39 protein-coding genes are annotated in these 43,395 nt (G+C 64.6%); 21 read left to right on the forward strand and 18 right to left on the reverse strand.

From position 1 onward, the window contains the following. The first annotated feature begins 19 nt into the window (after nt 1-19). From AC6CIE_RS05185 to AC6CIE_RS05210, 6 genes are all read left to right on the forward strand, one after another. On the forward strand, nt 20-901 hold the full coding sequence (locus AC6CIE_RS05185) for a LysR family transcriptional regulator (RefSeq protein WP_498091480.1): 882 nt from the start codon (nt 20-22) through the stop codon (nt 899-901). Between the two features lie 198 nt (nt 902-1,099). After that, nucleotides 1,100-3,253: a TonB-dependent receptor gene (locus AC6CIE_RS05190; protein ID WP_498091482.1), complete on the forward strand. Its 2,154-nt coding sequence runs from the start codon at nt 1,100-1,102 to the stop codon at nt 3,251-3,253. Nucleotides 3,254-3,341: 88 nt separating this feature from the next. Continuing rightward, nucleotides 3,342-3,644, forward strand: coding sequence for a hypothetical protein (locus AC6CIE_RS05195; RefSeq protein ID WP_175183559.1), 303 nt, complete (start codon nt 3,342-3,344; stop codon nt 3,642-3,644). After that, nucleotides 3,631-3,921 carry a hypothetical protein gene (locus AC6CIE_RS05200; protein WP_498091484.1) on the forward strand — a complete coding sequence of 97 codons (291 nt, stop codon included), beginning with the start codon at nt 3,631-3,633 and terminating at the stop codon, nt 3,919-3,921. Before AC6CIE_RS05195 ends, AC6CIE_RS05200 begins: the two co-directional genes overlap by 14 nt. Nucleotides 3,922-3,938: 17 nt before the next feature. Beyond that, nucleotides 3,939-5,588: a PepSY-associated TM helix domain-containing protein gene (locus AC6CIE_RS05205; RefSeq protein WP_498091486.1), complete on the forward strand. Its 1,650-nt coding sequence runs from the start codon at nt 3,939-3,941 to the stop codon at nt 5,586-5,588. Between the two features lie 441 nt (nt 5,589-6,029). Next, nucleotides 6,030-9,368 carry an autotransporter outer membrane beta-barrel domain-containing protein gene (locus AC6CIE_RS05210; protein WP_498091488.1) on the forward strand — a complete coding sequence of 1,113 codons (3,339 nt, stop codon included), beginning with the start codon at nt 6,030-6,032 and terminating at the stop codon, nt 9,366-9,368. 26 nt (nt 9,369-9,394) lie between these two features. Here the strand turns inward: AC6CIE_RS05210 and AC6CIE_RS05215 are convergent, their stop codons facing one another. Next, entirely contained in the window at nt 9,395-9,961 is a 567-nt protein-coding gene (locus AC6CIE_RS05215; RefSeq protein WP_498091490.1) for a hypothetical protein, read from the reverse strand. A gap of 304 nt (nt 9,962-10,265) precedes the next feature. Here AC6CIE_RS05215 and AC6CIE_RS05220 point away from each other — a divergent pair, with 304 nt between their 5' ends. The 3 genes from AC6CIE_RS05220 (at nt 10,266) to AC6CIE_RS05230 (ending at nt 12,613) form a co-directional block, all read left to right on the forward strand. Beyond that, nucleotides 10,266-11,099, forward strand: a complete 834-nt coding sequence (locus tag AC6CIE_RS05220) for a DUF4189 domain-containing protein (protein WP_498091492.1) — start codon at nt 10,266-10,268, stop codon at nt 11,097-11,099. A 226-nt stretch (nt 11,100-11,325) separates the two neighbouring features. Further along, complete coding sequence (locus AC6CIE_RS05225; protein ID WP_175136402.1) at nt 11,326-11,673, forward strand: VOC family protein; 348 nt, start codon at nt 11,326-11,328, stop codon at nt 11,671-11,673. A 10-nt stretch (nt 11,674-11,683) separates the two neighbouring features. Further along, nucleotides 11,684-12,613, forward strand: a complete 930-nt coding sequence (locus tag AC6CIE_RS05230) for a CysB family HTH-type transcriptional regulator (RefSeq protein WP_175136403.1) — start codon at nt 11,684-11,686, stop codon at nt 12,611-12,613. Nucleotides 12,614-12,682: 69 nt separating this feature from the next. Here the strand turns inward: AC6CIE_RS05230 and AC6CIE_RS05235 are convergent, their stop codons facing one another. The 4 genes from AC6CIE_RS05235 to AC6CIE_RS05250 all read right to left on the reverse strand — a co-directional run bounded on the left by AC6CIE_RS05235 (nt 12,683) and on the right by AC6CIE_RS05250 (nt 16,688). Continuing rightward, nucleotides 12,683-13,519: an alpha/beta fold hydrolase gene (locus AC6CIE_RS05235; protein ID WP_175121403.1), complete on the reverse strand. Its 837-nt coding sequence runs from the start codon at nt 13,517-13,519 to the stop codon at nt 12,683-12,685. 147 nt (nt 13,520-13,666) lie between these two features. Next, on the reverse strand, nt 13,667-14,047 hold the full coding sequence (locus tag AC6CIE_RS05240; protein ID WP_498091494.1) for a response regulator transcription factor: 381 nt from the start codon (nt 14,045-14,047) through the stop codon (nt 13,667-13,669). Nucleotides 14,048-14,163: 116 nt separating this feature from the next. Continuing rightward, nucleotides 14,164-14,814 carry a response regulator transcription factor gene (locus AC6CIE_RS05245; RefSeq protein ID WP_279971057.1) on the reverse strand — a complete coding sequence of 217 codons (651 nt, stop codon included), beginning with the start codon at nt 14,812-14,814 and terminating at the stop codon, nt 14,164-14,166. Then, a complete protein-coding gene (locus AC6CIE_RS05250) occupies nt 14,811-16,688 on the reverse strand; it encodes a PAS domain-containing sensor histidine kinase (protein WP_498091496.1) in 1,878 nt (625 codons plus the stop codon). The genes AC6CIE_RS05245 and AC6CIE_RS05250 overlap by 4 nt, the downstream gene beginning before the upstream one ends. Nucleotides 16,689-17,014: 326 nt before the next feature. Between AC6CIE_RS05250 and AC6CIE_RS05255 the strand changes: the two genes are divergently transcribed. From AC6CIE_RS05255 to AC6CIE_RS05280, 6 genes are all read left to right on the forward strand, one after another. Further along, the gene (locus AC6CIE_RS05255; protein WP_498091498.1) at nt 17,015-17,533 is read left to right on the forward strand and encodes a Dps family protein; all 519 of its coding nucleotides are present in this window, start codon (nt 17,015-17,017) and stop codon (nt 17,531-17,533) included. 63 nt (nt 17,534-17,596) lie between these two features. Then, nucleotides 17,597-18,100 (forward strand): redoxin domain-containing protein, encoded by a 504-nt coding sequence (locus tag AC6CIE_RS05260; protein WP_452000526.1) that lies wholly within the window; start codon nt 17,597-17,599, stop codon nt 18,098-18,100. Next, entirely contained in the window at nt 18,097-18,636 is a 540-nt protein-coding gene (locus tag AC6CIE_RS05265) for a DsbA family protein (protein WP_175136409.1), read from the forward strand. Before AC6CIE_RS05260 ends, AC6CIE_RS05265 begins: the two co-directional genes overlap by 4 nt. 136 nt (nt 18,637-18,772) lie before the next feature. Next, complete coding sequence (locus AC6CIE_RS05270) at nt 18,773-20,338, forward strand: hypothetical protein (protein WP_498091499.1); 1,566 nt, start codon at nt 18,773-18,775, stop codon at nt 20,336-20,338. A gap of 163 nt (nt 20,339-20,501) precedes the next feature. Further along, nucleotides 20,502-21,428 carry a sulfurtransferase gene (locus AC6CIE_RS05275; protein ID WP_498091501.1) on the forward strand — a complete coding sequence of 309 codons (927 nt, stop codon included), beginning with the start codon at nt 20,502-20,504 and terminating at the stop codon, nt 21,426-21,428. Nucleotides 21,429-21,464: 36 nt separating this feature from the next. Next, the gene (locus AC6CIE_RS05280; RefSeq protein WP_498091559.1) at nt 21,465-22,652 is read left to right on the forward strand and encodes a YeeE/YedE family protein; all 1,188 of its coding nucleotides are present in this window, start codon (nt 21,465-21,467) and stop codon (nt 22,650-22,652) included. Here the strand turns inward: AC6CIE_RS05280 and AC6CIE_RS05285 are convergent. The 5 genes from AC6CIE_RS05285 to AC6CIE_RS05305 all read right to left on the reverse strand — a co-directional run bounded on the left by AC6CIE_RS05285 (nt 22,645) and on the right by AC6CIE_RS05305 (nt 27,092). Then, a complete protein-coding gene (locus AC6CIE_RS05285; protein ID WP_498091503.1) occupies nt 22,645-23,133 on the reverse strand; it encodes a GlcG/HbpS family heme-binding protein in 489 nt (162 codons plus the stop codon). The two genes, AC6CIE_RS05280 and AC6CIE_RS05285, sit on opposite strands and share 8 nt — an antisense overlap. Nucleotides 23,134-23,249: 116 nt before the next feature. Next, a complete protein-coding gene (locus tag AC6CIE_RS05290) occupies nt 23,250-23,864 on the reverse strand; it encodes a response regulator transcription factor (RefSeq protein ID WP_498091504.1) in 615 nt (204 codons plus the stop codon). Next, nucleotides 23,861-25,300 carry a sensor histidine kinase gene (locus tag AC6CIE_RS05295; RefSeq protein ID WP_498091506.1) on the reverse strand — a complete coding sequence of 480 codons (1,440 nt, stop codon included), beginning with the start codon at nt 25,298-25,300 and terminating at the stop codon, nt 23,861-23,863. Before AC6CIE_RS05295 ends, AC6CIE_RS05290 begins: the two co-directional genes overlap by 4 nt. 56 nt (nt 25,301-25,356) lie before the next feature. Further along, nucleotides 25,357-26,520: an HPP family protein gene (locus AC6CIE_RS05300; protein ID WP_498091508.1), complete on the reverse strand. Its 1,164-nt coding sequence runs from the start codon at nt 26,518-26,520 to the stop codon at nt 25,357-25,359. A 119-nt stretch (nt 26,521-26,639) separates the two neighbouring features. Beyond that, nucleotides 26,640-27,092 carry a MarR family winged helix-turn-helix transcriptional regulator gene (locus AC6CIE_RS05305; protein WP_175136414.1) on the reverse strand — a complete coding sequence of 151 codons (453 nt, stop codon included), beginning with the start codon at nt 27,090-27,092 and terminating at the stop codon, nt 26,640-26,642. An 83-nt stretch (nt 27,093-27,175) separates the two neighbouring features. Here AC6CIE_RS05305 and AC6CIE_RS05310 point away from each other — a divergent pair, with 83 nt between their 5' ends. Continuing rightward, nucleotides 27,176-28,960, forward strand: coding sequence for a chloride channel protein (locus tag AC6CIE_RS05310; protein WP_498091510.1), 1,785 nt, complete (start codon nt 27,176-27,178; stop codon nt 28,958-28,960). Here the strand turns inward: AC6CIE_RS05310 and AC6CIE_RS05315 are convergent, their stop codons facing one another. Continuing rightward, a complete protein-coding gene (locus AC6CIE_RS05315) occupies nt 28,961-29,869 on the reverse strand; it encodes a LysR family transcriptional regulator (protein WP_498091512.1) in 909 nt (302 codons plus the stop codon). A gap of 183 nt (nt 29,870-30,052) precedes the next feature. Here AC6CIE_RS05315 and argC point away from each other — a divergent pair, with 183 nt between their 5' ends. Continuing rightward, nucleotides 30,053-30,985 (forward strand): N-acetyl-gamma-glutamyl-phosphate reductase, encoded by a 933-nt coding sequence (argC, locus tag AC6CIE_RS05320; RefSeq protein ID WP_498091514.1) that lies wholly within the window; start codon nt 30,053-30,055, stop codon nt 30,983-30,985. Between the two features lie 51 nt (nt 30,986-31,036). On the opposite strand, the gene AC6CIE_RS05325 is transcribed toward argC, so the two are convergent. The 4 genes from AC6CIE_RS05325 to AC6CIE_RS05340 all read right to left on the reverse strand — a co-directional run bounded on the left by AC6CIE_RS05325 (nt 31,037) and on the right by AC6CIE_RS05340 (nt 34,838). Further along, nucleotides 31,037-32,026, reverse strand: coding sequence for a Bug family tripartite tricarboxylate transporter substrate binding protein (locus AC6CIE_RS05325; protein ID WP_175121417.1), 990 nt, complete (start codon nt 32,024-32,026; stop codon nt 31,037-31,039). Nucleotides 32,027-32,098: 72 nt separating this feature from the next. Then, on the reverse strand, nt 32,099-33,142 hold the full coding sequence (locus AC6CIE_RS05330) for a hydroxyacid dehydrogenase (RefSeq protein ID WP_498091516.1): 1,044 nt from the start codon (nt 33,140-33,142) through the stop codon (nt 32,099-32,101). Beyond that, complete coding sequence (locus AC6CIE_RS05335) at nt 33,139-33,807, reverse strand: RraA family protein (RefSeq protein ID WP_498091518.1); 669 nt, start codon at nt 33,805-33,807, stop codon at nt 33,139-33,141. The genes AC6CIE_RS05330 and AC6CIE_RS05335 overlap by 4 nt, the downstream gene beginning before the upstream one ends. A gap of 131 nt (nt 33,808-33,938) precedes the next feature. Further along, nucleotides 33,939-34,838, reverse strand: a complete 900-nt coding sequence (locus AC6CIE_RS05340; RefSeq protein WP_175136421.1) for a LysR family transcriptional regulator — start codon at nt 34,836-34,838, stop codon at nt 33,939-33,941. Nucleotides 34,839-34,999: 161 nt separating this feature from the next. Between AC6CIE_RS05340 and AC6CIE_RS05345 the strand changes: the two genes are divergently transcribed. The 3 genes from AC6CIE_RS05345 (at nt 35,000) to AC6CIE_RS05355 (ending at nt 38,093) form a co-directional block, all read left to right on the forward strand. After that, nucleotides 35,000-36,178 carry an alpha-hydroxy acid oxidase gene (locus AC6CIE_RS05345; protein ID WP_498091520.1) on the forward strand — a complete coding sequence of 393 codons (1,179 nt, stop codon included), beginning with the start codon at nt 35,000-35,002 and terminating at the stop codon, nt 36,176-36,178. A 444-nt stretch (nt 36,179-36,622) separates the two neighbouring features. Beyond that, on the forward strand, nt 36,623-37,429 hold the full coding sequence (locus tag AC6CIE_RS05350; RefSeq protein ID WP_498091522.1) for a hypothetical protein: 807 nt from the start codon (nt 36,623-36,625) through the stop codon (nt 37,427-37,429). Between the two features lies 1 nt (nt 37,430). Next, complete coding sequence (locus tag AC6CIE_RS05355; protein WP_498091524.1) at nt 37,431-38,093, forward strand: hypothetical protein; 663 nt, start codon at nt 37,431-37,433, stop codon at nt 38,091-38,093. An 81-nt stretch (nt 38,094-38,174) separates the two neighbouring features. Here AC6CIE_RS05355 and AC6CIE_RS05360 read toward each other — a convergent pair whose 3' ends face one another. Further along, nucleotides 38,175-38,894: a hypothetical protein gene (locus AC6CIE_RS05360; protein WP_498091525.1), complete on the reverse strand. Its 720-nt coding sequence runs from the start codon at nt 38,892-38,894 to the stop codon at nt 38,175-38,177. A 194-nt stretch (nt 38,895-39,088) separates the two neighbouring features. Between AC6CIE_RS05360 and AC6CIE_RS05365 the strand changes: the two genes are divergently transcribed. Beyond that, nucleotides 39,089-39,844: a hypothetical protein gene (locus AC6CIE_RS05365; RefSeq protein WP_498091527.1), complete on the forward strand. Its 756-nt coding sequence runs from the start codon at nt 39,089-39,091 to the stop codon at nt 39,842-39,844. A 490-nt stretch (nt 39,845-40,334) separates the two neighbouring features. Here AC6CIE_RS05365 and herA read toward each other — a convergent pair whose 3' ends face one another. Beyond that, nucleotides 40,335-42,104, reverse strand: a complete 1,770-nt coding sequence (gene herA / locus AC6CIE_RS05370) for an anti-phage-associated helicase HerA (RefSeq protein WP_498091529.1) — start codon at nt 42,102-42,104, stop codon at nt 40,335-40,337. Further along, nucleotides 42,101-43,336: a DUF4297 family anti-phage-associated protein gene (locus tag AC6CIE_RS05375; RefSeq protein ID WP_498091531.1), complete on the reverse strand. Its 1,236-nt coding sequence runs from the start codon at nt 43,334-43,336 to the stop codon at nt 42,101-42,103. The genes herA and AC6CIE_RS05375 overlap by 4 nt, the downstream gene beginning before the upstream one ends. Between the last annotated feature and the right edge of the window lie 59 nt (nt 43,337-43,395).

The raw sequence follows: 43,395 nt of genomic DNA on the forward strand, positions 1-43,395 counted from the left end.
CGCAAGGTCATCAATGGACATGCCGCCTGACGTTTCCGCGCTGGTTGCCTTTGCCACTGCCGTCGAGGCCGGCTCCTTCAGCAGCGCCGGCCGGATCCTGGGCACGTCGCCTTCTGCCGTGTCCAAAGCCATCGCGAGGCTGGAGCGGCGTTTCGGCATCCGGCTGTTCCAGCGGTCTACGCGAGTGCTGTCGCTCACACCCGAGGGGGCGGCCTACTACGAGCGCGTGTCGCCGCTGCTGCGAGCGCTGGGTGATGCCAGCGAGGTGATGCAGCCTGCAGCGACCGCGCAAGGGCGTCTGCGGATCACGGCGCCCGGCGACCTGGGGCGCTTGCTGATGACGCCCATCGTCAACCGCTTCCTGCCCGCGCACCCGGACTTAAAGCTGGAAATGAGCCTTGCCGACCGCCATGTGGATCTGATCCGCGAAGGATTCGACCTTGCGATCCGCGCGGGCCGTGTCGCGGATTCGGAACTGAACGCGCGGCAACTGGCGCAACTGCCACTGACGCTGGTGGCGTCGCCTGCGTATCTGAAGCGGTGTGGCACTCCGCGCAGCATCGGTGACCTGCCGCGCCACGCGCACGTGCGATATCTGCTGGCCGGAAGACCTTTTCCCATCACGTTCGCATCGGGGGAGGTGGTGCGCCCGGAGGGCGTGTTCGACACCGACGACGGCACGGCGCTGCGCGCGGCCGCGTTGGGCGGCCTGGGCATTATCCAGATCCTGCGGCTGGCGGTCGCCGACGACCTTGCGGCCGGGCGGCTCACCGAGGTGCTGCCCGAGGCGCAATTGCCCCGCGTGCCGGTGTCCGTGCTGCACGCTTTCGGCCGCCACGCGCCCATGCGGGCGCGGCTGTTCATCGAATTCATGGCGGATCAGCTGCAGTCGCTTGCGTAGCGTCATCCGCGCGAGCGCAGGACGTGTGGCGGAATTAAAACAGGTCCACATCGAATCGTTTGCGCGAGCGCAAATTCTTCGCGCGCGCCGGGTTGACCACTGCCGTGTTAACGATATTTTTCGTAAGATAAGCGCCTATCATTCTCATTTGCATTGAACTTGAGGGCGTGGAAAGTGTCTGAGGAAAAATTGTTTTTGATGGATTCGCGGGTAGCGCGAATCGCCCCTGGCGTGGCGCTCACCCTGATGTTGCCGTTGCACGCGGCGTACGCGCAGGACGCGCAGCAGGCGACCACGTTGCAGCCGGTCACCGTGACGGCGGGCGCCTTGGGCGACGGGGACCTGCCGCCGGTCTATGCCGGGGGGCAGGTCGCAGAAGGCGCGCGGCTCGGTCTGATGGGAAACCAGTCCGTCATGGACACGCCGTTCAACGTCACCAGCTATACGTCCGAACTCATCAAGAACCAGCAGGCGCGCACGCTGGCCGACGTCATGGCGAACGATCCGTCCGTGCGCTTTACGACCTCCAGCGGCCACGCCTACGAAAACTTCCGCATCCGGGGCTTCGACGTCAACCAGAACGATGTGGCGATCAACGGCATGTACGGCCTGGCGCCCATGGGCCGCACGCCCGTGGAATTCGTCGAGCGGGTTGAAGTGCTGAAGGGGCCCAACGCGCTGTTCAGCGGCATGGCGCCCAGCGGCGCGGTGGGCGGAACGGTCAATCTGGTCACCAAGCGTGCGACCGACACGCCCACGGCCACGTTCGGCGTGGACTGGCTGTCCGATGGGCAACTGGGCACCACGATTGACGCGGGCCGGCGCTTTGGGACCCGCAACGAATGGGGCGCGCGCGTCAACGGTTCGTTCAGCGACGGCGCCACCACGCTGGACGGCCAGTCCAGAAAGCGCGAATTCCTATCGGCTGGCCTGGATTACCGCGGCAGCGCGCTGACGGCGTCCATCGACGCCTACCACAGCCAGGAATCATTCACGGGGGGCACGCCGGCCATGTTCTGGTTTGCGAGCCCGGTGGTGCCGGTGGCGCCCGATCCTCGCATCAACCAGTTCAGCACCGCCTACGGCAGCATCCAGAGCAACGCCGTCATGGGTCAGGCCGAGTACCGCTTCAATGAGCACGTGTCGGCGTTCGCGGGCGTGGGCCGGCGTGACAGCGACCAGTCCGGCCTCATCAACGGCACGCATGCCCGGCAGATCCAACCCAACGGCGACTTCACCGGCCAGATCGTAGGCCAGCGCGCCTACACCGACGCCACTACCGCCGAGGGCGGCTTGCGCACGCGCTTCAAGACGGGGAGCGTGGGCCATGAACTCGTGCTGCAGGCGTCCTACCTCAAGCTCGAGGACGGATCGGCCACCGGTCCGGCATCGGTGTTCCGTTCCAACATCTACAACCCCATCACGCCGGTCATGCCGGCACTGCCGGGCAGCCCGCCCAAAACCAGCGAGAACACGCTGACCAGCCTGGCGCTGGTCGACACCATGTCGTTCCTGGACGACAAGCTGCGCGTGACCGGTGGCGTGCGCAACCAGCGCGTGAAGACCAGCAACTTCGACAAGACTGGCAAGACCACGGCGCGCTACGACGAAGACGCCGTGACGCCAGCCGTGGCCGTCGTCGTCAAGCCGTGGGGGCCCGATCTGTCGTTCTACGCGAACTACGTGGAAGGCCTGAGCAAGGGCGACAGCGTCACCGACACCACCGCAACCAACTTTGGCGAAGTCTTTGCTCCCTACAAGACCAAGCAGAAGGAGCTGGGAGTGAAGTGGAACGCCGGCACCTTCACCAATACGCTGGCGCTCTTCGAGATCGACAAGCCGATGCTCGTGACCGAAGGCTCCACCGCCCAGCCCACCTATGCGGACGGTGGCGAAAAGCGCGTGCGCGGCGTCGAGTGGAATACGTTTGGCGAGATCGCGCAGGGCGTGCGCGTGCTGGGTGGCGTCACGTACACGCAGGGCACGCAGGTCAAGACTTCATACGGCCGCTACAACGGCAATACTGCCGTCGGCGCGCCGCGCTGGCAGGTCAACACCGGGGTGGAATGGGATACGCCGTGGGTGCCTGGCCTGACGCTGACCGGGCGCGTCCAGGCGACGTCGCGCCAGTACGCGGATTCGGCCAACAACATCGAGATCCCCGGCTGGGGCCAGGTCGACCTGGGCGCGCGCTATGCGACGAAGGTCAATGGCCGCGACGTGGTGCTGCGCCTGAACGTCAACAACGTGTTCAACAAGTATTACTACGCGGGCATCTTCAGCGACACCACGCCCATTGCGACGTTGGGGCCCGCCCGCAGCGTCATGGCGTCCGCCGCCATCACCTTCTGACAGGTGGCCTGCATGGCGTCCGCCGCGCCCTCGGTTCCAGCGATCGGGGCGTGCGGCGGACCCAGACATCATTCATTCCGGGGTGACCATGCCAGTCCTCATCCTTGCCAGTCTGATTGCCGTGTGCATCGGCTGCTTCTGCATCTATCGCGCATCGCCCAACCAGCAATGGGCAAGCGCCCCGTGGCCCGCCGCGCCCGCCCGCACGGCAGGCATCGCGCTGCTGGCGTTGGGCGGCTGGGGATGCTTGTACGGATTCACCGTGGTCACCGCGGTGTTCGTATTCTGTACGGCGCTGATGCTGTTCTTCTGCCTGATTCCGCATCTGGGCGTATTGCGTCGGATGTACGGCAGAGGCATGCCCGGGGGAGTACGCGATGACGCCCGCTAAGCCCGCGCCCATCCGCCGTGACTGGGTCTCAAAGACCCTGGCCGGCACGTTGTTGGGATTCGCGATCGCCCTGGGCGCCAGCGCGCTGCTGGCCGCCTTGACGTCCACCGTACCGCTTGCGACGCGCTCGCAGCTTGCCATGTGGCTGGTGCCGCCCGTGTGGCTGGGCATCGCGTCCACCGTCTACTTCTTCGGCAGCGGTCTGCGCGCCTGGTGCTGGCTGGGCGGGATCTGCCTGGCGCTGTACGGCGGGCAGTACGCGGCCGGCGCGTTATAAGCAGGAGGATCGCCATCATGCGAGCCGACTACATCCGCATCTACAAATCCGTCCATACCTGGACGGGCATTCTGACCGGCATGGCGCTGTTCATTGCGTTCTACGCGGGCGCGCTTACCCTGTTCAAGGAACCTATCGCGCGCTGGGCGTCGCCGCGGCCGGACGTGGCGATGGCGCCGCTTGAAACCGCGCCCGACCTGATCGCCAAGACGCTGGCAGCGCGGCCCGACGTGGCCAAGGGCTTCACCATTCATCTGCAGCCCACCGAGAACGTGCCTGCGCGCATGGCATGGGAAGTGCGCGACCCGCAGGCCGACGACCATGACGAGTCATCCGTGCGGCATTATGTCGCCCGCCTGGACGCTGCCGGCGCCGTGCAGATCGGCGAGGCCGAGCCCAGCGGGCTGGGCAATTTCATCGACGTGCTGCATCGCGTGGTCGGTTTGCCGACGGACAGCGACCCCAACCGCTGGTTCATGGGCGTCGTCGCGTCGCTGTATGCGATTGCGCTGGTGTCCGGCGTCATCGTTCTGCTTCCTTCGCTGGTCAAGGACTTCTTCGCGCTGCGGGTGGGCAAGAACCGCAAACGCATGTGGCTGGACGCGCACAACGTGGTGGGCATCATCTCGCTGCCTTTCCATATCGTGATGGCGCTCAGCTCGGTCGTGTTCGCGTTTCACGATGGCATCTACGACCTTCAGGACCGGCTGATGTACGGCGGCAAGCTGGAATCGGTGTTTCAGCGCGGTGGTGGCGCTACGCCCGACGGCGCGCCGCGCGATCCGTCCGCCATGCTGCCGCCGCAAGAGTTGCTGCAGCATGCGGGCAGGCTGTCGCCATCGTTCGAGCCCATTGCGCTGCAGTATACGCAGGTGACCGCGCCACGCGCCATCGTCCGCATCTGGGGCAAGGACCCGGCCGCGGTGTCGCCCCGCGCCCGCGGCGGCTTCGTGGCGATGGACCCGTACAGCGGCAAGGTGCTCAACACCGACTATCTGCCGGGTCGTCAGGATGCGGCCAACCTGTGGGTCAGCAGCTTCTTTGCGTTGCACATGGCGTCCTTCGGCGGCGCGGCGGTGCAGTGGTTGTATTTCCTGCTGGGGCTGGCGGGCGCGTGGCTGTTCTACAGCGGCAACCTGCTCTGGATCGAGTCGCGGCGCAAGCGCGCGGACCGGCGAACCGGCGCGGTGCCGGTGCAGCGGCTCGACACGCGGTTGATGGCGTCCGCGACAGTGGGCGTGTGCCTGGGCAGCGTGTGCGGCATTTCGCTCATGATGTTCGCCGCCAAGGGTTTGCATGGGCATGTCGCCGACTTGGACATGTGGATCAAAGGGCTGTACTACGCGGCGTTCTTCGCGGCCATTGTCTGGTCGTTCGTGCGAGGCGGTGCTGCGGCGGCGGTGCATCTGCTATGGCTGGCGGCCGCGTTCACATTGGCAATTCCGTTGACCTCACTGTTGGGCGTGGTGGCGCCGTCAACCGGCTTGTGGGCGCACTCGTCGGCAGCAACGTTGGGCGTGGACGCGACCGCGCTGGCGATGGCGCTCGGGTTCACATGGATGGCGCGAGTCACGCAGCGGCGGCTGGCGCACGGCGAAGCAGACAGCGCGTGGGCGCTCCGGCGCTCGCGCCCCGAGGCAGACACCACAGCTGAAACGCACGCTTGAGCGCCGGGCCGGGCGCCCGGCGCCTCATACAAGCAAAAAAACCGCGCGCTCTTGCAGATTATTTGTCTCTCTGCCCGGCAATCAAATCGTCGTCAAAACATGAATACCAGACAGATCTGATTCAGTCAGAGTATTTGTGCTCAATGTTTATTCGGAAGGGTTTTCTAGCATTGACCCCTGATGCAAACGTCCTGCGTCGAGCGCGACCAATTGAAGTTGGCTGCGCCGCTCCCAGTCCACTCGCTGGGCGTGATGACGACGCGGATTTATCAGCCAATCCAAGCAGGGGGGAACATGCGTTGCGGGTGCGATTCTGTGGAAAGCGGCGTGCATGCGGTTTCAAAGGCAACCGGTCACGCAAAAATAAAAAATCCTATATTCGTTGATCGCGGGAACGCCGGCCCAGGTGCTTTCAGACACCGCCGTGCAACGTGTTTCATCGTGAGCGTGGCGATGCTGGCGCCGGTTTCGGCGCTGGCGGACATTATCGGTGAAAGCGGAGTCGCCGGCTTGGGTGGCATATCCGGCATGCGCGGCGGCGATGGCGGCGCCGGGCACACCGCTGTCGTTATCACGGACACCACGCCGTTCGAGAACGCGGAACGTCTGATCGGCGGCGCGGGTGGCGGTGGCGGCGGTGGCGGCGGGGGCGGGGGCCAGGTAAGCGGCAGCGGCGGAGCCGGCGGCAATGGCGGCCAGGGCGGACACGGTGTCGAGCTGTCCGCGGACGGCGCGGTGTTGACCAACCGGGATCTGATGCAAGGGGGCGCCGGTGGCGGCGGCGGGGGCGGCGGCGGCAGCGCGTTCAACATGGGGTCGGCCGCCGGCGGGAGAGGCGGCGATGGCGTGGGCGGCGCGGGCGGCGGCGGCGGCGGTGGCGGCGATATTCCCTTGAATGGAGTGCCTATGCTGCCAGGCGACGGCGGCAACGGCGGTCAGCCAGGGCTGGATGGCACCGTGGGCTCCGCTTTTTTTGGCGCCGGCGGCGGCGGTGCGGGCGGCAGCCTCAATCCGTTTGGCTGCGAAAGCGGCAACGGCGCCGATAGTGGTTGCGGTGGCGCGGCCGGGGCCGGCGGCGGGTTGGCCTACGGCGCGGGTGGCGGGCAGCCTGGCGCCTCCAACAACCTGAATGGCACGAACGGCGCGAACATCGTTTCTTCCCGGACTGGCGCCGGAGGCGGGGGTGGCGGCGCGCCCGGTGGCCTGGGGGGCAGAGGCGGCGGCGCCGAAGGCGGGCCTACGGGGTCAAGCGCTGGCGGAGCGTCGTTGGGCGGCTATGGCATACACGTCGTGGGGGCCAACACTGTGATCACGAACGCCGGCCGCATTGTCCCGGGCACGGGGTCGGAGCAATCGGTGGCGATCCTGTACGCCGACACGGCCCACAATTCAGTGCTGAGGTTGCAGGCCGGCAGCGATATCCAGGGCACCGTGGATGCCACCCGATCCACCAACAACACGCTGGTGCTTGACGGCGCGGCAGGCGTCGACCCGACGACCGGCGCTTCAATGGCTTTCGACGTTTCGAAGTTGGGCGCTGCAGGGGGCGTTGGCGCCAACAAGGACGTGTACCAGGGCTTCTCCGCTTTCGAGAAAGCCTCCGAAGGCACCTGGCAATTGGTCCATGCGCCCACGCAGGCACGCACCCCGTGGCGCATCACGGGCGGCACATTGGCCATTACCAGCGGCGACAGTCTTGGCAGCACGCTCGATGCCGTGACGCTGGACGGCGGAACGCTGCAGCTCCAGGACAACGCGGCCCTCCACCATGATGTGGTCGTTGACAGCACGGGCGCGATCAGCGTCGACGACGGACAGCAGTCAGTGCTGCACGGCGTGCTGACCGGAGACGGCAGCGATTTTGCCAAGACGGGCGGGGGCACCCTGGCCATCGCAGCCGACGGCAACTTCCACGGCGTCACGCATATTGACGACGGCACGCTGCAACTCGGCGCGGGCGGCACAAGCGGCGCCATCGGAAGCGGCGCTTTCATCAACCACGGCACGCTGGCGTTCAACCGCGCGGATGACTTTGTGTTCGGCAATGCGATCGCCGGCACAGGGAACGTGGTGAAAGCGGGCCCGGGCCTGACGACGCTGACGGGGCCGCTGACTTACACCGGCTTGACACTGCTGAACCAGGGAGAACTGGCCATTGACGGTACGACGCTGGGCTCGATGTCAAGCGCGGCGGGCGTCATGGCAAAGCTCCCGCCGCAACACACGCTGACCTTGCGCAATGCAGAGTTGAACGGCTGGATGCATGTGCCGGACACATTGAACGTGGATGCCTCCAGCCGCTGGAACATGTTCACCGGGCCGGACAATCCCGCATACAACCCCGTATACGCGACCACCAGTCACGGGACCATAATTAGCTTCGCTGGCGAGATCAACCTTGCCGGCCGCATCAACTTCATGCCGCCCGGCACGGCCAATGGCCTATCCGGCGGCAGCGTGCTGGTCGCCGACAACCTGAACGGCCAGGACGGTATCGTCCAACTGCATGTGCAGTCGACGGAAACCGGATTCACCGATCTCATTCGGCTCAACGGCGGCGCCGTCGGAACGACACATCTGGTTCTGCAAATGGATGAATCCTCCGTTGGGGACGCGCTTACCGGCGACGGCGTGATGGTTGTTCAGGCAAATGGCCCGACCGACAACGCGTTCGTGCAACGGGAGGAAACGCCAGGGGCAAACCGCAGAGGGGCTTTTCTCTACCGGTTGCAACACGGATCAAATGTTGTCAATGGCGTACAGGTTGCTCCGCATAATTGGTATGTGCGCAGCGAAGCGCGGCCCGAGGTTTCCCTGTATTCCCAACTGGGCAATCAGGCCGCGCGCCACGGAGAACTGACCGTCGGCACGCTGAATGACCGGATGGGGGCCACGGAAAGCCTGGCCCGCAAGGTTTACCCCATCGTGTGGGCACGCAGCCTGGCCGACTTGGGGCGTAATCACGGCAGCAGCGCCGGACTGGCCGCGCAAGACGTCGCGACGCGCTCCAGGCTGGCGGGCGTCCAGCTTGGAACCGACGTCTATGTAAACTTTCAAGGCTTGTCGCGGCGCAGTGCGGGGGTCTTTGCGTCAGCCAGCACCATGAAGACCGACGTGGACCATTATCTGGAAGTCAGCAAAGAAACCGTCGACGCGGGGCGTAGCGAGCAGTCGGCGTATAGCCTGGGCGGCTACTACACGCTGCTGGATGGAAAGGGCAGCTATCTGGATCTGGTCACGCAGGTCAGCCGCTACGACGTCAAGGCCAATTCGGCTGCGGGCGCAGGTCAGTTGACCACCACGGGGTGGGGCGGCTTGATTTCCGCGGAGGCCGGAAAATCATTCGCCGTCGGCGACGACGCCAGCAACCTCCGGCTTGAGCCCCAGGCGCAGGTGATCTATCAGCGGATCAAGTTCTCGGGCGGTCAGGACGACGCAAGCGCGGTGGAGTTTCCCGGCGTGAACAGCTTGACGGGCCGACTGGGCCTGCGCCTGTCCAGGACATGGGATGCCGATTCCGCCAAGGCCAGTACGGCTTGGGCGACGGTCAACCTTCTAACCACCGCAGGCCACTCGTCAAGCCGCTATGCGACGGCCACGCAGGGTGACATCACCTTCAAGAACAATCTTGCGGGTCCGCGAGCGGGTTTGACGCTGGGATACGACAGCCTGCTGGGCGGAAATACCTTCCTGAATGTTCAAGCCGGCACCGAACAAGGCATCGGTAGCCGCAAGTCCAGCAACTACAACCTCAACGCCGGGATCAAAATCATTTTCTAACGATGGCGCAGCATTGCACACGCTAATTACTTGACGACGTAATTCTTCGCCTCGGCCTCGCCCGCCCACTTGCGCAGCGCGCTGATGAACTCCGGGCACACATTGCCATCGACGCTGGTGTCGGTGATGACGCTGTCCTGCATGCGCATCAGCACCTTGCACTCATACACACGCGTGCGGTTGGCGTAGTGGCCGGTGCTGCTGTTCTGGAACACCGGCGTGGCCGCCGTGGTGTTGGTGGCGGGGATCATGCCCACGACCTGCTGGCTGGTGCTGTCCACCACCCATTCGGTGTAGGGGGCGGACTGGTAGTCCGACCATTCCAGCTCCATTGTGTTGCCGACCGCCCGGATTTTGGAGGGCTCGCCCAGCGCCGCAATGGCGTCGTCGATGGAGCGGCCTTCCATGTTCTTGGCCACGTTCACGCTAGGCGAAAACGACAGGCCCGATTTGAACACCTGGCTCAATGACGGCATCGTGGAGCTGCCCCCGGTGGGCATCGGCGCGCAGCCGGTCAGACCCAGCGTGAGGAGCAGGCCGGTCAACAGAAGGAAGGAACTGCGGTGTCGGTTGGAATGCGGTGTCGGCTTCATGGTGTGTGGTCCAGGCTTGCGGGGTGGCAGGTCCCTCGGTAGGCGAGGACACGGCGCCGATTGTTTCTGTTCGTGACGGGGCCATTGATCGCTGGCGCCCTCGACGGCAATTTGCGCGGCCGAGACAAGGATGGCCCGCGCTGAAAAGTGCGACATTTTTACCGAAAAAAGGGGCCGGAGTTCGCAATCCGAAGTGTGAAATTTGTTACCTAATATGCCGGTTGCGCAACGCCATAGAGGGACGGACCCCGGGGACGCTGCGCTAAGATCGTCCCCGCCCAATCCACTGCATTTCACGACGATCATGCCCGCTCGCTTTCAATTCCTGATCCGCGCCGCGTTTGCGGCCCTAACCCTGGTGGCGGGGCTGGCATCGCCCACGGCCCACGCCGCCGAAAAGCTCTACGGCGGCATCGCCACGGACGGCAAGCATTCCCGGATTTTCTGGGTGCTGCCCGAGACCGACGGCAAGGCGGCCGAAGCCGCCGCGCTGGCCGAATGCCGCAAGGCCGGCGGCAAGGAATGCAAGGTCTTGAGCTGGTTCTCCGACAGCTGCATGGTGTACGCGCGCAACTCCGTTCAGGATCTGTTCCCGGGCAACAGCGTGTCGCCCGAGATGGCCGCCAAGAAGGCGATCCGGCGTTGCACGGCCGGCAGCCCCGATGGCAAATGCCGCCTGACCACCATGCCGCTGTGCGTGGGCCCGGGTTACAGCGCCGCCGACATGCAGGCGCCCGTGAAGGCCACGCCCGCCGATCTGGAGCGGCTGTCGGCCAAGCTGAACCAGCGCGAATACTGGGGCGCCATCGCCGAAAACGAAGAAGGCGGCCTTCTCTATGCCGACGGCTATCCCAACGAAAACGATGCGCTGTCCAAGCTGCTGGATTGGGAAGACTGCAAGGGCTGCCGGAAGGTGCTGACGTACACCGACAGCTGCGTCGGTCTCGCGTGGCCCAAGGGAGCCAAGGGGCGCGGCACCAACTTCACCGTCCTCAACCCGGACCCGAAGACGGCCCGCGATGAGTCGCGTGCCGCTTGCAGCGCCAAGACCGGCAGCCCCGCTTGCGTGGCGATGGTGCGTTGTTCCGGCCGTTCGTATATCGACGGCTATGCGGGCGAGGACCAAAAGCCGAACTGACGGCGGCGCACGATGCCGCTTGCAACATGACGGGCCTGAGGGCCCGTTTTTGTTGTTGAAGCCGCCGCGTGGCGCGTTGTGCCAACGCGAGCAAACGATCGTCGAACATATGCAAATAAGCCCGCGTCTTTAAGGCTTCTGGCAATGTCCAAGCAATTACAACCTCTTTGTCTGGTTGTACTTGCGCGGCCTAGAATCAGCCTTGTTCCATAGCAGGCGGCAGGGCATGTCATCGCGACTTTCGATCGAATCGGTACAGCTTCCATTCCTGTCGCAACGGCATCAGGCCGTCCGCGACTTCTACCATCGGATCATCGGTTTGGAAGAGATGCCGGGCGACGGCGACCGCCTGCGATTCGCCTTGGGCGACGCCACGTTGTCGCTGTCGCCGGTGGACGAAGTGAGCCGCGCGGTCAAACCCGACTACCTGGGCATCAAGGCCAGCGCCTACGACGACATCCTGTCGCGCCTGCGCCAGGCGGGTCATCATCCCGTGTGCTCGCTGCCGGATGCGCTGCCGCGTGTCATGTACGTGAAGGATCCTTCCGGCAATCAGCTGGCTATCCTGGACTGAGGCGCGCTCGATGAACTTCCAGCAATTGCGATCCGTGCGCGAAGCCGTGCGCCGCGACTTCAACCTGACCGACGTTTCAGAAAGCCTGCACACCTCCCAGCCTGGCGTCAGCCGGCAGATCCGCGAACTGGAAGAAGAGGTGGGCGTCGACATCTTCGTGCGTTCGGGCAAACGTTTGATCGGTCTTACGCCGCCCGGCGAATTGATCCTGCCGCTGGTGGAGCAGATCCTGCAGGCGGCCGACAACATCCGGCATGCGGGCGCGGAGTATGCGGACAGCCGGACAGGCGTGCTCTCGATCGCGGCCACGCACTCGCAGGCGCGCTATGCCTTGCCGCCGGTCATCAAGGAATTTCGCCAGCGCTACCCCGAGGTCGTGCTGCATCTGCACCAGGGCTCGCCCAGGCAGGTCTCGGAGATGCTGCTCGAAGGCGAGGCCGACATCGGCGTGGCGACCGAAGCCGTGGCGGACTACCCAGGCCTGGTGAACCTGCCGTGCTACCGGTGGAGTCACAGCGTCATCGTGCCGCGAGGTCATCCGCTGGCGCGCCAGCACGACGGCGTCACGCTGTCGCAGCTATCGCGCTATCCCATCATCACGTATGGGCGCGGCTACACGGGCCGCGCGCATATCGACGAAGCCTTTGCACGCGCCGGCATCACGCCCGACATCGTCATGACCGCGATGGATGCGGATGTGATCAAGACGTACGTGGAACTTGAATTGGGCGTCGGCATCGTGGCCGCAGTGGCCTGGGACGCCGAGCGCGACAGCCGGCTGTGCGCCATCGATGCGCGGCATCTGTTCGAGATCAACCTGACGCGGCTGGCGATCCGGCGCGGCGCATGGCTGCGCGGCTACGCCTTCCATTTTGTGGAGATGTTCGTGCCCACGCTGACACGGGAAGTGGTGGAGCGAGAGCTGAAGGGCGACGGCTGAGGCCGCCGTCATCGGGGCGAAAAAAAAGGAAGGCGCGGTGCCTTCCTTTTTCATTTCGCAACTACCGGATCAGCTCTTGATGAATGCCAGCAGGTCGGCGTTGATCACGTCCGCGTGGGTCGTCAACATGCCGTGCGGGAAGCCCGGATAAACCTTCAGCGTGCCGTTCTTGAGCAGCTTGACCGACAGGCGCGAGGCGTCGTCGATCGGCACGATCTGGTCGTCGTCGCCATGCATCACCAGCGTCGGCACGCTGATGGCCTTCAGGTCTTCGGTCTGGTCGGTCTCGGAGAAGGCCTTGATGCCTTCGTAGTGCGCCTTGGCGCCGCCGATCATGCCCTGGCGCCACCAGTTGTTGATCACGCCCTGCGAGACCTTGGCGCCGTCGCGGTTGAAGCCGTAGAACGGGCCCGCGGCCACGTCCAGGAAGAACTGCGCGCGGTTGTCGGCCAGCGCCTTGCGGAAGCCGTCGAAGACTTCGATGGGCGTGCCGCCCGGGTTGGATTCAGTCTTGACCATCAGCGGCGGGACGGCGCTGACCAGCACGGCCTTGGCGACGCGGCCCTGCGGCTCGCCGTGGCGGGCGACGTAGCGGGCGACTTCGCCGCCGCCCGTCGAGTGGCCGATGTGCACGGCGTTGCGCAGGTCCAGATGTTGAACCACGGCGGCGGCATCCGCGGCGTAGTGGTCCATGTCGTGGCCGTCGCTGACCTGGGTGGAGCGGCCGTGGCCACGGCGGTCGTGCGCAATGACGCGATAGCCCTGGGCGAGGAAGAACAGCATCTGGGCGTCCCAGTCATCGCTGGACAGCGGCCAGCCGTGGTGGAACATGATGGGCTGGGCCGTCTTGGGGCCCCAGTCCTTGTAGAAGATTTCAACGCCGTCGGGGGTAGTGATCGTGCTCATGTCTGGTTCTCCGGGGGGGTAGTTGGACCGCAGGGATAGACTAGGGCCTTATGCGTCACCGGGAAATCCTACGCTGGGCTTGGCGCGTCATACAAAGGTATAGGCGGGCTTTGGCGGCGGATGTGTCCAATCTGCCACCTCCCGCCTTTACGCGGGCTGCGCGCCCTGCAGCGCGTCGGCCACGCACTGCGCCATGGCTTGGCCGTCCACCGGCTTGTCCAGGTAGGCACAGGCGCCCAGCGCCAGCAGCCGTTGCCGCGCCGCCTCGGTGGGGAAGGCCGTCATGAAGATCAGGGGAAAGCGGCGCCCCGACGCGATGAGCTCGGCCTGCAGCTGATCGCCCGTCATGGGCGACATCTGGACATCGGTGATCATGCAGTCCGGGTCGCTGCCTCGCGGGTCGTTCAGGAACTCGGGACCCGAGCCATAGGCGCGTACCTCGTAACCAAGCGAGCGAAGCAGGCTGCACAGCGCGATCCTGACCCCATCGTCGTCGTCGACAACCGCGATAGTGGGAGTGTGGTTCATGTAAGAAAATCCTTCGGGCCGGTCGGATCACGAGGCGCATCCGATGACCGGCATGTTCCGTTATGAACCTTTGCGCCTGCCGCGAAAATCATACAGAGGTTTGTCCCATCCCCGGGTCAGGACGCGGAAACGCCCAGCGCCTCGGCATGGCGGACCAGATCGGCGAGCGATCGGACCCCCATCTTGCGCATGACGTGGCCGCGGTGGATCTTGACGGTGATCTCGCTCAGGCCGATCAGGCCCGCCACCTGCTTGTTCATCAAGCCCGACACCACGTGCGCCATGACCTCCCGCTCGCGCGGGGTCAGGGTCTCGTAGCGGGCGCGCAGGCCGTCCATGGCTGCATCGCGGGAGCGGCGCTGCGTGTCGCGCTCGATGGCGGCCGAAACCGCATCCAGCATGTCCTGTTCGCGGAATGGCTTGGACAGGAAGTCGACTGCGCCGGCCTTCATGGCGCGCACGGTCATGGGAATGTCGCCGTGACCGGTGATGAACACGATCGGCAGGTCGATGCCTTGGCGGATGAGCTGGTCCTGGAAGTCCAGGCCGCTGATGCCCGGCAGCCGCACGTCCAGCACGATGCAGCCGGGCGCGTCGGGAATCTGGGTCTGCAGCAGTTCGGCGGGCGACGCGCACAGGGTGGTGCGCAGGCCGATCGAGCGGAACAGGCTGTCCAGCGAGGCGCGCACGCTGGCCTCGTCGTCAACGACGATCACCTGGGATTGCGGAGCGGCGGGCGCGGCCCCGGTGGCGGAGAGGTGGTTCATGTGGAAGGGTTCCCCTGCGTGGTGGCGAGCGTCAGCGTGAAGGCCGCACCCGCGCCAGGCTTGTTTTCGACGGTAAGGCTGCCGCCATGGGCCTGCGCCGTGGTGCGGCAGATCGGCAGGCCCATGCCCATGCCTTGCGGTTTGGTGGTGAAGAAGGGATCGAACAGGCGTTCCAGGTCGTCCGGCGCGATGCCCGGACCGGTATCGCCCACGGAAACGGCGACCAGACCGTCGTCGTGGCGCCGGGCGCTGACGGACAACTGGCGGGCCTGCGTCTGGCCAGACATGGCCTGGCTGGCGTTGACCATCAGGTTGACCAGCACCTGCTGAAGCTGGATCCGGTCGCCCATGATGAGCGGCAGGCCCGGCTCGATGTCCACCTGCAGCGCCACGCGCTCGCGCGTGAGTTCGTGTGCGACCAGGCGGGTGGCTTCGTCGATGACGGCGCCGATATCCAGCGGGGCCTGTTGCACCGGCGCCTTGCTGAGGAACGCACGAATGCGTTTGACGATCTCGCTGGCGCGCCGGCCTTCGGAAATGATGCGTTCCATGGCCAGCTCGACCTCATGCAGATCGGGCTGGGTACGGCGCAGCCAGCGCATGCCCGCGTCGCCGCTGGTGACGACCGCCATCAAGGGCTGGTTGACTTCGTGCGCGATCGACGCCGTCAGTTCGCCCAGCGTGGCGACACGCGCCGCGTGCGCGAGTTCGGTCTGCGCCAGCAGCAGCGCGTCCTGCGCCTGCCTGCGCTCGGTGATGTCCACGACAAAGACCAGCACGGAACCGTCCACGTCGTCGGCCGGCGGGAAGGTGATGGTGAACAGCACCGGCACCCGCGAGCCGTCCGCGTGCACCACCTCGGTCTCGCCTTCGTGGAAGGCGTCGCCCTGGGCAAACGCCGTCAGGGACCGCGCAAACATGCGGTCGTCTTCGCACAGGATGTCGTCCACGGAGTAGGGCGCGCTTGGAGCGGCCGGCCGGCCCACCATGGCCAGGAACGCGGGATTCATGTCATCCACGTCGGTCAGCTTGCGCATCTGGCCGATGAATTCGGGATGCTGGGCGAGGTGAGCGGTGAGGGCGGGGCCATCCATCAGACCCAGGGCGGTCAGCTCGGTGCGCACGGCGCGCCAGTCTTCCTGGATGACACCGATGCGGCTGGCGTCGAACATGCGGCGGTAGCGTCTTTCGCTGCTGACCAGCGCGGTGTAGGCGGCCTTGCGGTCGGTGACGTCGCGATGCGTTTCCATGACGCCGGTGACCCGGCCCTGATGATCCCGTTGAAGCACCCAGCGGCTTTCCAGCACCAGCGTGGCGCCGGCCTGGGTCTTCTGTTCCAACGTACCGTCCCAGCTGCCGGTAGACAGGAGTTCGGCCTCGATGGCCTCGCGGCGGTCGGGGTAGCGGGTATGCAGCAGGTCATCGGCAACGCGGCCCAGCGCCATGCTGGCGGGCCAGCCATAGGCGTCCTCGGCGGTGCGGTTCCAGAAGTTGATCACGCCTTGGTGGTCGCGCACGAAGATCATGTCGTGCGACAGATTGAGCAGGCGCGCCTGCGCGGCGAGCCTGCGGGTGGCGCTCTGGTTCTGAAGCGCCAGAAGCGCCGCAATGCCGATGGCGGCCAGGCTGACCAGCGCCCGGGCCGTGGGCGAACCCACATGGTTCAGACCGTGGGAATTCAAATAGGCCGCGATGGTGAGCACGATGCCGCCGGTGCCCGCCACGATGATGTCCAGGCGCCGGAATGTGCGCGCCGCAAGCAGCACCACCACGACATAGAGCACGGCCACGGCGCCGTCGAAGTCGGTGAACGTGTCCACCACGGCAATGACCAGCGCCAGCAGCAGGGCGGCCGCGCGAAACAGAAATTGCATGCGATGCGGGCCCGCGGTCTCCGGGGCGCCGGGACGCGACTGCTGCGGCGGCTGGCCAGGTGCGCGGCCGAGTGTCGACGTGAGCAAGATCTACCTCTGGGTAAGGGCGCGCGCGTCGGGCAGGAAACCGGGGGCACGCAATGAGACCCGCACATTATCAGCCATCTTTGGAAGAAGACACGCGTATTTCCTGGGTAAACCTTGGTATGACCCGAGAAAACGATGAGCCGATTTTGCTGGCGGGGCGCCGTGGCTATTCTGGTTTCCATCGGGAATCGAAGCCCGAATCGTGAAGCCAACCCCTGAAGCCAACCCGGAGAAATTCCATGAACGATCTTTCGCTTCAAAGCCGCATCACCGCTCCCCTGCGCACCCCCACCGACCTGGGCGCCGAGGCCAGGGTCGACATCGCCGCCGCCCTGACGGGCCTGCTGGCCGACATGTTCGCGCTGTATCTGAAGACCAAGAACTTTCACTGGCATATGTCGGGTCCGCACTTCCGCGACTACCACCTGTTGCTGGACGAGCAGGGCGATGAAATCTATGCCACCACGGACGTGATTGCCGAACGCGCCCGCAAGGTGGGCGGCACCACGCTGCGTTCGATCGGCCACATCCAGCGCCTGCAGCGCCTGGCCGATAACGACGCCGACTACGTGACGCCCGAGGACATGCTGGCCGAGCTGGCCGACGACAACCGCCGTCTGACGGGCTTCCTGCGCGCCACGCACGCCGTGTGCGAGGAACACAACGACGTCGCCTCGACCAGCCTGATCGAAAACTGGATCGACGAGGCCGAGCGCCGCACCTGGTTCCTCTACGAATCGACCCGCGCCGCACGCTGATCCGACCCGGCCACATGCAGTCCTGACCTTGGCGCCGCGTGCGGCGCGTCCAGGAGACGTTTCATGTCATACGACTATCCCGCGGCCGTCCTGCCTGCCGGCACGACCGCTCCGTCCTTCGCCTTGCCGGCCACGCCGGACCAGACGGTTGCGCTGGAAGAATTGCGCGGCCGGCCGCTGATCCTGGCGTTCTATCCCGCGGACTGGAGCCCTGTCTGTGGCGACCAGATGGCGCTGTACAACCAGATCCTCCCTGAATTCCACAAGGCCGGCGCGCAGCTGGTCGGCATTTCGGTGGACGGGGTCTGGTGCCACGCCGCGTTCGCCGCGGACCGCAAGCTGCATTTCCCGCTGCTGGCGGATTTCGAGCCCAAGGGCGACGTCGCCCGGCGCTACGGCGTCTATCGCGAACAGGAGGGCATCGCTGATCGTGCGCTGTTCGTCATTGACGCCGAGGGCGTCATCCGGTGGAGCTATGTGTCGCCGCTGGGCATCAACCCGGGCGCTGACGGCATCCTGGACGCGCTGGACAAGCTTGCCCCCGCTTTGCAAGGAGTTCAATCATGAGCCGCCTTTTCATCCCCGTGAATGCCCAAGATCACGCCGAAGGGCCGGACACCGCGCCCGTGACGCTGGTGGAGTATGGCGATTACGAATGTCCGTATTGCGGCGAGGCCTATCCCGTGCTGAAGGCGGTGCAGCGTGCGCTGGGCGACCGGCTGCGCTTCGTCTTCCGCAACTTTCCCATTTCGGAACTGCACCCGGACGCGGTCGCGGCGGCGGAATTTGCGGAGGCCGCCGCGCAGGCGGGCAAGTTCTGGCAGGCGCACGACATGCTTTATGAGCGCCAGAACGCGTTGAAGGAGAGCGATCTGTTCGCCTATGGCGAGGAGATCGGCTTGTCTCCGCAGGTGCTGCACCGCGCCTTTGGCGGGGCATTCGATTCCAAGATTGAAGTGGACTTCAGCGGTGGCGTGCGCAGCGGCGTGAACGGTACGCCCACGCTTTTCATCAATGGCGTGCGGTACGACGGCCCGCGCGATGCGGACAGCCTGATTGACGCGCTGAACCAGGCGGCGCGTACCGCGCCGGTCCATGCGTGAAGGGGTAGGGACCGGCATCGCCCGGTCGCCGCGTTGCCCTGGGACTTAAGTCTGGCGTTTTGCTGCCGTTACATTTCTCAAAGGAACCCCGGCCGGGTGGCAGGCTTGCCTCCGGCTTTCCAGAGGAAGAGACGCCATGACATCCGTTGCCTCCATCGGCCCCGTGACCACGATCGGTCTGGCGCCGCCAGCCACCGGCGTGACCCGTGCGGGCGACGAGGCCGATATCGCGGCCGTGCCTGCATCGACGACGGTCACGCTTAGCCAAGGCACGTCCCCCGCGCTGACCTACACCTCGCAGCCGGCGGCCGCGGGTGTGGTCTGGGAGCGCGACGCGGCGGACAAGGTGTCCTCCGTCATCGCCGACACGATTTCCGCGCGCACGCTAGCCGGGCGCCTGGAAGGCGTGGCTTCTGCGCTGCTGGATCGGTTCCAGACCGACGGCAGCAATTATTCGCAGTCTGCCAGGTTGTCGCCGGGCGCCGGCCAGATCGACGCCCTGGGCAACGTGCAGGCAGGTACGGCCACGCAGGCCGAGGATGCCTACACGCTGCGCATCACCACGGCCAGCGGCGTGAAAGTCCAGGTCAGCCTGACCAACACCGCAGATGGCATTGGGGTGCAGATCGACGTGGCCGAGGGCGAGCTGTCCGAGACCGAGCGCAAGGCCATCGCTGGTCTATCCGAGGCGTTCCAGGACGCGGTGGATGGCCTGGCGTCGGTGCCGCCGCGCATGGCGTGGTCCAGCCTGGCCAAGTTTGATTCCGCAGTGCTGTCGTCGGTATCGCTGCAGGCCACGACCACGACGGATGGTGTCGTCTCGCAATCCATCGATTTTTCCGCGGACAGCAAGCAGCGGTCGCTGACCATCAAGAACGCCGACGGCGTGGTGAAGGTCGACGTCGACGTAAGCAAGGCCGCGCTCTTTGGCAATGCGCAGCAGCGCGCTGCGGCCGTCAGCGATTATCTGCAGCAGTTCGACGCGGCCCGCAGCCGCGGCAAGGGCAACGAGGCCATGATGGCGGTGTTCAAGGACGCATTTGCCGAACTGCACCAGAGCTACGAAGCCGGCGCCGCCCCGTCCAGCCAGTCGCCGCGCATCGTTGCCGCTGGCTACACGTATCGCAGTCTGCTGTCGGGCGTGGCCGACTTCTCGGCCTCGATCTCGCAGACCATGGACGCGAGCAATCCGTACAAGACCAGCGAAGTCGACCAGTTCACCTATCAGGTCTCGCAGAGCAGCAGCACGAGCGGCCGGCCCTTGTTCGACCTGGGCGTCAAGCAGGAACAGCGCGCCACTCTGACCGCCAGCTACCATTTGGCACTGACACCGCAGCAGACGCTTGATCTGTCCAAGGACAAGGACTCGCAGAACTACAAGTTCATCCAGATCAAGGACGAGGTCACCAGCCAGACCGGCATCCAGTACGAGCTGGGCGCGCTGGCCGAAGCCACTTTCACGCATACCCGCAATCTGTCGACGCGGGTGCAGTCGTACGTGAAGGGCGAGCTGATCGAAGACACCTTGACCCCCGTGATTGAAACCCGCACGCGCGACCTGCTGTCGCTGGTGCGTGCCGCGGAGCTGGAACCTTCGGAGAGCGAGCGCCTGCAGCGCCGCGACCCTGCAGCGGCGGATGCGATGCTGCTGAACAAGCATCTGGCGCTGTCGCGCGCAGTGGCGCGGGAACGGCAGGACTGAGCGGATTGCGTCGGGCAAAGCCGCACGTCTTGCCCGCTCCGCAACCTGACAATCACCTGAATCGGTAATCAGAATATAAAAACAATGTCGTTCCCGGCTTGGGAGCGACCCGATATCGTCCGGATTCCAAGGGCTCGTCAGCAGCCCACCTCAGGAGAATCCGATGTCCCTACGCACTCTGCTGGCCGGCGCCTTTGCCGCAGCGGCAACCCTGGCCGCAGCGCCGGCCGCGGCGCAGCACGCCAAGTATCTGGTTTCGACAGAATGGCTGGAAAAGAACCTCAATGATCCGAAGGTGCGGGTCGTGGAGGTCAGCGTCAACCCGGGCCTGTATGAACGCGGCCACATCCCGGGCGCGGCCAACGCCAGCTGGCACACCGACCTGGTCGACACCGTCAACCGCGACATCGCGCCACCGCCGCAGTTCCAGGCGCTGCTGGCCCGCTCCGGCATCAACCCGGACACCACGACGATTCTGTACGGCGACAACAACAACTGGTTCGCCGCGTGGGGCGCCTGGATCTTCGACATCTATGGCGTGGACAACGTCAAGATTCTGGACGGTGGCCGCAAGAAGTGGGAGTCCGAAGGGCGGCCGCTGTCCAACAGCGTGAAGGTCCACGCGGCCGGCACGGTCAAGGTCAAGGACGCGAATCCCGCGTTGCGCGCGCGTCTGCAAGACGTGCTGGCCGTGGCGCGCAAGGAGAAGGACGGCGTGCTCGTCGACATCCGGTCGGCGGACGAATACAACGGCAAGATCTTCGCGCCCAACGGCGTGCCGGAGTTGGCGGTGCGCGCGGGCCACGTGCCGGGCGCGGTGAACGTCACGTGGAGCAAGCTGGTTGCCGAGGACGGGACGTTCAAGTCCGCGGACGAGCTCAAGGCGATCTATCAGGCGGCGGGCGTGGATGGCACCAAGCCCATCATCACGTACTGCCGCATTGGCGAGCGCTCCAGCCATTCGTGGTTTGCGCTGAGCAAGCTGCTGGGCTACGACGTTCGTAACTATGACGGATCGTGGACGGAGTACGGCAACAGCGTCGGCTCGCCCATCAGCAATCCGGCGGGCACCGTGTGGGGCAAAACCTGAGTGAACGCCTTGCGCCTTTCAACGGCCGCCGCGGTGATGGCGGCCATTTTTCTGGCGGCATGGGTCGTGTCGTCGCAGCCCGAGGGCGGACGCACGCTGTCGCTTTCCTTGTTGCTGGGCGCGGCGTTCGGCGTCGTGCTGCAGCGGTCGCGCTTTTGCTTCTATTGCATCGCGCGGGACTTCATCGAACGCCGCGAGACCGCAGGCCTGTATGCGGTGCTGATTGCGCTGGGCACCGGCGTGCTGGGCTATGCCGCCGTGTTTGGGGCCTTCCTGCCCATCCCATCGGCGGATCGCCTGCCGCCCGGCGCGCACATCGGCCCGGTCAGCCTGGCATTGGTGGCGGGCGCGTTCGTGTTCGGCGTCGGCATGCGGATCTCGGGGTCGTGCATCAGCGCGCATTTCTACAGGCTGGGCGAGGGGGCGCTGGCGTCGCCGTTCGCGTTGCTGGGCGCTGCGCTGGGCTTCGTGCTGGGGTTTGCGTCGTGGAATGCGTTGTATCTGGCGCTGATACAGGATGCGCCCGTGGTCTGGCTGCCTCGGCATCTGGGTTACGGGGGGAGTGTTCTGGTTCAGTGCGGGGTACTGGTGGCGCTGGCGTGGGGATGGAGCCGCGCGGGGCGACGCGCGTCGTCACTTCGACTCGGGGCGAAGCCGTCTGCACCATCGGCCGCGCAAGCCGCCTCGCATTCCGCCGCACCGCTATGGCGCGCCGTGTTTCAGGATCGGTGGCCGCCTGCAGTGGGTGGTCTCCTGGTCGGCTTCATCGGCGTCATCGCCTATTTGCGGATCGCGCCGCTGGGTGTCACGGCAGAACTGGGCAGCCTTGCCCGCACGGCCGCGGCGGCGTCTGGATGGCTGCCGGACAGGCTTGAAGGGCTGGACACTTTTGCGGGCTGCGCCACGGTGGTCAAGCGCGCGCTGCTGTCGAACAATGGCGTCTTCGTGATGGCATTGGTGGCGGGCGCGTGGGCGGCGGCGTTGGCGGCGGGCGCCTTCCGGCCGCGGTTGCCTTCCATGAAGGACATCGCCCGCAACTTCGCGGGCGGTGTGCTGATGGGCTGGGGCGGCATGACGGCGCTGGGCTGCACGGTCGGGACGTTGCTGTCCGGCGTGATGGCCGGCGCGGCGTCCGGGTGGGTGTTTGGCGCCGCGTGCCTGGCCGGGATCTGGGCGGGGCTGCGGGTCGCAAGATCGCCCGCAGCCGTGCCGGTGCTTACTTGAACATCGCGGCGTTCTCTTCCAGCACCGCGTCGGCGCATTGCGCGTCCAGGTTGCCGCCCGGTGCGCCGGCCACGCCGATGGCGCCGATCACGCTGTTGCCGGCCTTGACCGGCACGCCGCCGCCCAGCAGCAGAAAGCCCGGAATGTCGGTCAGGTTGGCCGCGCCGGGGTTCTTTTGCGCGTTTTCCATCATGGTCAGGGTGGGGGTCTTGGCAGACACCGCGGTAAACGCCTTGGCGCGGCTGGCATCGATGGTGTGCGGGCCGGCGTTGTCGGCGCGCGCAAAGGCCTTGAGCAGGCCGGCGCGGTCCACGACCGAGGCGCTGACGTTGTAGCCCTTGGCCTGGCAGGCGGCGACGGTGGCGGTCGCGAGCTTTTGCGCGTCGGCCATCGACAGGTTTTGCTCGCTCAACACGGCAGCGTTGGCGGCGCCGGTGAAAGCCAGCGTGGAGAGCAGGGCGGCAAGCGTCAGTTTCTTCATGGTCTGCATCCTTTTCGGGGGTGTTGCGGTAGGAGCAGACAGTGTGGCCAAAAGGCCGCGGGCGCGGTATACGCCCGACTACGCGCGCGCCTCCGTAGCGTTACGGAGGCGGCGCTTCAATCGAGCAGCGTCGCGTATTGGCGGATCAGTTGCGCCAGCGACTCGGCTTCCAGCTTGGCGAAGACGTTGGCGCGGTAGGTCTCGACCGTGCGTGGCGACAGGTCGAACTCGCGCGCGATCTCCTTGTTGCTCATGCCACGCACGATGCGTTCCAGCACCTCGTGCTCGCGTCCCGACAGACGCGCCAGGCGGTCCGCCGCCGCCTGCGTGACGGCCAAACGTTCGCGGCTGGCGATGTGCGTGCGCACGGCCGCCTGGACCGCATCCAGAAATACGTCGTCGTCGACCGGCTTTTGCAGGAATTCCATGGCGCCGCCCTTGAACGCGCGGCGGCAGAGGTCTACGTTGGCGTGGCCGGTCAGCATGACGACGGGCAGGTCAGACCGTTCGGCAAGCTGCGCCAGCACGTCCAGTCCGCTGATGCCCGGCATGCGGATGTCCAGCACCACGCAGCCGATCACCGGCTGCGCCAGCGCGGCAAGAAACGCTATCGGGTCCGCAAAGCCCGCGCTGCGCAGGCCGACGCTGCGCAGCAGCAGCCCAAGACCGTCGCGGACCGCGTCGTCGTCATCCACCAGATAGACCAGCGGGGAATGATCGTTGGGATTCATGCGGCGGCTCCAGCCTGCGGCAGGCTGACGGTAAAACAGGCGCCAGCGGGGCTGAGGTTGCGCGCGGCGATGCGGCCGTCCATGGAACCGGCCAGCGTATCGCACAGCGCCAAGCCCAGGCCCATGCCCTGATCGCGGGTCGTGAAGAACGGTGCGAAAAGGCGCGGCATGGCGTCCGCGGCAATGCCCGGGCCGGTATCGCTGACGCTGAACTGGTAGCTGCCGTCGGCCACGCGGCCTTCCAATGCAATCTGGCGTGTGCCCGAGGCGCCGTCCAGCGCATCCGCCGCGTTCTGCACCAGGTTGTGCAGGATCTGTTCAAGGGCCACGCGATCGCCCAGCGGCCGCGCGCCGGGACTGGCGTTGGTCCAGGTCAGGCGGATGCCTTGTCTTGCAAGCTCCGGCTCGCGCAGAAAGCGCAGTGAGGCCACCAGCGCGTCGGGGTCGATGGCTTCGCGCCGCGCGGGCGAACTGGGCTGCACCAGCGCGCGCATGCGGCTGATGATGTCGGCGGCGCGCTTGGCTTGTTCGGCGCTGGCAAGCAGCGCGTGGCGCACGACCGGGCGCTCGTCCTCGTCATCCAGCAGGCGTGCAGCGGCGCGGGTTTGCGCCAGGATGGCGGTCAGCGGCTGGTTGAGCTCGTGCGCGATGCCGGCGGCCATTTCGCCCAGCGTGCTCAGGCGCGCCATGGCCGCCAGACGCACCTGTTCCTGCTGCCGGCGCGCTTCTGCGCGCGAGCGATGCCAGGCGGCGGCGCCGGCCACCAGCAAGCCGCTGGCCACGGCCCAGGCCAGCCACGCGGTCCACGGCCAGAATCCGGGCGTCAACGTGCGGGTGCTGCGCATCTGAAACGGCTGGCTGGCCGCGCCCAGCGGCTTTTGCAGCGCCAGCGTCCAGCCGGGCAGCGCATCGTTGGGTTGCTTGTCCAGCAGTGGTAGCGGGGTGCGATCCACCGTCAGGGTCAGGTTGCCCAGGCCCGGAGGAAAGTCGGCGGCCGGCACGAGCTGCCGCGCGTCGATCAGTAGGCTCCACCCGGAAGGCGATACCAGCCAATAGCGCGCGTCGTCGACGGCAATCGTGACGGGGCGACCCAGTTGCCGCGCGCGCTCCACTGCTTGTTGCAGGCCAGCCGGCGCGGGCAGGCTGCCCGCCCAGACGCCGCCCGGCAGATGGCCAAGCCCCAGCAACTGCGGCATGGCGGGCTGCAGGCTGGGGAAGAGACGTTCGGGAGCGGGTGGATGCGACAACGCGGCAAGCGTGGCCAGGACGGCTTCATGCTGCACCGTCTTCTGGCTCAGCATGCGCTGGGCGATGCTGGTGCTCTGGAAGAAGCGCTCGTACTGGTCCACGTACTCCTGCCGCGCGATCCAGATTGCGCCCAGAAAGAACAGGACCAGCCAGCAGATGAAAGCGCGCGTGCGCGAGAGGGGATTCACGCCGGCAATTATGCCTTGCGGCAAATGCGCACCGGAATCCGTAGGGCTACGGAGGGTCAGGCGGCCAGCTTGTGCGGGCCGGCGCCGCCCGCGGGCTGCGAGTTCGCGGACACTGCCATCTGATACAACGCGGCCACCAGGTCCGATTGCGTCACCAGGCCCTGCAGATGGCGCGATTCGTCCAGCACCGGCACGCAATGCAGGCTGTCCGACATCGGACGGGCCAGCTCGATCACCGGCAAGCCGGGTGTAGCGAATGGCACTTCGCTGCGCATGCAGTCGGCCACCAGCAGGTCGGGCGCGGATTCGGTATCCGAGGGGACCGGGGTCAGACGGCTCTTTCTCGCCAGCACATCGCCCTGAGCGATCATGCCGGCGTAACGGCCCGCCGAATCCAGCACGGGCAGGGCCTGCACGCGGTGCTTGTCGAAGAGGCGGACCGCGTAGTCCAGCGGATCCTTTTCCATCACGGTCACCACATCGCGCGACATGATGTCGGCGCAACGCACGTCGCCAAAACGGCGGATGCTGGCGCGCAACTCCGCAGCCAGCACGATTTCTTCCAGGTCTTCCTTGCTGATGTCCAGCAGCTCGCCGCGCTGGCTCAGCGCTTCGTCCAGGTCGGTTCGCGAAAAGCCCAGTCGTGCACTGGGAATCGGATCGCGCGTGTTGTGGCCGGCAGCCGGTTCCGCATGGCGGCGGGGATAGTTGCGTTTCAGCGCGCCGTTAAAAACCACGGCAATGCACAGCAGGATGACGGAGTTCAGCGCAACGGGCCACAGGGCGAAGGCGTAGCCCAGCTTGGCGACCGCGGGGCCACCCAGCACGGCGGTCAGCGCGACGGCGCCGCTGGGCGGGTGCAGGCAGCGCAGCGAAAACATGGCGCCAATGGCAAGCGCCACGGCCACGGCCGCGGCGATACCAGGGACAGGAATGAATTGGGCGCAGAAGACGCCAATCAGGGCAGACACCAGGTTCCCGGCCATCAGCGACCAAGGCTGGGCAAGCGGACTGGCAGGTGCTGCAAACAGCAGCACGGCCGACGCGCCCATTGGGGCGATGAACCACGGATTGTCGGCGCCCAACGCGTGACGTCCCACCCACTCGGTGCAGAACAGGCCGAGCAGGGCGCCCACCGCGCCGTAAAGTTTTTCGCGTCCGTTGACGCCCACGGGCGCTGGCGCGAACGACCCCAGCCAGCGCTTGAATGCAACACCCAAGACAATCTCTCCTCGCGACGCATTGATATGTCGCGGGGCGACAATTTATCACGCCGCTTATTTCCTGGCGGCATGAGCTTATGCCGCGCAGACGTAGTCGAGAGTGAAAAGCGGGTGGATCAGTCCTTGCCGGTTTCGGCGCCCATGCGTGTCAGCAGCCGCGTCAGCAGCGGGCGCATGGCGTGCAGTTCTTCGAGGTGAGAGGCGGACAGATCTTCGAGCATGCGCTCGGCCTTGGCAGTCAGCACGACCTCGACGCGGCGTCCGTCTTCGGGGTCGGCTTCGCGGCTGACGAGATCCAGCCGCGCCAGACGGCCTACCAGTTCGGCGGCGGTGTGCGGTCGGATCAGCAGTCGGTCAGCGATTTCGCCGACATATAGTCCGCGCCGTCCGGGCGCGGTCTTGCGCGTGCCCTTGATAGCGAGAAGCGCCTGATGCTGCTGCGGCATCAGGTCCAGGCCCGCGGCCGCGCTTTCGCTGAACGCCGCGAATTTTCGCAGCGCATAGCGAAAATCCGCGAGCAGTTCGTAGTCGGCGGGAGACAAGCGAGTGGGTGTCGGGGAGGCGTTCACCCGGCGATTCTAATATATGTCGTGCTACGATATATATGACTTTTCGCAAACTCCGTGCGAATACTTCCAACCCTTCCTTGACCATGCCCCCCATTTCCTCTTCCGCCAAGCCCGGACTGCGGCTTGGCGACTTCACCACCGACCGTCGCGTCGTCCTCTTGATGGGCCTTGCCATACCGGTCGGACTGGCCAGTGTCGCAGCCGCCTGGCTTCTCCTTCGCCTCATCGCACTGTGCACCAATCTGGCCTATCACGGCCTGTTTTCGTTTGCCGACCTGCCCATCACGACGGGGCGGCTCGGACTCGGTTCCGTGTTCATTCCGGTCATTGGGTGCCTCATCATCGGCCTCATGGCGCGCTATGGTTCGGAGAAGATCCGTGGCCACGGCATCCCCGAAGCCATGGAAGCCATCCTGATCGGCAAGAGCCGCATCCAGCCGAAGGTGGCGGTCCTTAAACCCGTGTCGTCGGCGGTGTCCATCGGCACCGGCGGCCCGTTTGGCGCCGAAGGACCGATCATCATGACCGGCGGCGCGATCGGCTCACTGCTCGCGCAGACCATTCACCTGGACGACGGCGAACGCAAGACGCTGCTTGTTGCGGGTGCGGCCGCCGGCATGACTGCGATCTTCGGCACGCCGCTCGCCGCCGTGCTGCTGGCGGTCGAGCTGCTGCTGTTCGAATGGAAGCCCCGCAGCTTCCTGCCCGTGGCCGTGGCGGCGCTGGTGGCGGCCGCAACGCGCGCCTTCATCATGGAGCCCGGCCCGATCTTTTCGTATGCCGGCGCGCTGGCCTTCACGCCGTGGCACCTGGTGGCCTGCGCCGCTGTGGGTGTGCTGGCGGGCTTGGGGTCAGGCGTGCTGACCTCGTTGGTGTACGCAGCCGAAGACCTGTTCGAGAAGCTGCCGATCCATTGGATGTGGTGGCCGGCCATCGGCGGGCTGGCGATCGGCATTGGCGGGTTGATCGAGCCCGCCGCGCTTGGTGTGGGCTATGACAACATCCGGCACATGCTCGCGGGCGATCTGGCTTTTCAGGCCGTGCTGGTGCTGCTGGTGGTCAAGGTCGCCATCTGGTCGATCGCGCTGGGCTCCGGCACGTCCGGCGGCGTGCTGGCGCCGCTGCTGATCTTCGGCGGCGCGATCGGTGCGCTGGCGTCGCCCGTGCTGCCGCAGGCCGATCTCGGCTTTTGGGCGCTGGTGGGCATGGCGGCGATGATGGGCGGCACGATGCGCGCGCCGCTTACCGCCACCCTGTTTGCCGTCGAATTGACCGGCAACATGCACGCGCTGCTGCCGGTGCTGGCAGCCTGCGTGTTTGCGTATGGCGTGACGGTGCTGTTGCTCAAGCGGTCGATTCTGACCGAGAAGATCGCGCGTCGCGGCCACCATATCAGCCGCGAATACCGCGTGGATCCGTTCGATCTGCTGCGCGTTGCCGACGTCATGACCACGCCGGTGCAGACGTTGCCCGACACGATGACGGTGGCGCAGGCCGTCGCCCATTTCACGACCGCGCAGCCGGTGCATACGAGTTATCCGGTGCTGGACGGGCAGGGCGTCGTGGTGGGCGAAGTGACGCGTGCCGACACCCTGGCGTGGGCGCTGCAAGGTGCGCCGGACGAACGGACGCTGGCGCAGGCGCTCGATGGGCGCGAGCTGGTGTACGGGCACGCTGATGAACTGGCCAGTCAGATCGCCGACCGGATGGCGTTGTCCGGGGCGGGGCGCGTGCCTATCCTTGATCGCGATAGCGGCCGCCTTCTGGGCATCGTTGGACGAAAGGATCTGTTCCGGTCCCGCGCGCGGCGGTTGCGCGAGGAAAGCCAACGGGCGGCGTTCTTTCGCCGGGCACAGAAGCCAGTTTGACTAAGTCGCCGCAGCGACTTTGCCGCCCGACGCGCGCAGTTCCCACAGCACGTCCAGCACGTGCTGCGTGGCGGCTTCCACTTGCCCAGCACGATGCGCGATGCCCAGTGGACGCCACAACGCGGGCCGCACCGGCCGCATGATGACGCGGGGATCGGGTTGCGGCGCGGTGGCCTCATGCGGCAGTAGCGTCGCGCCATAACCTGCAGCCACCAAACTCTTGATGGCGTCGTTGTAGTTCAACTGAATGCGCGCGCGAGGGTTGAGTCCAGCGGCCGCGAACCACTCTCCGGTCAGGCGCGACAGCCGCGTGCTGGCGTCATTCAGAATCAGCGGCCGTTCGGCCAGCCACGCGGGCGTAAGGCGCGCTGGCGCTTTCCAGGCCGCAGGTAAAAACGCCATCACCGGGTCGCGGCGCCACGGGCGCAGCACCAAGCCGTCGATGGGCGGTTGGGGCAACGCGACCAGTCCCACATCCAGCGTGCCTTCGGCCAACCGCAACAAGGTTTCCTGCGACGTCAGCACCGCGACTTGCACGTCGATGCCGGGGTGATCGCGTCCCAATGTTTCCAGCGCCTGCGGCAGCAGGTGGGCGATGGCCCCGGTTGACGCCCCAAGCCGCACGCGGCCCGCCAGCCCTTGCACTTGCCGCTGCACGTCATCCAGCGCCTGGTCTGCCTCCGCGAGCAAGCGGCGCGCACGTTCCAGCAAGGTTTCTCCGATTAACGTCGGCCGGACTTGGCCGCGTTTCCGGGTGAGGAGCGGGGCGCCGACGCGGGATTCGAGGTCCGATACGTGCAGGCTGACCGTGGGCGGCGCCAGATGCAGGGCGCGCGCGGCGTCGGCGAACGAGCCGAGGTCGGCAATGGCGACCAGGGTGCGCAGACGGTCCAGGCTGATTTCGCGCATGAGAGTTTCCGGGGCTGGGTGTCGGATACGGTTGCGGATTCAGGGTCGAATCCGATCTCGGCTCAGTTCAGAAATCCTGAACCAAACGATCATGATATTCGACTTTTCTTATCTCGCCCGCAGATCGAAGATAAGGGCCATTCCTGAACGAATCAGGCAACGCCGAACCACCCGGACAGCATCATGACCCAACCACTTGTTTTCATCGACGGCGACCAGGGCACGACCGGTCTGCAGATCCACGAACGGCTCAACGGCCGCAGCGATTTGCAACTGCTGACGCTGCCCGAGTCCGACCGCAAGAACCCGCAGCGCCGCGCTGATGCGATCAATTCCAGCGACATCGCAATCCTCTGCCTGCCCGACGATCCCGCGCGCCAGGCAGCCGCGTCCGTCGTCAATCCCAAGGTGCGGATCATCGACGCCAGCTCCGCGCATCGCACGGATGCGGGCTGGGTGTACGGGTTTCCGGAAATGAGCGATGGCCAGGCCGAGCGCATCGCCCACGCGCTGCGGGTCAGCAACCCGGGTTGCTACCCCACCGGCGCCATTGCGCTGCTGCGGCCGTTGGTCCAGGCCGGCCTCGTGCCCGCCGACTATCCGGCGGTCATCAACGCGGTGTCCGGCTACTCGGGCGGCGGCCGGGCCAGTGTGGATGCCTATGAAGGCGCGGATGGCCCGCGCGGTCCCGCGTTTCAGGTCTACGGTCTGGGCTTGGGGCACAAGCACACCCCCGAGATCGAACGGCACGCCGGCCTCACGCAGCGTCCCGTTTTCGTGCCGTCTTATGGCGCTTTCCGCCAGGGCATCGTCTTGACGATTCCGCTGCACCTGCGCCTGCTGCCTGCTGGTGTGGATGCCGAAAAAATGCACGAATGCCTGCAACAGCACTACGACGGCACGAAGCACGTGCAGGTAGTGCCGCGCGACGAGGCCGCCGCGCACACGAACCTGAATCCCGAGGCGCTGAACGGCACGAACGATCTTCGCCTGGGCGTCTACGGCAATGCGCAGCACGGCCAGGTGCTGCTGACGGCCGTGTTCGACAACCTCGGCAAAGGCGCCTCGGGTGCGGCGGTGCAGAATCTGGATCTGATGCTGGCGGCGATGCGTTGACGCCGATGGCCGCGGGGCCGGGCCATCGGCCGCCGCCCCGGGAACACATCGCTACTTGTCGAGCCAGGGCGCTTCTTTCCAAAGCTGCTGGAACTGCGCTTCGCCCGCCTTAAGCTCTTTCGCATATTCAGCGGGCGGCAAGTAACGCAGCGGCGCGAACATCTCCCGGGCCTTGGCCTGAAACTCCGGATCGTCGACCGTACGCTTGACCGCCGTGACCAGCTTCGTGCGCACGTCGTCCGGCAACCCCTTGGGCGCGGCCAACCCGCGCAGCGAAGCCAGTTCAAAATCGAAGCCCTGTTCCTTGAACGTGGGCACGTCCGGCAGCGCGGCCGAGCGCGTGTTGCCCATCTGGCCCAGGAAGCGCAGCGGCGTGCCGCCTTTCTGGTATTGAAGCGCCTCGCCCACGTTGATGGCGCCGATCGTGATCTCGCCGCTTGCCAGCGCACCGCGCACCTCGCCTGCGCCCTTGTACGGGATGTGGCTGAGCTTCGTCCCGGACGCCCGCTCGAACCGGAGCATGGCCAGGTGGTCGTCCGACCCCGTGCCCGTGGTGCCGACGGTAACCTTGCCCGGATTCTTCTTCGCGTAGGCGGACAATTCCGCAAGGTTCTTGACCGGGTTGTCGTTCAGGACCGTGAAGGCGCCGGGATCATCGATCAGATTGCCCAGCAGGTCAAAACTCTGCCAGGTGAAGGCGGTCTTGCGTTCGATGGGAATCGTCAACAGGTTTGGCGTGTTGATGAAGCCGATGGTGTAGCCGTCCGGCTGCGCGCGCGCCAATTCCGCGAAGCCGATTGCACCGCCCGCGCCCGGCCGGTTCAGCACGACGATGCGCGCGTCACCGCCCAGGTGCTTCTGCAGGTAGGGCGCCATCATCCGGGCCACCAGATCGGTGCCGCCACCCGGTCCGTATGACACGATCAGGTTGATCGGTCGGTCCGGATAGCCGGCGGCCTGCACGGCGCCCGAGAACATTGCGGCGCCCGCGAGCAGGGTGGCCAGAGTGCGCAGCGTGCGGCGCTTGTTTTGTTGTTGCATGGTTGTCTCCTCAGGGGTTCTGGCGGTCACCGCGCCGGCCTTTGTATCTGGACCCGCGCGTGTGCCGCGTTGTTATGTCAGCGTGGCGATACGTTTGGCGGCCAGCGGCCACACCTCCGGATTCACAAGTTGCGGCGGCCGCTCGCCGCGCAGCATCGCGGCAAGCTGCGTCGCCGATGAGCGGGCGACGCTGCGGCGCGCCTCGTGCGTGACGCCCGCGGTGTGGAAGGTGGCGACAACGTTGTCCAGGGCCAGCAGCGGGGCCGAGCGATCGGGCGGCTCCTGTTCCCAGACGTCGAGCCCCGCGCCTCGCAGATGCCCATTACGCAGCGCGTCATGCAATGCGTTCTCGTCGTGGATGCCGCCGCGCGCCGTCGAAACGAACACCGCGCCGGGCTTCATCGCTGCAAAGGCTTTCGCGCCGATCAGCCCTCGCGTGGATGCGTCCAGCGGGCAATGCAGCGACACGATGTCCGATTGCGCCAGCAGCTCGTCCAGCTCGACGGGTTCAGCGCCGCGGCTGCGGATGGTCGCGGCATCCAGTAACGGATCGTGGGCGATGACGCGCAGGCCGAAGCCTTGCGCGATACGGGCGACGCAGGTGCCGATCTTGCCGATGCCCACCAGACCGATGACGCTGCCGTGGATTTCATGGCCCATCAGATCTTCGCGCGTGAAACCTGTGTCCCGGCGCAGGCGGTTGTGCGATTCGACAATTCGCCGTTGCACGGCCAGCAGCAGCGCATACGTGTGTTCGGCCACGGATTCCGCGTTGCCGCCGGCCTGATTCACGACCGCGATGCCGGCCGCGGTGCAGGCCGACACGTCGATGGTGTCGTAACCCGCGCCGCCCGACGACACGCACACCAGATCCGGGCATTGCGCGATCAACTCGGCGTTGACGAACCACTGGCGCGGCAGCTCATCCTTGGCCGCGGACACGTGGTAGGCGTGGGCGGTTTTCAGGCCGGCCAGCGTGCGGGCGTCGTCGCCGGTCGCAGGAAGCACCGACAATGTGATCCCGGGCGTGGCGCCGATGATCTCGTCGAACACCGGATTGAGCCAGAGATCCAGCCTGCAAAGGCGTGCCGGGTGGCGGGGCGTAGCGGTCGTCACAGCACGCCTCGCGACTTGAGGGCCGCGTCGACCCAGCTGCGATCCAGCGTGCCGCGCTCGATGTCCTTCAGGACTTGTGCCTCGGCTTGGGCGATGGCGCGGACGCGTTCTGCGATGGCCGGAGCTTCGTCAGGCTGGATGGCCAGCAATCCGTCGGCGTCACCCACCAGCAAGTCGCCGGGCATCACGACCATGCCATCTACGGTAACGGGCACGTTGATGGCGCCGGGGCCGTCCTTGTAAGGACCCCGATGCGCGACGCCGCGGGCATAGACGGGAAAATCGCCCTCGCCGATGGTTTCGCTGTCGCGGATGGCGCCGTCAATCACAAAGCCGCCCAAGCCGCGCTTGGCAGCCCAGCCCACCATGATTTCGCCGATGATGGCGTTGCTCATGTCGCCGCCCGCGTCAACCACGATGACATCGCCGGGCTGCGCGGTATCAATGGCCTTGTGCACCATCAGGTTGTCGCCAGGCCGGGTGCGCACCGTGAAGGCGCGGCCCAGGATCCGGCGCGTCCGGTGCATGGGTCGCAAGGACGACGTGCCCGTGCTGCGGCTCATCGCATCGCTGATGTTTGCCACCGCCAGGTCTTGGTAAGCCGCGAGCGTCTCGCGGCTGGGACCGGGCGGGCAGTCGTGCAGGGTGAATCCAAAATCCGGCATGTCGCCTCGTCTCCAGAGTGGGTGTTTGTGGCGACTCTACGCCCGCATATTCCGGAGATAAAGCGAATAATTTGACTGCGGAAACAACGCTTTTTAGAAACGGTGGCAAGCGGGGTCAGCGTGCTTCGCGGTCAGATCATGCCGGTGGGCGCGTGGAAATCCAGGCACGCCTCGGCATGCGCGCGCAGGGTTTCAAGCATCGGCCGGGTATCGTCACGGCGCCATTGGAAGGTGTAGGTGAGGGGGCGCAACGGCGGAAATGCAGGCAGGGGTCGCAAGTGGCCCCTTTCGATCAGGATGCCGGCCCACGCTGATGGCAGGAAGCCCACGCCCAGGCCTTGCTGCAACATGGCTGCAATGCCGCCCCAGCCATTGCAACACTGGTTGCGGCCGGGCGACACGCGCTGCTCGGTGAGCCAGTCGTCGAGAATGCGGATGGCGCCCGAGCTTTGCGGGAGCGTGATCAGCGTCAGGCCTGGCAGGTCGGCCGGGGTGACCGCGGCGGGATTCGTCACGGCGCTTGGCGCAGCGACCCATTCGAATTGCGCGCTGCCGATAACGCGGGACGCGATGGCGGGGCGGGACGAAGGGCCCGCAATCACGGCGAAGTCCAGTTCGCCTTCCTCCAGACCGCGCTCGACCAATTCGCCGACGCCCACGAATGGCTCGACGAGCAGGTTGGGGTGGGCCTGCTGGATGACTTCGATCAGCTTGGCCATCCAGGTCAGCGACGTCAGTTCGCCCGCGCCAAACCGGCAGCGGCCCGAGTAGCTGAGGTTGTTGCTGGCCTGCTGCATGAACTGGTCGGCGTTGCGCAGCAGATCCTTGGCGTGCGGGACCAGTTGTTCGCCCAGCGCTGTCAACGTCGCGCTGCGCGCGCTGCGGCTGAAGAGCTCAGCGCCGATTGACGATTCCAGTTCGCCAATGCGCTTGGACAATGACGAAACCGAAATATTGAGACGATTCGCGGCGATCGCAAAATTCTTGCACGTGGCGGCCCAGTAGAAGGCCTCAAGTTGCTTTAGCGTCATGGGGGGGCGGTAGGCAGGTCGACATCGAGAGTGAACAAAAGTGTATGAAAGGCGCTCGATAAAGTCACTTTATTCAAACGGCACGCGCGCCTATAGTCCCCGGCGATATCGAAAAAACAATAGACGGCCACTCCCCGCAGTGGCCGCCGGAGGAGCCAGACATGTCCGATCCCCTGCGCCGCATGCTCAGCCTGCACGACTTCGAACCCGCAGCCAAAGCGCTTCTGCCCGCACCCATCTACGCCTATGTGTCGGGCGCTGTCGAAGACGGCCAATCGGAACGCGCCAATCGCGACGCGTTTGCGGAATTTGCCTTCCGGCCGAAGGTGCTGGTGGACGTGTCCGCGCGCAGCACGCGGTGCACGGTGCTCGGCCGCGACTATGCGGCGCCCGTGGGCGTTGCCCCGATGGGCATTTCGGCGATCTCCAGCTACCGCGGCGATGTCGTCCTGGCGCGCGCGGCAGCCGAGGCCGGCGTGCCCTGCATCATGAGCGGCTCGTCGCTCATCCGCCTGGAGACCGTGATGGAAGCGGCGCCGGACACGTGGTTTCAGGCATACCTTCCCGGCGACGAAGCGCAGATCGCCGCGCTGATCGACCGCGTGGCTGCCGCCGGCGTCAACACGCTGGTGCTCACGGTAGACACGCCCGTCGCCGCCAACCGCGAGAACAATGTGCGGGCCGGCTTCTCCACCCCCCTACGGCCTAGTCTGGGCCTCGCCTGGCAGGGCGTGACGCACCCGCGATGGCTGTTCGGCACGTTCCTGCGAACGCTTGCGCGCCACGGCATGCCGCACTTCGAGAACAACTACGCCACACGCGGCGCGCCCATCATGTCGTCCAGCGTCCTGCGGGACTTCTCCGACCGAGGCCACCTGAACTGGCAGCATGTATCGGCCATCCGCCGTCGCTGGAAAGGGCACATGGTGCTGAAGGGAATTCTTCATCCGGACGACGCGCGCGCCGCGCGCGCTATGGGCATGGACGCGATCATCGTCTCCAACCACGGCGGGCGCCAACTGGACGGTAGTGTGTCGCCCCTGCACGCCTTGCCCGCCATCGTGGATGCCGCGGGTTCCATGGAAGTGATGCTGGACAGCGGCGTGCGTCGAGGCACGGACGTGTTGAAGGCGATGGCCCTGGGCGCGCGCTGCGTGTTCGTCGGCCGTCCGTTCAACTATGCCGCGACGGTGGCCGGTCAACGCGGCGTGGCGCACGCGATCGCACTTATCAACGAAGAAGTGCGGCGCAATATGGGGCTGTTGGGGGTGGTTGATTTGAAGGAGTTGGGCGTGGGGTTTCTGCAGCGCGCGGGGAGTGATGTGTCGCGCGGGAGCTGATATTGCGAGGGCGCTGATATTGTGCGCGGGGGCTAATATTTTGCGCGGACGCTGTTATGTTGCGCACGCTGATATGTCGCGCACGCTGATATGTCGCGCACGCTGATATGTCGCGCACGCTGATATGTCGCGCGGGCGCTGATATGTCACGTGGGAGCGCCAACAGGCAAATCGCCTAGCGTTGCCTGTTCCGGGATGGGTACGTCGTATCGCAGCGCGTCCAGCCGATTCGCACGCCTTGCCACATCGGAATGGGTGAAAGTGATCCGGGGGCATCGGGCGGCGATCCTGCTGCGAATAGTGCGATTGACCTAGAATGCCGGCACCACTTTCATAGGCGGCGCCGCCGCCGATGCCGTTTTGCTGCCTCCTAAGAAAACTGTTCCACCGGATCCGCGCATTGCGCGGATATGCACGACCGTCGCGCTATGGCTGTCGCTATTCATGATGCTGCCGATGGTCGCGCACGCGCAGGCGATGCCAGCAACGGTCGCTGATTCCTCCCCGAACACCTTGCAGCCGCTCGGCGGCGATTTCGAATTGGTAGGCGAGCCGGCTTCGACCCTCCACCAGCTCACATTCCGCGGCAAGCCATACCGGCCTCTGAACGCGTACAAGTTCGCGCATGTCAGGGCGCTGGGTCCAACCCAGGGCGGCCGGCCGATCCTCCTGGCGGTCTCGAACGATTTCATGGGCGTGGGCACCATCCTGATCGCGGTGCAGAACGACACGCCGCTCGCGCGAGTGCTGAGTCCCTCTGTAGATGCGCGCGACCCGGACCTGGGTCTGGCGCAGCCCGGACGTCAGGACTTGCTGCTGTTCACTGCCGGTTCGCGGGCGCTCGTGACGTCGACGGGAAAGGTGCTGTGGTTTGAACATCTGCAACCCAAGGAGCGCCTGCAGTCGACCCCGCTACTGGTGTCGGTGTCGCCAGACAATCGCCACGGCGCCGTGCTGCTCGACAACGAGATTCGCCTGAGCGTCGCGGACGAAGGTCCGTACGCCAGCGTCCCATTCACCAAGGCAATGCAGCGCGATGCTTTCAAATCGGCGTGGGACCAAAGCGCCGCACGTGCGCGCAAGGCGCTCGACGAAGGTAAGCATATCGACCAGCGGCGGCTCTACGACAACCTGAAGGCGGAATGGATCAACCGTAATTTTCGATGGCAAGAAGGGAAGGGCGGCTGGCAATTTAGTGGGCAGGGGTTGAAGCCAGTGCTGTTGCCGGTTCAACCGCGAAAGGAGCAATGAGATGACGCCGATTTCCGCGGTCAGTGGGTTGCGTTGGCTGGCCCTCTCGCTCGTGGTGGCCCTTGCGGGCTGCGCAAGCAACGCCGACGTGTATGAAAAACATGTCCGCACCGAAGACGCCAATCCGGCGGACGTGGTGATGTCGCTGGACGTGACGTTCGCACGGGCACCGGACTACGAGCCTCGTACGCTGGAGTACGGGTCGACGGTGAAGCGAGTGGAATATTCCGGCTATCCCAGTATCGAGGTTCCGTTCTATCAGAAGGGCGTGGGTTTCGACTTGGGCGTGGTAGGGGATCCGCGGACGTTGCTGGCCTTGCCGTATCCGTCGCCTACGACGCGGACCACGTCCGCGCAATTGAAGATCTTTGGTGAGCGCCTGGATGCGACGCAATACCGGTTCGTGGTTTTGCCTAGGGCAGGGTGGAGCAGTATGAACAGCTTCCAGGTGTCGTTCGCGGTCAACGGGCGGCGCGAGGGGATGACGTTTGCTTATAGTGCGAAGAAAGTTTGCGAGAGCCGGTTTGATGTGACTACGCCGACTTATGGGTTTGGTATGTCGGTTGCGGCTAAGTTTCCAGGGGGAAAGGCGGGATGCTTGAAGGCATGTGACGCACGACCTGGGTTTCCGGGGCAGTGCGCCTTTTTTTCCGGCATGGAGTAAAGCTGGAACAGGCAGACCAGCCTGTTCGCTTTCCATACGCCCGTCGCCTAAAACGGGCCGTGCTTGCAGCAAGCTTATTACTCACCTGACTTGCACGTCGCTCGCGATTCTCTTGGCCGTCAGGATCACGGTCAAGAACTCCCCACGCTTATCGGCCGGAACGCGGTCCATTTTGTCACGCCCAAAGTCGGTGTGTTTCCCCTGCTCGAAACGGGGGTAATACCCCTTCCAAAAATAGCGTGCCTGTGTTCCGCCAGCGAACACCTTTTGAGCCGGCAATCCGGCCACGAAGCGCGTGTCAGCAGCATCCTGCCGCGCGCGCAATGCGACACGTGCTTCGGCCAATTTCCAATGACATACCCCCCTTCCGTAATAGTCTTCGTCAAGCAGCATGTCGGCATATACGATGCCCACGTATTCGGTAGGCGATATGCGGACCATGCGGAATGGTTCGTGGCTGGATATTGTCGGCACGTGACCAGATACGGCGTTCGATGCAGCGCAGCGGGGCGCGTTGCTGGCGTCGAACTGTGCGGTACCTTCTACCACGCTAAATGCCGATTTGCCGTCGGCTGCACTCGCGAGGTCCGATGCATTGTCAAGGATCAGCCGTACTTCATACGCGTGCGCAGGAGCGGGGTTCAGCTTGCGCAGCGCTGGCTTGGGCGCCGTTGAGTTAGCGCCAACCTCGGCCTGAGTATCGGCATAGCTCGTCTCGCAATGCGCAGCGGCAAGCAGCGTCAAGGCGGGTAACGCGAGGCGCAAGGCCGGCGCCGAGAGAAATCGAAAAGCGTGCGGCAAGGCGACGTTTCCTTTCTAGTTATCGATATTGAAGGCCTATTCAACGACGAGTGAACGAATCATCCGCGATCGCTGCGCCGAAGGCGGGATTATCGCATCGCCGACATGAAGGCGTAGCTGTCTTTAGCTTGTACGGCAATCCTCCTTGCCGGAGTCTGGCGTTCGTGGCGATATTGATGCGTGGATGAGCCTGCATGACTTCCAATCGCCCGCTCGAAATCGGGTACGCTCCGATGCTGGAAAACTCGGGACGACACGATATGTGGCGCAAGTTAGGCAAGATGTCTCTGGTGCTGGGTTGGGCGCTTTGGTTGGCTGCCATGACGTGGTTCGCGGTGGGCATGCTGCGGTATGTACCATCCGCGGATGCGACGCTGACGCCGATTGCCCTTACGCCAGGGCAAACGGCGCACGCCGAGGTATACCGAATCCGCGAGGCGCCACTATGGATGGAGGCGCGTTTCGGCGGACCAATGGGCAGAAAGCGGCCCGAATTGGGAGAATCTACAACGCGTTTGGGGGCGCCTGGTGCGGCGCCGGGCTACGCCGACCCTGGAGAGCCGGTGCGGATTCGTGTACGCGATGGTAGGGGACTAGACGTAGTGATGGTCGCTGCTGCGCGCAGCAGCGCCAGCTCGACGCATTTCTATCGCAAGCTCTGGCCTGAAAGTCATATAGATGGTGTCCTGCCCGAGACCGTGCCGTCCTTTCCAAAGCTGGCGAAGGGGACTTCGTCGCTTACCTTCACGGTGCAAGAAATCGGGCCGACGCTTTTGGGCGAGCAGATCGAACTGGAAATCAGCACTCCCATCGGTCTCAAGCGTACCGCGCCCGGCTGGGACGACGTCTCCACCTTCATTTTCTGGCCCTTCATCGCTGCGATCCTGGGCGTTTGGGCACTAGTGTGGGCAGGGCTAACCTGGTGGTATCGCTGCCGGCTCCGCCGGTAGCGCCCCGTCCATTGGACCCAAAGGTCGTCCATATCGACCGCCGTTGAAGTCCAACCATCCCACAGTACAGCGGGTGCGCTGGATGCGGCGGCAGTCATTCCCGTAACGTCGTGGGCTGTGACAGCGGGAAGTTGATTTGCAGCCTCGGCGGAGGGGGTGCGCAGCCTACTCCGTAAGCCTCCGATGCTTCAATAATGTGCCTCACTCCATGCAGCAGTTCGGCTGCGTGTTGGTACTTACGCCCGGTATATGAATGACCGCTCCAGGCTGGTTGCAGACCTCGGTGGCCGTCCGCTTTCGACCCAGAGCGGCCATTCGCGTGTCAGGGCCCAAGGCCTGCCGTGCGTCGATAGCTGATCTTTCCTGTTACTCGCCGCTCTGTCCGCCTCATGAAGCATTGCTGCCCCAAAGCGAATAGATCGAATGTTGAAAGATCCTGACATTCGCCTATCAGCAAATCTCCCCACATGGGAAGCTCGAAGGCTTTCCACTATTCCTTGAGCCAAGCCTTCCTGATTTCCTCAAAGTTGAGTTCCTTCCACTCTTCCTTCCACAGCTGGTAGTAGGGGATGTCGGTCGATGACGGCGGTGGGTCGCAAGGCTGAACCTTGATCAACGACGGCATCACCACAGATTCACCAATCAGCAGCGCCTCCCCGGCACCCAAGGTTGGGAGTTTGTCGCACAGGTTGCCGAGCGTGTCGGGCAGAAGGCGCGCAACGTAGCTTTGGTCACTGGGATTGGTCAGGCGCATTGCCAGGAAGTTACTGCACTGGGAAAAGATTGTCTCGGAAATCTCGGACGGCCGCTGACTCGAAAGGAGAAGCGTCACGCCGTACTTGCGACCTTCCTTGGCGATGCGCTCGATTGAGAACTTGGAAGCACGAAAACGCATCAGGTCGCTGTTGGGCACGTACTTATGAGCCTCCTCATACACTAATAGGAGCGGTGCGTCGGTGTTGATTTTCTCCTTCGCCGCAGTCCGCATAACCTTGTAGTGATACCCATACTCGAACAGGATCCGAGAGATCAGCGAAACGGTGATGCTGAGAACCTCGAACGGAACTCCACTTAGGTCAACGATTGTGACGTTGGATTTTTTGTTCCCGTAGCCGATCAGGCTCTTAAGAGTTCCCTCAAGCGTGGCAGTGTCCGCGGACTTGCCGAAGAGAAACTCAAGGCGGTCCTGCCCCACTTTTGCTTCAAAGCGGGTGAAGAACTTGTCCAGCGACTTGTCAGCGTAACTTCCCGCGGTGATGCTCTGGGCCTTCGTCGGATAAAACTCGAGCCGTTTAGCAAAGTACAGGTCCAGTCGCTGGTCTGCGGTGAGCATAAGGCCGTGGCTACTGTCGGTCTTGCCGTCAGCCAGCAACGCGTAGCTACCGTCCACAACCATATACCGTGCCTCGTTCTTCGAGTTCACGGTCTCGCTCTTGATGTTGTACAGAGCATTCAACACCTCGTGGATGTTGAACTTTAGTGGGCTGTCGTAAAAGACGTTTCTTGCGCCAGTGTTGTGGCGTTTCTTGTTCTCAGTCACCAACTGACGGAACACGGACGACTGGTTATAGTTGTCGCGCTCGCCCGTGTCTAGAAGCACCTCTTCCAACTCCTCACTGTTGAGCAGCCAGTAGGGCAAGGTCAACGTGCTGGCATCGAGAAAGTTCGCATCTGGAAACGCCGTTCGGTATTCAGAGTGGATGTCAAATATGACGACATGCGAGTTGTTCAGCGCGTACTCTCCATTTTTCGCGCTGACCGCCTTCTGAATGATCTTGGCAATCGTGTGGGATTTTCCGGCCCCAGTGGAGCCCACCACGGCCAGATGTTTGTTGAAGAATCGGTCCCCGTCCACCGGCACGGTTATCTTGTCGTTGGACACCAAGGCACTGAAGGCGAACTTCTTGGCCGGCTCGATCGAATCCTCGAAGATTTTCTTGATGTCATCATCCGTCGCCGGCATTACACCGGTGGGTGGAATGGTCAGTGTGTCTCCGCCGCGGACGAACTTTCCGTTGGCGATAATGCCGAGCGGCAGCGCCTCAATGATGTGACGACGCTCGGACTTGTCAGTTACCTCAATGCAGAAGTTCTCAATAATGGCGATGAGCGCGCAGTCCTCGCTATCCGTAATGCGCAGATACGAACCAACTTTGAGACTCTTGTCGTTGGAAAACTCTGAAATGTCGCCGACGGAGATCTTGACCTTATCCGGAAAGACCGCGATCACTTCAGCCTTGATGTCTTGATAATCGCTCATGCCTGCATGACCTCCTGAAGCAGATATGCACTGTTACTCTTAATTGAATGTAGACCTCTCGCCTTTGGCACGAGGGTGACGTCGAGCGGTGTGGCCTTGTAGAAATCGTAGACCTCGACGACCGATCCTGCGCATGCCTTGATAGTTGGTCCAAGCTGGCGCTCATCGGGGACAAACTTAAGGGTCCAAAGGTTTTCCTTGGCGGGGGCCGCGGCCAACATGTCGGGCGAGAAATCGGCACCTTGGAAGGGATAGCCGTCATTGAAGGCTACGCCCTGCGCCCACAGGCTGGCCTTGAGCTCGATCAACTGTTCCGCTGTCACTCCTCGCAACAGTAAGTAGGGGCAAAATCGATCGCCCGCAGGGGTTCGTTGGAGCTCTTTGTGCGAGAAGAACTGGCCGACTCGAACAACCATGCGAGTAGCCCTGTCCACATCGAACTCATCTGTCATGTCGACCACGAAGAATCTTGCGGCCTTTGGCATCTTTGTTCTGCCAAAGTAAAAGTACTTGCGGCGGATCATCCGCGCGAAATACTCATTCCCCAGATGCTCTCGCAGCCAGGCATTGAAAACCACCTCCTTGCGGTTGATCGCCTGGAGGAATTGACCCTTCGTGATCTTTCGCTTGGCCTCGTCAGCTTCAATAGCTAGTCCCTGAACGACATTAATCGCCACAGGGTAAAAGAAGCTCAGCGCATCATCGCTCGAACACTCGGGGATCTCGGAGACCAATAGCTTCAGCACCTTGGCCCGTTGAGCATCGTAGGAAAGCGCGTTCACCTCGATTTCCAGCAACTCACGAAATGCGTCAAGCTGTACATCAGTAATGCACAGTTCTTCGTGCACTCGGTGGGCCTTCTTGTCCTTCGTGTAGGTCAGGAAATGCTCTTTGAGGAACTCGACCGTCAGCGGGAGGGCTAGTTTGTGCTGACCGCCGCGATAATGACCGTGCAGTCGGTATTTGGACATTTGGTAGATGGGGCAGCCCGCGGCATGAAAATGCCGCAGCATGTGGATGACCGCATCCTTAATAACAGAGTGGTTGTACTCGGTGCCTTCGTAGTACTTGCACTGTACAAAGGCGCTCATATCTCCATCGTCTAGATCGATGTCTTCGATTCCCTCGACCGTAATGATTCCTTGCGCGGTCGCCTCGAGCAATTGCACAATCGTCTGATTGAACTGGTAGAAGTAGCCTTTGATCGTCGCTGTTGCACTGCGGTCGGTCACGGTCAATCCTGAGGGTTACAGTTGAAAGGAAGGCTGGAGACCTGGTCGCGACGTCGAAG

The sequence above is a fragment of the Achromobacter sp. GQ309 genome (assembly GCF_059759315.1).

Bases quoted from the DNA above. Each gene is read 5' to 3' on its own strand.
- AC6CIE_RS05185 (WP_498091480.1), top strand. From the start codon at position 20: ATGCCGCCTGACGTTTCCGCGCTGGTTGCCTTTGCCACTGCCGTCGAG.
- AC6CIE_RS05190 (WP_498091482.1), top strand. From the start codon at position 1,100: ATGGATTCGCGGGTAGCGCGAATCGCCCCTGGCGTGGCGCTCACCCTG.
- AC6CIE_RS05195 (WP_175183559.1), top strand. From the start codon at position 3,342: ATGCCAGTCCTCATCCTTGCCAGTCTGATTGCCGTGTGCATCGGCTGC.
- AC6CIE_RS05200 (WP_498091484.1), top strand. From the start codon at position 3,631: ATGACGCCCGCTAAGCCCGCGCCCATCCGCCGTGACTGGGTCTCAAAG.
- AC6CIE_RS05205 (WP_498091486.1), top strand. From the start codon at position 3,939: ATGCGAGCCGACTACATCCGCATCTACAAATCCGTCCATACCTGGACG.
- AC6CIE_RS05215 (WP_498091490.1), bottom strand. From the start codon at position 9,961: ATGAAGCCGACACCGCATTCCAACCGACACCGCAGTTCCTTCCTTCTG.
- AC6CIE_RS05220 (WP_498091492.1), top strand. From the start codon at position 10,266: ATGCCCGCTCGCTTTCAATTCCTGATCCGCGCCGCGTTTGCGGCCCTA.
- AC6CIE_RS05225 (WP_175136402.1), top strand. From the start codon at position 11,326: ATGTCATCGCGACTTTCGATCGAATCGGTACAGCTTCCATTCCTGTCG.
- AC6CIE_RS05230 (WP_175136403.1), top strand. From the start codon at position 11,684: ATGAACTTCCAGCAATTGCGATCCGTGCGCGAAGCCGTGCGCCGCGAC.
- AC6CIE_RS05235 (WP_175121403.1), bottom strand. From the start codon at position 13,519: ATGAGCACGATCACTACCCCCGACGGCGTTGAAATCTTCTACAAGGAC.
- AC6CIE_RS05240 (WP_498091494.1), bottom strand. From the start codon at position 14,047: ATGAACCACACTCCCACTATCGCGGTTGTCGACGACGACGATGGGGTC.
- AC6CIE_RS05245 (WP_279971057.1), bottom strand. From the start codon at position 14,814: ATGAACCACCTCTCCGCCACCGGGGCCGCGCCCGCCGCTCCGCAATCC.
- AC6CIE_RS05250 (WP_498091496.1), bottom strand. From the start codon at position 16,688: ATGCAATTTCTGTTTCGCGCGGCCGCCCTGCTGCTGGCGCTGGTCATT.
- AC6CIE_RS05255 (WP_498091498.1), top strand. From the start codon at position 17,015: ATGAACGATCTTTCGCTTCAAAGCCGCATCACCGCTCCCCTGCGCACC.
- AC6CIE_RS05260 (WP_452000526.1), top strand. From the start codon at position 17,597: ATGTCATACGACTATCCCGCGGCCGTCCTGCCTGCCGGCACGACCGCT.
- AC6CIE_RS05265 (WP_175136409.1), top strand. From the start codon at position 18,097: ATGAGCCGCCTTTTCATCCCCGTGAATGCCCAAGATCACGCCGAAGGG.
- AC6CIE_RS05270 (WP_498091499.1), top strand. From the start codon at position 18,773: ATGACATCCGTTGCCTCCATCGGCCCCGTGACCACGATCGGTCTGGCG.
- AC6CIE_RS05275 (WP_498091501.1), top strand. From the start codon at position 20,502: ATGTCCCTACGCACTCTGCTGGCCGGCGCCTTTGCCGCAGCGGCAACC.
- AC6CIE_RS05280 (WP_498091559.1), top strand. From the start codon at position 21,465: ATGGCGGCCATTTTTCTGGCGGCATGGGTCGTGTCGTCGCAGCCCGAG.
- AC6CIE_RS05285 (WP_498091503.1), bottom strand. From the start codon at position 23,133: ATGAAGAAACTGACGCTTGCCGCCCTGCTCTCCACGCTGGCTTTCACC.
- AC6CIE_RS05290 (WP_498091504.1), bottom strand. From the start codon at position 23,864: ATGAATCCCAACGATCATTCCCCGCTGGTCTATCTGGTGGATGACGAC.
- AC6CIE_RS05310 (WP_498091510.1), top strand. From the start codon at position 27,176: ATGCCCCCCATTTCCTCTTCCGCCAAGCCCGGACTGCGGCTTGGCGAC.
- AC6CIE_RS05315 (WP_498091512.1), bottom strand. From the start codon at position 29,869: ATGCGCGAAATCAGCCTGGACCGTCTGCGCACCCTGGTCGCCATTGCC.
- argC (WP_498091514.1), top strand. From the start codon at position 30,053: ATGACCCAACCACTTGTTTTCATCGACGGCGACCAGGGCACGACCGGT.
- AC6CIE_RS05325 (WP_175121417.1), bottom strand. From the start codon at position 32,026: ATGCAACAACAAAACAAGCGCCGCACGCTGCGCACTCTGGCCACCCTG.
- AC6CIE_RS05335 (WP_498091518.1), bottom strand. From the start codon at position 33,807: ATGCCGGATTTTGGATTCACCCTGCACGACTGCCCGCCCGGTCCCAGC.
- AC6CIE_RS05340 (WP_175136421.1), bottom strand. From the start codon at position 34,838: ATGACGCTAAAGCAACTTGAGGCCTTCTACTGGGCCGCCACGTGCAAG.
- AC6CIE_RS05345 (WP_498091520.1), top strand. From the start codon at position 35,000: ATGTCCGATCCCCTGCGCCGCATGCTCAGCCTGCACGACTTCGAACCC.
- AC6CIE_RS05350 (WP_498091522.1), top strand. From the start codon at position 36,623: ATGATGCTGCCGATGGTCGCGCACGCGCAGGCGATGCCAGCAACGGTC.
- AC6CIE_RS05355 (WP_498091524.1), top strand. From the start codon at position 37,431: ATGACGCCGATTTCCGCGGTCAGTGGGTTGCGTTGGCTGGCCCTCTCG.
- AC6CIE_RS05365 (WP_498091527.1), top strand. From the start codon at position 39,089: ATGACTTCCAATCGCCCGCTCGAAATCGGGTACGCTCCGATGCTGGAA.
- herA (WP_498091529.1), bottom strand. From the start codon at position 42,104: ATGAGCGATTATCAAGACATCAAGGCTGAAGTGATCGCGGTCTTTCCG.